This window comes from Mycolicibacterium austroafricanum, assembly GCF_902705885.1.
Lineage (GTDB): Bacteria > Actinomycetota > Actinomycetes > Mycobacteriales > Mycobacteriaceae > Mycobacterium > Mycobacterium vanbaalenii_A.
Genome location: NZ_CACSIP010000067.1, coordinates 112630 through 168602, shown reverse-complemented (window position 1 = coordinate 168602; position 55973 = coordinate 112630). Strand labels below are relative to the sequence as shown.

55 protein-coding genes and 1 pseudogene (2 of these 56 only partly in view) are annotated in these 55973 nt (G+C 65.1%); 28 read left to right on the top strand and 28 right to left on the bottom strand.

Annotation, left to right across the window (positions count from 1 at the left end; all coding sequences use genetic code 11):
* Window positions 1-2850 carry the 3' end of a Calx-beta domain-containing protein gene (locus tag BEMPMBAN_RS30660; protein ID WP_234897782.1) on the top strand. 4155 nt of this gene lie to the left of the window's left edge, so the window shows 2850 of its 7005 coding nt (coding positions 4156-7005); its start codon lies beyond the left edge, outside the window; it ends in the stop codon at window positions 2848-2850.
* A 21-nt stretch (window positions 2851-2871) separates the two neighbouring features.
* On the opposite strand, the gene BEMPMBAN_RS30655 is transcribed toward BEMPMBAN_RS30660, so the two are convergent.
* Window positions 2872-3531: a response regulator gene (locus tag BEMPMBAN_RS30655; protein WP_159235218.1), complete on the bottom strand. Its 660-nt coding sequence runs from the start codon at window positions 3529-3531 to the stop codon at window positions 2872-2874.
* The gene (locus BEMPMBAN_RS30650; protein WP_200846173.1) at window positions 3524-5158 is read right to left on the bottom strand and encodes a sensor histidine kinase; all 1635 of its coding nucleotides are present in this window, start codon (window positions 5156-5158) and stop codon (window positions 3524-3526) included. Before BEMPMBAN_RS30650 ends, BEMPMBAN_RS30655 begins: the two co-directional genes overlap by 8 nt.
* Before the next feature lie 86 nt (window positions 5159-5244).
* On the opposite strand from BEMPMBAN_RS30650, the gene BEMPMBAN_RS30645 reads away from it, so the two are divergent.
* Genes BEMPMBAN_RS30645 through BEMPMBAN_RS30630 form a run of 4 tightly spaced genes read left to right on the top strand, consistent with a single transcriptional unit; the run spans window position 5245 to window position 8701 of the window.
* Window positions 5245-6246, top strand: coding sequence for a Bug family tripartite tricarboxylate transporter substrate binding protein (locus BEMPMBAN_RS30645; protein ID WP_159235217.1), 1002 nt, complete (start codon window positions 5245-5247; stop codon window positions 6244-6246).
* Window positions 6243-6770, top strand: a complete 528-nt coding sequence (locus BEMPMBAN_RS30640; protein WP_200846172.1) for a tripartite tricarboxylate transporter TctB family protein — start codon at window positions 6243-6245, stop codon at window positions 6768-6770. The genes BEMPMBAN_RS30645 and BEMPMBAN_RS30640 overlap by 4 nt, the downstream gene beginning before the upstream one ends.
* Window positions 6771-8312, top strand: coding sequence for a tripartite tricarboxylate transporter permease (locus BEMPMBAN_RS30635; protein WP_159235216.1), 1542 nt, complete (start codon window positions 6771-6773; stop codon window positions 8310-8312).
* Complete coding sequence (locus BEMPMBAN_RS30630) at window positions 8309-8701, top strand: universal stress protein (protein ID WP_159235215.1); 393 nt, start codon at window positions 8309-8311, stop codon at window positions 8699-8701. The genes BEMPMBAN_RS30635 and BEMPMBAN_RS30630 overlap by 4 nt, the downstream gene beginning before the upstream one ends.
* Window positions 8702-8707: 6 nt before the next feature.
* On the opposite strand, the gene BEMPMBAN_RS30625 is transcribed toward BEMPMBAN_RS30630, so the two are convergent.
* Together BEMPMBAN_RS30625 and BEMPMBAN_RS30620 are read right to left on the bottom strand one after the other, a co-directional pair.
* Window positions 8708-9862 (bottom strand): hypothetical protein, encoded by a 1155-nt coding sequence (locus tag BEMPMBAN_RS30625; protein ID WP_159235214.1) that lies wholly within the window; start codon window positions 9860-9862, stop codon window positions 8708-8710.
* Window positions 9855-10799 (bottom strand): metal-dependent hydrolase, encoded by a 945-nt coding sequence (locus BEMPMBAN_RS30620; protein WP_159235213.1) that lies wholly within the window; start codon window positions 10797-10799, stop codon window positions 9855-9857. Before BEMPMBAN_RS30620 ends, BEMPMBAN_RS30625 begins: the two co-directional genes overlap by 8 nt.
* A 105-nt stretch (window positions 10800-10904) precedes the next feature.
* Between BEMPMBAN_RS30620 and BEMPMBAN_RS30615 the strand changes: the two genes are divergently transcribed.
* On the top strand, window positions 10905-11549 hold the full coding sequence (locus BEMPMBAN_RS30615; RefSeq protein WP_159235212.1) for a TetR/AcrR family transcriptional regulator: 645 nt from the start codon (window positions 10905-10907) through the stop codon (window positions 11547-11549).
* An 11-nt stretch (window positions 11550-11560) separates the two neighbouring features.
* On the opposite strand, the gene BEMPMBAN_RS30610 is transcribed toward BEMPMBAN_RS30615, so the two are convergent.
* The 4 genes from BEMPMBAN_RS30610 to BEMPMBAN_RS30595 form a co-directional block, all read right to left on the bottom strand.
* On the bottom strand, window positions 11561-12736 hold the full coding sequence (locus tag BEMPMBAN_RS30610) for an NDMA-dependent alcohol dehydrogenase (RefSeq protein WP_159235211.1): 1176 nt from the start codon (window positions 12734-12736) through the stop codon (window positions 11561-11563).
* A 27-nt stretch (window positions 12737-12763) separates the two neighbouring features.
* The gene (locus BEMPMBAN_RS30605) at window positions 12764-14215 is read right to left on the bottom strand and encodes an aldehyde dehydrogenase family protein (protein ID WP_159235273.1); all 1452 of its coding nucleotides are present in this window, start codon (window positions 14213-14215) and stop codon (window positions 12764-12766) included.
* A gap of 31 nt (window positions 14216-14246) precedes the next feature.
* Window positions 14247-15062: an SDR family oxidoreductase gene (locus BEMPMBAN_RS30600; protein WP_159235210.1), complete on the bottom strand. Its 816-nt coding sequence runs from the start codon at window positions 15060-15062 to the stop codon at window positions 14247-14249.
* A gap of 117 nt (window positions 15063-15179) precedes the next feature.
* A complete protein-coding gene (locus tag BEMPMBAN_RS30595) occupies window positions 15180-15812 on the bottom strand; it encodes a TetR/AcrR family transcriptional regulator (RefSeq protein WP_159235209.1) in 633 nt (210 codons plus the stop codon).
* Between the two features lie 39 nt (window positions 15813-15851).
* Between BEMPMBAN_RS30595 and BEMPMBAN_RS30590 the strand changes: the two genes are divergently transcribed.
* Entirely contained in the window at window positions 15852-16994 is a 1143-nt protein-coding gene (locus BEMPMBAN_RS30590; RefSeq protein WP_159235208.1) for an ABC transporter substrate-binding protein, read from the top strand.
* On the opposite strand, the gene BEMPMBAN_RS30585 is transcribed toward BEMPMBAN_RS30590, so the two are convergent.
* Entirely contained in the window at window positions 16968-18059 is a 1092-nt protein-coding gene (locus BEMPMBAN_RS30585; RefSeq protein ID WP_234897781.1) for a dihydrodipicolinate synthase, read from the bottom strand. The two genes, BEMPMBAN_RS30590 and BEMPMBAN_RS30585, sit on opposite strands and share 27 nt — an antisense overlap.
* Window positions 18060-18183: 124 nt before the next feature.
* Between BEMPMBAN_RS30585 and BEMPMBAN_RS30580 the strand changes: the two genes are divergently transcribed.
* The 5 genes from BEMPMBAN_RS30580 (at window position 18184) to BEMPMBAN_RS30560 (ending at window position 23754) form a co-directional block, all read left to right on the top strand.
* Window positions 18184-19422 (top strand): cytochrome P450, encoded by a 1239-nt coding sequence (locus BEMPMBAN_RS30580; RefSeq protein WP_159235207.1) that lies wholly within the window; start codon window positions 18184-18186, stop codon window positions 19420-19422.
* 8 nt (window positions 19423-19430) lie between these two features.
* Window positions 19431-20477, top strand: coding sequence for an NAD(P)H-dependent amine dehydrogenase family protein (locus BEMPMBAN_RS30575; RefSeq protein WP_159235206.1), 1047 nt, complete (start codon window positions 19431-19433; stop codon window positions 20475-20477).
* 61 nt (window positions 20478-20538) lie between these two features.
* Window positions 20539-21453, top strand: a complete 915-nt coding sequence (locus BEMPMBAN_RS30570) for an SDR family NAD(P)-dependent oxidoreductase (RefSeq protein WP_159235205.1) — start codon at window positions 20539-20541, stop codon at window positions 21451-21453.
* Between the two features lie 108 nt (window positions 21454-21561).
* The gene (locus BEMPMBAN_RS30565) at window positions 21562-22554 is read left to right on the top strand and encodes a hypothetical protein (protein ID WP_159235204.1); all 993 of its coding nucleotides are present in this window, start codon (window positions 21562-21564) and stop codon (window positions 22552-22554) included.
* A 36-nt stretch (window positions 22555-22590) separates the two neighbouring features.
* The gene (locus tag BEMPMBAN_RS30560; RefSeq protein WP_272952264.1) at window positions 22591-23754 is read left to right on the top strand and encodes an alpha/beta hydrolase; all 1164 of its coding nucleotides are present in this window, start codon (window positions 22591-22593) and stop codon (window positions 23752-23754) included.
* A 36-nt stretch (window positions 23755-23790) separates the two neighbouring features.
* Here BEMPMBAN_RS30560 and BEMPMBAN_RS30555 read toward each other — a convergent pair whose 3' ends face one another.
* Window positions 23791-24885, bottom strand: coding sequence for an NAD(P)H-dependent amine dehydrogenase family protein (locus BEMPMBAN_RS30555; protein ID WP_159235202.1), 1095 nt, complete (start codon window positions 24883-24885; stop codon window positions 23791-23793).
* A 119-nt stretch (window positions 24886-25004) separates the two neighbouring features.
* Between BEMPMBAN_RS30555 and BEMPMBAN_RS30550 the strand changes: the two genes are divergently transcribed.
* Window positions 25005-25847 (top strand): SDR family oxidoreductase, encoded by an 843-nt coding sequence (locus BEMPMBAN_RS30550; protein ID WP_159235201.1) that lies wholly within the window; start codon window positions 25005-25007, stop codon window positions 25845-25847.
* A gap of 19 nt (window positions 25848-25866) precedes the next feature.
* Here BEMPMBAN_RS30550 and BEMPMBAN_RS30545 read toward each other — a convergent pair whose 3' ends face one another.
* From BEMPMBAN_RS30545 to BEMPMBAN_RS30530, 4 genes are read right to left on the bottom strand one after another with little or no spacing between them, the layout of a single operon-like run.
* Complete coding sequence (locus BEMPMBAN_RS30545; protein ID WP_159235200.1) at window positions 25867-26670, bottom strand: SDR family NAD(P)-dependent oxidoreductase; 804 nt, start codon at window positions 26668-26670, stop codon at window positions 25867-25869.
* Between the two features lie 39 nt (window positions 26671-26709).
* Window positions 26710-27462 (bottom strand): SDR family oxidoreductase, encoded by a 753-nt coding sequence (locus BEMPMBAN_RS30540; protein WP_159235199.1) that lies wholly within the window; start codon window positions 27460-27462, stop codon window positions 26710-26712.
* The gene (locus BEMPMBAN_RS30535; protein ID WP_159235198.1) at window positions 27459-27662 is read right to left on the bottom strand and encodes a (2Fe-2S)-binding protein; all 204 of its coding nucleotides are present in this window, start codon (window positions 27660-27662) and stop codon (window positions 27459-27461) included. Before BEMPMBAN_RS30535 ends, BEMPMBAN_RS30540 begins: the two co-directional genes overlap by 4 nt.
* Entirely contained in the window at window positions 27662-28291 is a 630-nt protein-coding gene (locus BEMPMBAN_RS30530) for a fatty-acid--CoA ligase (RefSeq protein WP_159235197.1), read from the bottom strand. The genes BEMPMBAN_RS30535 and BEMPMBAN_RS30530 overlap by 1 nt, the downstream gene beginning before the upstream one ends.
* A 122-nt stretch (window positions 28292-28413) precedes the next feature.
* Between BEMPMBAN_RS30530 and BEMPMBAN_RS30525 the strand changes: the two genes are divergently transcribed.
* The 5 genes from BEMPMBAN_RS30525 to BEMPMBAN_RS30505 are packed head-to-tail and all read left to right on the top strand — an operon-like array spanning window position 28414 to window position 33145.
* Window positions 28414-29256 carry an SDR family NAD(P)-dependent oxidoreductase gene (locus BEMPMBAN_RS30525; protein WP_159235196.1) on the top strand — a complete coding sequence of 281 codons (843 nt, stop codon included), beginning with the start codon at window positions 28414-28416 and terminating at the stop codon, window positions 29254-29256.
* Window positions 29257-29293: 37 nt separating this feature from the next.
* The gene (locus BEMPMBAN_RS30520) at window positions 29294-30493 is read left to right on the top strand and encodes a cytochrome P450 (RefSeq protein ID WP_159235195.1); all 1200 of its coding nucleotides are present in this window, start codon (window positions 29294-29296) and stop codon (window positions 30491-30493) included.
* The gene (locus tag BEMPMBAN_RS30515) at window positions 30490-31545 is read left to right on the top strand and encodes a spirocyclase AveC family protein (RefSeq protein ID WP_159235194.1); all 1056 of its coding nucleotides are present in this window, start codon (window positions 30490-30492) and stop codon (window positions 31543-31545) included. The genes BEMPMBAN_RS30520 and BEMPMBAN_RS30515 overlap by 4 nt, the downstream gene beginning before the upstream one ends.
* Window positions 31542-32447: an SDR family NAD(P)-dependent oxidoreductase gene (locus tag BEMPMBAN_RS30510; RefSeq protein WP_159235193.1), complete on the top strand. Its 906-nt coding sequence runs from the start codon at window positions 31542-31544 to the stop codon at window positions 32445-32447. Before BEMPMBAN_RS30515 ends, BEMPMBAN_RS30510 begins: the two co-directional genes overlap by 4 nt.
* Window positions 32444-33145 (top strand): alpha/beta hydrolase, encoded by a 702-nt coding sequence (locus BEMPMBAN_RS30505; RefSeq protein WP_159235192.1) that lies wholly within the window; start codon window positions 32444-32446, stop codon window positions 33143-33145. The genes BEMPMBAN_RS30510 and BEMPMBAN_RS30505 overlap by 4 nt, the downstream gene beginning before the upstream one ends.
* On the opposite strand, the gene BEMPMBAN_RS30500 is transcribed toward BEMPMBAN_RS30505, so the two are convergent.
* Window positions 33142-33963, bottom strand: coding sequence for a mycofactocin-coupled SDR family oxidoreductase (locus BEMPMBAN_RS30500; RefSeq protein ID WP_159235191.1), 822 nt, complete (start codon window positions 33961-33963; stop codon window positions 33142-33144). The two genes, BEMPMBAN_RS30505 and BEMPMBAN_RS30500, sit on opposite strands and share 4 nt — an antisense overlap.
* 129 nt (window positions 33964-34092) lie before the next feature.
* Here BEMPMBAN_RS30500 and BEMPMBAN_RS30495 point away from each other — a divergent pair, with 129 nt between their 5' ends.
* Window positions 34093-34875 (top strand): SDR family NAD(P)-dependent oxidoreductase, encoded by a 783-nt coding sequence (locus BEMPMBAN_RS30495; protein WP_159235190.1) that lies wholly within the window; start codon window positions 34093-34095, stop codon window positions 34873-34875.
* On the opposite strand, the gene BEMPMBAN_RS30490 is transcribed toward BEMPMBAN_RS30495, so the two are convergent.
* From BEMPMBAN_RS30490 to BEMPMBAN_RS30480, 3 genes are all read right to left on the bottom strand, one after another.
* Window positions 34865-35950, bottom strand: a complete 1086-nt coding sequence (locus BEMPMBAN_RS30490) for an NAD(P)H-dependent amine dehydrogenase family protein (protein ID WP_425295023.1) — start codon at window positions 35948-35950, stop codon at window positions 34865-34867. The two genes, BEMPMBAN_RS30495 and BEMPMBAN_RS30490, sit on opposite strands and share 11 nt — an antisense overlap.
* A gap of 16 nt (window positions 35951-35966) precedes the next feature.
* Complete coding sequence (locus tag BEMPMBAN_RS30485) at window positions 35967-36755, bottom strand: SDR family NAD(P)-dependent oxidoreductase (protein WP_159235189.1); 789 nt, start codon at window positions 36753-36755, stop codon at window positions 35967-35969.
* An 87-nt stretch (window positions 36756-36842) separates the two neighbouring features.
* Window positions 36843-38450 carry a class I adenylate-forming enzyme family protein gene (locus BEMPMBAN_RS30480; RefSeq protein ID WP_159235188.1) on the bottom strand — a complete coding sequence of 536 codons (1608 nt, stop codon included), beginning with the start codon at window positions 38448-38450 and terminating at the stop codon, window positions 36843-36845.
* A 105-nt stretch (window positions 38451-38555) separates the two neighbouring features.
* Between BEMPMBAN_RS30480 and BEMPMBAN_RS30475 the strand changes: the two genes are divergently transcribed.
* The 3 genes from BEMPMBAN_RS30475 to BEMPMBAN_RS30465 are packed head-to-tail and all read left to right on the top strand — an operon-like array spanning window position 38556 to window position 41595.
* Window positions 38556-39086 carry a nuclear transport factor 2 family protein gene (locus BEMPMBAN_RS30475; RefSeq protein WP_159235269.1) on the top strand — a complete coding sequence of 177 codons (531 nt, stop codon included), beginning with the start codon at window positions 38556-38558 and terminating at the stop codon, window positions 39084-39086.
* A 50-nt stretch (window positions 39087-39136) separates the two neighbouring features.
* On the top strand, window positions 39137-40369 hold the full coding sequence (locus tag BEMPMBAN_RS30470; protein ID WP_159235268.1) for a CaiB/BaiF CoA transferase family protein: 1233 nt from the start codon (window positions 39137-39139) through the stop codon (window positions 40367-40369).
* Entirely contained in the window at window positions 40366-41595 is a 1230-nt protein-coding gene (locus BEMPMBAN_RS30465) for a cytochrome P450 (RefSeq protein WP_234897779.1), read from the top strand. The genes BEMPMBAN_RS30470 and BEMPMBAN_RS30465 overlap by 4 nt, the downstream gene beginning before the upstream one ends.
* On the opposite strand, the gene BEMPMBAN_RS30460 is transcribed toward BEMPMBAN_RS30465, so the two are convergent.
* A complete protein-coding gene (locus BEMPMBAN_RS30460) occupies window positions 41592-42158 on the bottom strand; it encodes a hypothetical protein (protein ID WP_159235187.1) in 567 nt (188 codons plus the stop codon). The two genes, BEMPMBAN_RS30465 and BEMPMBAN_RS30460, sit on opposite strands and share 4 nt — an antisense overlap.
* Before the next feature lie 158 nt (window positions 42159-42316).
* On the opposite strand from BEMPMBAN_RS30460, the gene BEMPMBAN_RS30455 reads away from it, so the two are divergent.
* Both BEMPMBAN_RS30455 and BEMPMBAN_RS30450 read left to right on the top strand, forming a co-directional pair.
* On the top strand, window positions 42317-43810 hold the full coding sequence (locus tag BEMPMBAN_RS30455; RefSeq protein WP_159235186.1) for a class I adenylate-forming enzyme family protein: 1494 nt from the start codon (window positions 42317-42319) through the stop codon (window positions 43808-43810).
* Between the two features lie 30 nt (window positions 43811-43840).
* Window positions 43841-44140, top strand: a complete 300-nt coding sequence (locus tag BEMPMBAN_RS30450; RefSeq protein ID WP_159235185.1) for a hypothetical protein — start codon at window positions 43841-43843, stop codon at window positions 44138-44140.
* 258 nt (window positions 44141-44398) lie between these two features.
* Here the strand turns inward: BEMPMBAN_RS30450 and BEMPMBAN_RS30445 are convergent, their stop codons facing one another.
* Window positions 44399-44749, bottom strand: coding sequence for a DUF4286 family protein (locus BEMPMBAN_RS30445; protein WP_159235184.1), 351 nt, complete (start codon window positions 44747-44749; stop codon window positions 44399-44401).
* A gap of 338 nt (window positions 44750-45087) precedes the next feature.
* On the opposite strand from BEMPMBAN_RS30445, the pseudogene BEMPMBAN_RS32850 reads away from it, so the two are divergent.
* Window positions 45088-45174, top strand: a pseudogene (locus BEMPMBAN_RS32850) (SDR family mycofactocin-dependent oxidoreductase); the annotation flags it as partial.
* A gap of 108 nt (window positions 45175-45282) precedes the next feature.
* Window positions 45283-45882, top strand: coding sequence for a TetR/AcrR family transcriptional regulator (locus BEMPMBAN_RS30440; RefSeq protein WP_159235183.1), 600 nt, complete (start codon window positions 45283-45285; stop codon window positions 45880-45882).
* Here BEMPMBAN_RS30440 and BEMPMBAN_RS30435 read toward each other — a convergent pair.
* Window positions 45866-48292, bottom strand: coding sequence for a CaiB/BaiF CoA-transferase family protein (locus tag BEMPMBAN_RS30435; RefSeq protein WP_159235182.1), 2427 nt, complete (start codon window positions 48290-48292; stop codon window positions 45866-45868). The genes BEMPMBAN_RS30440 and BEMPMBAN_RS30435 overlap by 17 nt on opposite strands.
* 109 nt (window positions 48293-48401) lie before the next feature.
* Between BEMPMBAN_RS30435 and BEMPMBAN_RS30430 the strand changes: the two genes are divergently transcribed.
* Entirely contained in the window at window positions 48402-49595 is a 1194-nt protein-coding gene (locus tag BEMPMBAN_RS30430) for an amidohydrolase family protein (RefSeq protein ID WP_159235181.1), read from the top strand.
* The gene (locus BEMPMBAN_RS30425; protein WP_159235180.1) at window positions 49592-50455 is read left to right on the top strand and encodes a mycofactocin-coupled SDR family oxidoreductase; all 864 of its coding nucleotides are present in this window, start codon (window positions 49592-49594) and stop codon (window positions 50453-50455) included. The genes BEMPMBAN_RS30430 and BEMPMBAN_RS30425 overlap by 4 nt, the downstream gene beginning before the upstream one ends.
* Window positions 50456-50555: 100 nt before the next feature.
* Here the strand turns inward: BEMPMBAN_RS30425 and BEMPMBAN_RS30420 are convergent, their stop codons facing one another.
* The 7 genes in view from BEMPMBAN_RS30420 to BEMPMBAN_RS30390 are tightly spaced (at most 33 nt apart) and all read right to left on the bottom strand, a layout consistent with a single transcriptional unit that may run on beyond the window.
* Window positions 50556-51158 (bottom strand): TetR/AcrR family transcriptional regulator, encoded by a 603-nt coding sequence (locus tag BEMPMBAN_RS30420; RefSeq protein WP_159235179.1) that lies wholly within the window; start codon window positions 51156-51158, stop codon window positions 50556-50558.
* A gap of 10 nt (window positions 51159-51168) precedes the next feature.
* Window positions 51169-52338: a lipid-transfer protein gene (locus BEMPMBAN_RS30415; protein WP_159235178.1), complete on the bottom strand. Its 1170-nt coding sequence runs from the start codon at window positions 52336-52338 to the stop codon at window positions 51169-51171.
* Window positions 52335-52787 (bottom strand): MaoC family dehydratase, encoded by a 453-nt coding sequence (locus BEMPMBAN_RS30410; protein ID WP_159235177.1) that lies wholly within the window; start codon window positions 52785-52787, stop codon window positions 52335-52337. The genes BEMPMBAN_RS30415 and BEMPMBAN_RS30410 overlap by 4 nt, the downstream gene beginning before the upstream one ends.
* On the bottom strand, window positions 52784-53890 hold the full coding sequence (locus tag BEMPMBAN_RS30405) for an acyl-CoA dehydrogenase family protein (protein WP_159235176.1): 1107 nt from the start codon (window positions 53888-53890) through the stop codon (window positions 52784-52786). Before BEMPMBAN_RS30405 ends, BEMPMBAN_RS30410 begins: the two co-directional genes overlap by 4 nt.
* A gap of 19 nt (window positions 53891-53909) precedes the next feature.
* Window positions 53910-54323: a Zn-ribbon domain-containing OB-fold protein gene (locus tag BEMPMBAN_RS30400; protein WP_159235175.1), complete on the bottom strand. Its 414-nt coding sequence runs from the start codon at window positions 54321-54323 to the stop codon at window positions 53910-53912.
* A 1-nt stretch (window position 54324) separates the two neighbouring features.
* Window positions 54325-54873 carry a MaoC family dehydratase gene (locus tag BEMPMBAN_RS30395; protein WP_159235174.1) on the bottom strand — a complete coding sequence of 183 codons (549 nt, stop codon included), beginning with the start codon at window positions 54871-54873 and terminating at the stop codon, window positions 54325-54327.
* A gap of 33 nt (window positions 54874-54906) precedes the next feature.
* Window positions 54907-55973, bottom strand: the 3' portion of a protein-coding gene (locus BEMPMBAN_RS30390; RefSeq protein WP_159235173.1) for an acyl-CoA dehydrogenase family protein. The gene runs 115 nt beyond the window's last position; only the last 1067 of its 1182 coding nucleotides appear in the window; its start codon lies beyond the right edge, outside the window; its stop codon occupies window positions 54907-54909.

Genomic DNA, 55973 nt, shown 5'->3' with positions numbered 1-55973 from the left:
ATCGCCGACGGCACGGCCGTCGGCACCATCACCGACGACGATGCTGCCACGCCCACACCCGGTGCGGGGTCTGTCACCTTTGTCGTGCGGGACGACTGGGGCTCGGGGTTCGTCGCCGATGTGGCCGTGACCGCAGGTTCCGCCGGGATCGACGGCTGGACAGTGGAATTCGACTCCCCGGCGCAGATCAGCAACATCTGGAACGCCGAGATCGTCAGCCACGTCGGCACCCGCTACGTGGTACGCAACGCCTCCTGGAACGCCAAGGTCGGCGCTGGTCAAACCGTGCAGTTCGGCTTCCAGGCAAGCCCGGGAGGTGCTACGGCGACGGCCACCGACTTCGTCATCAACGGTGCGCCCACCGGCGGTCAAGACCCCGCTCCGGTGCTGCCGAAGGTGTCGGTCGCCGATGCGGCCGTGGTCGAGTCCGACAGCGGCACCAAGAACCTGACATTTGTGGTGACGTTGGACAAGGCGGCGACGGCGCCGGTGAGCATCGCGTACGCGACCGCGAACGGCACCGCTTCAGCCGGCAGCGATTTCACTGCTGCCTCCGGGGTGCTGACGTTCGCCGCCGGAGTGGTGTCCCAGCAGGTCGACGTGGTCATCGCGGGGGATACCGCGGTGGAGACGGACGAGACCTTCACCCTGACGCTGTCGAACCCCAACGGGGTGACGATCGCCGACGGATCCGCCGTCGGCACCATCACCAACGACGACGTGGCCACCCCGACTCCCGGGAACTCATCGGCTACCTTTGTGGTGAACGACAACTGGGGATCCGGATTCACCGGGGCGGTCACCGTCACCGCGGGCCCCTCGGGGCTGGACGGCTGGACGGTGGAGTTCGACTCCCCGGCGCAGATCAGCAACATCTGGAACGCCCAGATCGTCAGCCGGGTCGGAGACCACTACGTCATCCGCAATGAGTCCTACAACGCCGAGGTGGCCGCCGGCCAGACGGTCAGCTTCGGCTTCCAGGCATCCCCGGGTGGCGGTTCGGCCACGGCGACCAACTTCGTGGTCAACGGCCAACCTGCCGGCGGCACGCAGCCGCCGACTGTGTCGGTCGCCGATGCGGCCGCTGTCGAATCCGACAGTGGCACAAGTGATATGACGTTCGTTGTGACGCTGTCGCAGGCAGCGACCAGCCCAGTCACGGTCGCCTACACCACCACCAACGGCACCGCGACTGCCGGCGTGGACTACACCGCGACCACCGGGGTGCTCACCTTCGCTCCGGGGGTGCTGGCCCAGCAGGTCCGGATCGCGATCGCCGGTGACACCACCGTCGAAGGCGACGAGACCTTCACGTTGACGCTGTCGAATCCCAGCGGCGCCACCGTCGCCGACGGCACCGCCGTCGGCACCATCACCAACGACGACGTGGCCGATCCCGCGAACCTGACGCTGAGCATCTCCGATGCCTCCGTGGTCGAAGGCGAGCCCGGCACCGGGGTCGCCCCCGGTTGGTTCAGCACCTCGGGTAACCAGATCGTCGACTCCGCGGGCAACCCGGTGCAGATCGCCGGCATCAACTGGTTCGGGCTCGAAAGCGACATCTTCACCCCGCACGGACTTTGGACCCGCAACTACCAGGAGATGATGGACCAGATGGTGGCGCTGGACTTCAACACCATCCGGCTTCCGTACTCCAGCGAGATGCTGCACACCACCAAGGCGCCCAGCGGCATCGACTTCCACAAGAACCCCGACCTGGCAGGCCTTTCAGCGCTGCAGATCATGGACAAGATCGTCGACTACGCCGGTGAGATCGGGATGCGCGTCATCCTCGACCACCACCGCAGCAACGCCGGCGCCGGTGCCAGCGAGAACGGCCTCTGGTACAACGCTCAATACACCGACGCGCAGTGGGTCGCCGACTGGCAGTTCCTGGCGCAGCGTTACGGAGACGATCCCACCGTGATCGGTGCCGACCTGCACAACGAGCCGCACAACGGCACCTGGGGAGGCGGGGGAGTCAACGACTGGGCGGCTGCTGCCGAGCGGGCCGGAAACGCCATCCTCGACGTGAACCCCAACTGGCTGATGTTCGTCGAGGGCGTCGCGGTCTACGAGGGCCAGTCGTATTGGTGGGGCGGCAATCTCATGGGTGTCAAGGACCGGCCGATCGTGCTCGACGTGCCCGACCGGGTCGTCTACTCGCCGCACGACTACCCGAACTCGGTCTACAACCAGCCGTGGTTCCAGAGTGCGGACTTCGGCGAGGCCCTGCCCGACAAGTTCGAGCAGATGTGGGGCTACATCTACGAGCAGAACATCGCTCCGATCTACCTCGGGGAGTTCGGCACCAGGCTCACCGACCCCAAGGACGTCATCTGGTACGAGGCGATCACCTCCTACCTCTCCGGAGATTTCGACAACGACGGAACCATCGACATCGCCGAAGGCACCGAGGACCTGTCCTGGACGTTCTGGTCGTGGAACCCCAACTCCACCGATACCGGCGGCATTCTGGCCGACGACTGGAACACCGTCAACGAGAACAAGATGGCCTACCTGGAGTCCATCCAGTTCGACTTCGACGAGGCGGCCGCAGGTGTGTTGGTGAACTTCGTGGTGACGTTGGCCGAACCCTCGGCCGAATCCGTGACGGTGCAGTACGCAACGTCGGACGGCACGGCGACGGCCGGTGGCGACTACGGCGGGGCCGCCGGCGCCCTGACGTTCGCGCCGGGCGAGACCAGCAAGACCATCAGCGTGGTGGTGTTCGGTGACACGGTGCTCGAAGGCGACGAGAGCTTCCTGGTCACGCTGTCCAACCCGTCGGGAGCGGCCATCGCCGACGCCACCGGCACCGGCACGATCATCGACCGCACCGAGGTGTGACTGCGCCGGCCGTCGTTCGGTTCAGCGGCCGGGGCGGTAGCGACGCTCCGGCCGGCCGACACCGTACTGCAGACGGAGTTCCACCGCGCCGGTGCTGAGGAAGTGTTCGAGATAGCGTCTCGCGCTCACCCGCGAGATGCCCACCAGCTCAGCACATTCCGCGGCCGATACCTCACCGGCGTTGCGGACGGCGGAGATCACCAGCTCACCGGTCTCCGCACCGAGTCCCTTGGGAAGGGTCTTGGTCACCGACGGGCCGCCAAAAAGTGAGTCGATCAACGACTGGTCGGCGCCGCCCGCGGTCTCCAGGGCATCCGCGCGGGTGGCGAAAGCCGCCAGCTTGGCCTGCAACTGGGTGAACTCGAACGGTTTGATCAGATAGTCGGCCGCGCCGCCGTCCAGTGCCCCGCTGACGGTGTCGAGTTCGCGGGCTGCGGTGATCATGATGACGCCCACGCGGTCGCCGGTGGAACGTAACCGCTGCAACACGTCCAGGCCGGTCATGTCCGGCAGATAGACATCGAGCAGGATCAGTGCAGGCCGTAGTTCCCGCGCCGCAGTGAGGGCCTCCGCGCCGGTACGGGCCACTCCGACGGCGCGGAATCCGTCGACCTGATCGACGAAGCGGCGGTGGATCTCCGCGACCATGAAGTCGTCGTCCACGACCAGCACGTCACGCATGGCTGTCCACCGACGGGGTCAGCCGCACCAGGAACTGTGCACCGCCGTCGGGCGCATCCTGGACCTCGACACTGCCGCCGTGCTGCGCGGTGACCAGGCGCACCAGCGCCAGGCCGATGCCCCGGCCGCCGGGCACCTCCGGCTTCGAGGTGACGCCACGGGCGAAGATGGCCTCCCGCAACTCTTCGGGGACGCCGGGTCCCGAATCGCGCACCGAGATCGCCAGCCCGTCCCGATCCTCGATCGTCACGGTGACGTTGGCGTCCACGGATCCGACCGAGACCTCCACCGCGTTGTCGATGAGGTTGCCCAGCAGGGTGATCACGTCCGTGGCCAGGGCCGGGTCCAGGGGCGCCAGGTGAGATTCGTGATCCAACTCCAGTGTCACCCCGCTCTCGGCCGCGAGCGAGGTCTTGGCGATCAGCAGGGCCGCCACCGCAGGATCGGAGATCCGGCGGGTGACCGCATCACTGATCTCTGCGCGCCGGCGTGTCAAGGTGCCCACCAGATCACGGACAGAATCGTACTCACCGAGCTGCACCAACCCCGAAATCGTGTGCAGTTGGTTGGCGAACTCATGGGTCTGCGCGCGCAACGTGTCGGTCACGCTCTTGTGCGAGGACAGCTGTCCCTGTAGAGCTGCGAGCTCGGTGCTGTCACGCATCGTGGTCACCGTGCCGATCCGCTGCCCCTGGCTGGTGGCGGCCCGGCGGCTCAACGCCAACAGCTTTGTCCGGGTGGCGATCACGACGTCACGGCCCTCCTCGTCGGACAGCAGGAACGACACCACTGCGGGGTCGAGGCCGACGCTGTCCACCCGGCGCCCCACCGCCGCGTCGGTGACGGCGAGCAGCTCCTGGGCGCTGTCGTTGAGGACTGTGATCTCACCGTCGTTGTTCACTGCGATCACACCTTCACGAATGCTGTGCAGCAAGGCCTCCCGGTGGTCGGCCAGGTTCGCGATCTCGGCGACCTCCAAACCGCGGGTGTGTTTCTTGATCCGCCGGGACAGCAGCCACGATGCGATCATGCCGAGGGCCGCGCCCAATCCCAGGTAGATCAGCAGGCGTTCGCCGGCGCCGCTGAGCAGGTCCCATACCGAGGGGTAGGCCTCACTGACCGAGGCCACGGCCAGGACGTCGCCGTCACCGGACAGGATCGGCACCTGACCGACGAGGCTGTGGGTGCCGTCGATATCGGCGTCGCCGAACCAGGCTCTGCCCTCGTCGGCGCGGCTCGGTCCCAGATCCATCCGCGCGCCGACGCGTGCCGGTTCCGAGGACGCGCGCACCGTTCCGTCGGGTCCGAGGATCTCGGCGAGCGTGGCCCCCGACAGTGCCACCGCCCGGTCTACCTCCGGAGCCAGGGTCCGCGCCGCGAACGGATCGGCCGGAGCCTGCTCACTGCGATCCCGCACGATCGGCGTCGACGCCATGTTCTCCGCGACGGCGATCATCCGCTGCCCTCTGACCTCGCGGAACTCCCGGGTGGACTGAGCCACAGAGACGGCAGCCACCGCGACCAGAACCACCGCCACCACCACCAGCTGAAACCCCAGGAACTGCCCGGCCAGGCTGCGTCCCCGCAGCAGACCGGCCGCCGCCGACGAGATGTTCTTAATGTTCAATACTTCCTTTGCGTCCACATCAGTGACCTGAGTCACGGTCGGGGTTCAGTATTGCTGAGCATCACATCCAAGTGATTGGGGACGACATGTTCAGATCGAGCGGCGGCGGGCGGGTGTCCGGCGTGACCGTCGGCGCGATCATCGCCGTGATCGCTTCGCTGCTGCTCTCGGCCTGCGGGGTGACCCGCGGCGACGAGACCGGCTTGCACAGGTTGCGCATGATGGTGCCCAACAGTCCGGGCGGCGGCTACGACCTCACCGCGCGAACCGCGGTCAAGATCATGGAAGACGAAGAGATCACCGGGCGAGTCGAGGTGTTCAACGTCATCGGGGCCGGCGGCACGGTCGCCATGGCCCGATTGATGAACGAGCGCGGCAACGGCAACTTGATGATGATGATGGGCCTCGGCGTCGTCGGTGCCACCTACACCAACGGATCGAAAGCTCGCGCCTCGGATGCCACCGCGCTGGCGAAGATCGTCGAGGAGCAGGAGGGGATCCTGGTCCCGGCCGATTCGCCGTTCCAGACCGTGGACGACTTCGTCACGGCGTGGAAAGCCGACCCGGCCAATGTCACGATCGGCGGAGGGTCGAGTCCCGGTGGCCCCGATCATCTGTTCCCGATGGAGACGGCCAGGGCCGTCGGCGTCGACCCCACCAAGGTCAACTTCGTCTCCTACGACGGCGGCGGTGACCTGCTGACCGCACTGCTCGGCAACAAGATCGCCGCGGGCACCTCGGGCCTGGGTGAATACGTCGACCAGATCGAGTCGGGACAGGTGCGGGTCCTCGCCGTGTCCGGCGAGGAGCGGGTGGAGGGCGTCGACGCACCGACCCTGACCGAGGCCGGCATCGATCTCACCTTCACCAACTGGCGGGGAATCCTTGCGCCGCCAGGCATCTCGGACGAAGACCGCCGGGCGATGGTCGACATTCTCGAAGAATTGCACGCCACAGAGGCCTGGAAAGAGGCGTTGGTGAAGAACGGATGGAGTGATGCCTTCATGACCGGACAGGCGTTCGAGGACTTCCTCACCGAGCAGGACGAACGTGTCGAGACGACCCTGACGGATCTGGGGCTGGTATGAGCACCGACATGGACGACGCGGCCACGGTCGCCACCCGCGAGCGGCCCGATTATGCGCAGTACATCGTGTGCGCGGTGATGGTCGCCGCGGGCGTGTTCCTCGTCTACGACGCCATGTCGATGCCCGGCGGCTACGCCGAGGTGGATCCCGTTGGGCCACGGTTTTTTCCGATCACCATCGGGGTGGGATTGTTGGTGATGGCCGTCGTGCTGGCGGTCGCGATACCGCGGGGCTACAAGGGCGAGGCCGACGCGGGCGAGGACATCGATCCGGACATGCCGAGCGACTGGCGCACGGTCGGACTGCTGGTCGGTCTGTTCGTCGGCCTCATCGTCCTGGTCGTCCCGTTGGGCTGGGCGATCACCAGCGCACTGTTCTTCGCCGGATGCGCGACGGTGTTGGGCAGCAAGCATTACCTGCGCAACATCGCGATCGGTGCGGTGCTGGCCCTCGCGAGCTTCTACGCGTTCTACTCCGGGCTCGGAATCCCGCTGCCCGCAGGCATCTTGGATGGGATTCTGTAGATGGAGAATTTCGACTGGCTCCTGCAGGGGTTCGCCGAGGCCGCCACCCCGACGAACCTGATGTACGCCGTGATCGGCGTGCTGCTCGGCACCGCGGTCGGTGTGCTGCCCGGCATCGGCCCGGCCATGACGGTGGCGCTGCTGCTGCCGATCACCTACAACGTCAGCCCGAGCGCGGCTTTCATCATGTTCGCGGGCATCTTCTACGGCGGCATGTACGGCGGGTCGACGACGTCGATTCTGCTCAACACACCGGGGGAGTCATCGTCGGTGATCACCGCCCTCGAGGGCAACAAGATGGCAAAGGCCGGTCGAGCGGCCCAGGCGTTGGCCACCGCCGCCATCGGGTCGTTCGTCGCCGGCGCCATCGGCACCACGATGCTCGCAGCGTTCGCACCCGCGATCTCCCGATTCGCCGTCACCCTCGGCGCGCCGTCCTACCTGGCGATCATGCTCTTTGCGCTGGTCGCCGTCACGGCGGTTCTGGGGTCGTCGAAGATGCGCGGGGTGATCTCGCTGCTCCTCGGCCTGGCGATCGGTGTCGTCGGCATCGACTCGCTGACCGGGCAGCCGCGCGCCACCTTCGGTGTCCCGCTGCTCAGTGACGGCATCGACATCGTGGTGATCGCGGTGGCCGTCTTCGCGCTCGGCGAGGCGCTGTGGGTGGCCGCGCATCTGCGGCGGCGCCCGGCACAGGTCATCCCGGTCGGCCGGCCCTGGATGGGCAAGGAGGACTGGAAGCGCTCCTGGAAGCCTTGGCTGCGCGGCACCGCCTACGGGTTCCCGTTCGGCGCGCTGCCCGCCGGTGGTGCGGAGTTGCCGACGTTCCTGAGCTACATCACGGAGAAGAAGCTCACCAAGCACCCCGAGGAGTTCGGCCACGGAGCCATCGAGGGCGTCGCAGGCCCCGAAGCCGCTAACAATGCTTCTGCCGCAGGAACTCTGGTGCCGATGCTGTCACTGGGATTGCCGACCAACGCGACCGCGGCGGTGATCCTGACAGCGTTCGTGTCCTACGGGATCCAGCCCGGCCCGACGCTGTTCGACAGCGAACCGCTGCTGATCTGGACATTGATCGCGAGCCTGTTCATCGGCAACTTCCTGCTGCTGGTGCTGAACCTGCCGCTGGCGCCGGTGTGGGCCAAGCTGCTGCGCACACCGCGACCGTACCTGTACGCGGGCATCCTGTTCTTCGCCGCTCTCGGCGCGTTCGCGGTGAACCTGCAACCACTGGATCTGGTCCTGCTGCTGGTGTTCGGGCTGATGGGCCTGATGATGCGTCGCTTCGGACTTCCGGTGTTGCCGTTGATCATCGGCGTCATCCTGGGGCCGCGCATCGAACGGCAGCTACGGCAGAGCCTGCAGCTCGGCGGCGGCGACTGGGTGTCGCTGTTCAAGGAGCCGGTCGCGATCGGCACCTACTTGATCATGGCGCTGCTGCTGTTGGCGCCGTTGATTCTGAAGCTGATGAACCGCAGTGAGGAAAGCCTGTTGATCGTCGAGGACGACAGAGACCAGAAGCAGAAGGCAGGCCGGCTGTGATAGTCATCGGGTACACGGCGGACAGCTTCGGCCATGCCGCGCTGGAGTACGGCATCGCCGAGGCGAAGTTGCGCGACACCAGCGTGTTGGTCATCAACGCGACCTCCGGGGAGTCCTATGTCGACTCCCGGTTCGCCGGGGCGCCCGAAGTGCACGACGTCGAGGCACGGCTGGCGCAGTGCGGCGTGGAGTTCGAACTCGTCCAGCCAGTCGGCGTCGACGCCGCCGACGAGTTGCTCGCCGCCATGGGTCGTGAGGAGGCGCAACTTCTGGTCGTCGGCATCCGGCACCGCAGCCCCGTCGGCAAGCTGTTGCTCGGCAGCGTCGCGCAGAAGCTGATCCTGGAGTGCCCGAAGCCTGTTCTGGCGGTCAAGCCACCGGAGGCGTGAGCGGGCTCAGCTACTGACCGGGTCCGGTGCCTGCTCGGGTATCGACTCGGAGTTCTTCGGCGACGTGGTGAGAACCGCAGCGATGCACAATCCGGCGATGACAAAACACGCCACCGCGTACCAGAGGCTGCCGATCGGGTCACCGGCCGCCGTGACGCCGGCCATGGCGGCGAAGTATGCGGGCAGCCCGGTGGCCCACAGGACCGCCATGACGACCAGGTAGACAACGGCGTAGCCGAACATCAGCGGATTGGAATGTGCTGGTGTGGTGGGCTTTCCGCTGCGCTGGCGGCGCCACTGGTTCCACAGCACCGGAACCGCGACGACGACGATGGCAACCAGTTCTGCTGCGTAGACGAACCCGGCGACCGTGGTGCTGCCCGACAGTCCGCCGGCGAGCGTGGCGGGCAGCGGAAGCACGGCGGTGCCGATGGACGCGAGCACACCGACGGCGATGGTGCGTCCGAGGATCTGGCCGCCGGAGAAGGTCCGGCCCGCGTCCACGTGTCGGCCTATGAAGAACTGCACACACAACGCCAGCGACATCGGCCACAGGGCGGCGAACACCACGACGCTGGGCAACGGCACCGAATCGAAGAACGGCTGGTTCATCGGATGGTCCAGTGTCCATTCCCACCAGCGCAACTGCGGGCCCAAATGGTCGAAGATCTCGTAGAACGCATGGTGCACGAAGCCGACACAGACCGCGCCGATGACGGTTCCGTAGCGGCGGAACACCCCGAGGCTGCGCACTATCTCGAAGGCCACCGTCGCCATCATCGGATAAATCGCCACGATGTAGAGCGGCAACCGTCCCCAGAGGAACTCGACCGTGAACACGTTGTGGGCGAACATCGTGTCGACGTGCTCGGCGATCCCGAATGCCGTCGGAAAGTACAGGGGCGGCTCGATGATGAGCAGATAGGCGATGGCGCCGAACCACACCACGATGTTGGTCGGGTCGTTGTGGCGCCGCAGCCGAACGACTGCGTACCCCAGGGCCATGAGGGCACCGACGATCACGGTGAGTTCGAGAACCGGCAGCGTCCAGTTCTCCAGTGCGAACGGATTGCGGAACTCGACGAGTCCGCCGGTGGACTCACACGAGAATCCCAACCGCGCGGCGAGATCGGCGAAGGTCGGAGTGCACAGATCAGACACGGGCGGCGCTTCTTTCGTCGTCTCGGTCGGCCGTGTACCACTGGGTCACGTCATAGCCGGAGTCGTAGCGATCGAACCATTCCTGCGCCAGTGCGGGGAGCTGTTCATTCCCGGGATCGTGCCCGGGGATCTGGCTGCGCACGATTCCTGACAGCGCGACGAGTTGCTCCCTGCGGGGGAGGTGGCTGAACGCATCGGCGAACGGGCCTTCGTCACGCACCTGGGTGAACGGAAGTCGCTGCAGCAGGGCTTTCGTGCGCCGGCGGATCCGGAACGTCGACATCGCATCGACCTTGCGGTCCGACAGCGGCACATGCCTGTTGAAGTCCTCGGAGGCCAGCCGGATGATCCCCATGACGTGCTTGAAGATCGACGGTGCCACCCGCATCCGGTACCACGGGTCGTCGACGATCGCGTCATAGATGGTCAGCGCCGAACTGCGGTGCTCGACCTCTTCGACGAAGTGCCACAGGAACAGTGATGCGACCCGGTCGTCCCCCGGGGCGAACAGTGTGTCGTCGTGGTCGAGCATCAGCTTGAACACCGGGGTGAAGGTGGCCTCGAGATCGGCCGTATACGCCAGGCGGTACTTCAGGGGCGTGTTGGCGGTCATGTCGTCGAACGCGGCGACGACGTGGTCGAGAGTCTCCTTCAGCGCCGGATATGCCTTGATCAACCCCTTGGCGTGCTGACGGTGCGCCATCGCGTGCTGCCCCTCTTGGCGGACGAACGCGTCGGCCTCCTCGGCGACGGCCGGATCTCCGATGTACGGCATCGCCTCGGGGATCATGCTGCCGATCATCTTCTCGAACCCGATCGCCAGGAACGACACCGCGTTCGCCATCGACGAGAACGCGGGATTGGCCTCGTTCCACACGAAGGGGACGGGGTGACTCGCGAAGGCGAATCGCAGTTTGCGGACTATCAGGTCGGTCACGGTCGAACCTCGGCCATCCTCAATAATCATACGCTGTAGCGGTTAGATGTATGATTACTGTATTTCGGCTCCGACGTCAACGCCTGTGCTAGCGTCGGGGCCACGATGGCACGCAAACGCCGTGGTTGGGGCGGTGATCCGCCCGCCACCGATGCCGAAGCCGCACAGCGCATCGTGGCCGCTGCCGTCGATCTGATCGCTCGGACCGGGTCCGCCATCACGATCGCCGATGTCGCCCAGGCGCTCGGGGTCATCAGGCAGACGGTGTACCGCTACTTCTCCACCGCCGACGAGTTGATGCGCGCCGCCGCGATCGCGTCGGTTGACGGATTCCTCGATCAACTCGCCGCACATGTGCACGGAATCAACGACCCCGCAGACGCCATGACCGAAGGGGTGATGTTCACCCTCGACGCCGTCGTCACGATCCCGCACCTGGCGATCCTGCTGTCCGCGCCGAGTCCGGCTGCCCGCCCAAGTGAAGTCACCTCGAAACTGGCGCAGGACTTCGGCATGCGGATGATCACCCTGTTCGACGTGGACTGGGCACACTACGGCTACGACGACGCGGCGCTGCGTGATCTGGTCGAATTCACGCTGCGGACCATGCTGTCGTTCTTCGTCGCTCCCAACGACCCGAGCCGCTCGCCTGCCGAATTACGGCAGTTCCTGAAGCGATGGCTCGGCAGCGCGATCATCGCGCAGGCCCGCGTGAGCGGGATCGATCCGCAGACGGCATCGACGAAATAGCTGCATGGTGGCTATTCGAACGCGATGACACCACGAATGTTGTTGCCGGCGCGCAGATCCCGCATCGCTTCGTTGATGTCGTCGAGCTTGTACTTCTGCGTGACGAGCTCGTCGAGCTTGATGGTGCCGGCCTCGTACATCGACAGCAGCTTGGGCATAGCATCGCGGGGGTTCATCCCGCCGTAGAGCACTCCCTTGAGAGTCTTGCAGGAGCTGACCATGTCGGGCAGGCTCATCGGCACCATCATGTCGCTCACCTTGGTCATTCCGGTGAGCACGCAGGTGCCGCCCTTGCGCAGCAACATCATTGCGACCATCACCATGTCGGTCGGCACGACACCGGGCGTCAACACCACGCGGTCGGCCATCACCCCCCAGGTCAGTTCCTTCACCAGTTCGAGGGCAGCGCCGGCGTCGGTCGCCGTGTGCGTGGCACCGAAGGCCGGGGCGATCGAGCGTTTGAATTCGTTCGGATCCACGGCCACGATGTGCTTGGCGCCGGCCACCTTTGCGCCCTGCACGGCGTTCATGCCGATCCCGCCGACTCCCACGACGACCACGGTGTCGCCCGGTTCGGTCCCCGCGGCGACAGAGCCGGACCCGAAACCCGTTGTGACGCCACACGACACCAGCGATGCAGCCTCCAGCGGGATCCAGTCGTGAATCTTGACCAACGAGCGTTCGGAGGCCACGACGTACTCCGAGAAGGTGCCGACCTGCATCATCGCCATCAGGTCCTCAACGCCGTCCGGGCCCGACACGTGGCGGCGGCGGGTGTGGTCGGTCGTCATGTCCTTGCTGTAGATGTCCGCACCGACGTCGCACAGGTAGGTGTGTCCGGTGGCGCACCACCGGCAGTTGCCGCAGGCCGGGAAGAACGACACCGCGACGTGATCACCGGGTTCGAGAGTATGGACTTCGGGACCTACTCGCTCGACGATGCCGGAACCTTCGTGCCCGCCGAGCATCGGAAACCATTCGGGAACCGGTACGCCGGCCGCCCGCATCATCTCCTCCATGTCCGCGCTCGGCACGCTGTCTCCGGTGTAGAAGTGCTCGTCGGAGTGACAGACCCCCGCATAGGCCATCCGTACGAGCACCTCGCCCGCCCGCGGGTCGTCGAGCTCGATGTCGGTGACCTCCCAGTCCATGCCGACGCCGCGGAGCACTGCTGCCCTGGATTTCATGTATGTCTCCTCGATTGGGCTACGGGGTCAGGAGGCCGGCCAGCCGACGGTCTTGGTCTCGGTGAAGATCTCCAAGCCCTCGATTCCGCACTGCCGTCCGATGCCAGATTGTTTGTAGCCGCCGAACGGCGCGTCGGCGCCGTACCAGAGGCCGCCGTTGATGCCGAGCGTGCCGGTACGAATGCGGCCGGCGACGGCCTTCGCCCGATCCAGGTCGCTGGCGAACAGGACACCGGAGAGTCCGTAGATCGAGTCGTTGGCAATCCGGACGGCGTCGTCGTCGTCGTCGAAACCGATCACCGACAGCACCGGGCCGAAGATCTCCTCCTGGGCGATGGTCATCCGATTGTCGACGTCGGCGAACACCGTGGGTTCGACGTAGTAACCCTTGGGCAGGTGCTTGGGAACGCTGCCGCCGGTAACCAGGCGAGCACCCTCTTGCTTGCCCTTCTCGATGTAACCCAGTACCCGTTCCTGCTGCCTCTTGGACACCTGGGGGCCCTGCAGCACGGACGGATCGGTCGGGTCGCCGTACTTGTTGCGCTCCATCGCGACCTTCACGATCTCGACGGCTTCTTCGTAGCGCGAGTTCGGCACCAGCAGGCGGGTGGGCATGGCGCAGCCCTGACCGGCATGCATCGAGATGAACGCACTCCCGGCGATCGAGGCCTTGAGATCACCGTCGTCTTCGAGCACCAGATACACGGATTTGCCGCCGAGTTCCAGGAACGTCGGTTTGATCGTCTGTGCGGCCGCCTGCATCACCCGGCGACCGGTGGCCGTCGAGCCGGTGAAGGCAACCATGTCAACCAGCGGTGAGGTCGACAGCACCTCGCCGGCCAGGTGGTCCGAGGAGGTGACGATGTTGATCACCCCCGGCGGAATGTCGGTGTTCTCGGCGATGATCCTGCCGATCCGGGTGGCGTTCCACGGCGTATCCGGAGCCGGCTTGAGCACGCACGTGTTGCCCATCGCCAGTATCGGGCCGATCTTGTTCAGGATGATCTCGAACGGGAAATTCCAGGGTGCGATGACACCGACGACCCCGATCGGTTCCTTCCAGACCTCGCGCGCGGCGGGCGTTCCCATGCCGAATGCGTCCTTGTCGGGCAGCGACCGCTTCCAAGGGAACTGGCTGATCATGTCGGCCGGCCAGGTCAACGCTTCGTTGAGGGGGACGTCGAGCTGGGGCCCGTAGGTGCTCAGTACGGGACAGCCCACCTCCGCGACGAGCTCACTACGCAGTTCTTCGCGCTCGGCCTCCAGTGCAGCCTGCAACTGCCGGAGCCCGGCAGCTCTGGCCTCACCGTCGCGTGACCAGTCCGTGTGATCGAAGGCGTGCCGTGCCGCCGCAACGGCTCGCTCCATGTCGGCCCGAGTACCGTCTGCCGCACCGCCCATCACTTCCTCGGTGGCAGGGTTGACGTTGTCGAACTGCCGTCCTGATTCCGACTCGACGAGCTTGCCGTCGATGAGCATTCGAGATTCGTGTGTCACGGGTTGACGTCCTTCACCACTGTCGAAGTTCCTTCACCGCATCCGCCGGTCGCGGAGCCAAGGTCAAGTAGGGGATGAAACTGCTGTTGCCGCAACGGAGCACGGAATGGACCACCTCGGCGAGGTGGTCGGCATCAACGAGTCCGCCCTGCATGTAGCCGTGCTCCATCCAGAATCGGATGGCGGTGTCCAGCGCGGCGGGATCCCAAGTCTTGTTGAACTCTGTCTGTGAGTCGCCGCTGCCGCCGAAGCTGTCGCCGACCGCCAGCCGCGTGAAGCCGATATTGGGGTGCTCGATTCGCCACGCCTCGACGAGTTTGTCCAGCGCAGCCTTGCTGACCGCGTAGGCACCCAGCAGCGGCCATGGTGTGGAGTACGACGCGCTCAGCGAGGACAGATACACGGCCGTCCCGGCGTTCGCCGCCAGGTGCGGTGCAGCGGCAGCGGTCACCAGCGAAGCGCCGGTGACATTGGTGGCGAACAGTTGCGCCCACTGCTCGGCGGTCACGTCGGCCAGTGGCGCCAAGACGCCCATCCCGGTCGTGTACACGAGTGCGTCCAAACCGCCGAACGTGTCGGCCACCTCTGCGAAGGCACGTTGACAACTGCTCTCGTCGGTGACGTCGCACGCGACCGCGGCCGCGTTGTTTCCCGCTTCCTTGGCCGCATTCTCGAGCCGGTCCTTCCGACGGGCCATGAAGGCGACTCGCGCGCCCTTCGCGGCCAGACCGATGCCGATGCACCGGCCGAGGCCGGCCGATGCGCCGACGACGGCGACCCGGATCGAGGGATCGTCTGATATTCGGGATCGCTCGTCAGAGGGGGGCATGAGGCTCCTTGCGCCGGGTAGAGGCAAAGCTATCAAGACTATAGAGGCACAGTATGCAAAAACTGAAAATACTGATTTCCGAGAGGGCGATGACGATCTCGCGGCGGCGGATAGACATCAGCGGCGCAGCGCTTTTCGCGTTGCCGGTGCAAAGCTCAGCAGTAGGCGGTCGAGGATTCCAGCGGCACGTTGGCGCGCCCCGACGGGGTCCGGTGCGTGGGCCACCAGCAGCGCCGCCTCCTCCACTGCGGCCACGAGGATGTGCGTCAGTTCGCTGACAGGTTGATCCTCGATGATTCCCTGGGAGATCGCCTCGCCGACCTTCTCCTGGATCAGCGCGATACTGTTGCGCTCCTGAATTGCGCGCACCGCCTGCCATCCGAGTATTACCGGTCCGTCGAGCAGCATGATTCGCTGAACCTCGGGTTCCAGAGCTGCTTCCAGGAAGCTGTGCAGGCCACGGCTGAGCCGCTCCCAGGGATCGGCGCCCGGTGGCGGCGAGGCCAGCGCCCTCAGGGTGAGGTCGCTTTCCACTTCCTCGAAAACCGCCCGGAAAAGCTCCGCTTTGTCTTTGAAGTGGTGATAGAAGGCCCCGCGGGTGCCCACCCCGGATCTGGTGACCAGATCCCCGATGCTGGTGTGGAAGTACCCGTGGGCAACGAACAACGCACGACCAGCGTCGATGAGGTCGCGGCGGGTCTGGTCGCCGCGTTCGCGTCGCTCGTGGTCGGTGCCGCCCCGCTTGGCCATCGCCACATCGTAGCAACCTTCATCATGTATGTTGCGAACATGGCTGACAACGAGGTTCGCGCATACGGTTCGGTCGCCCCCCTGAAAGTCGGTTTGCTCAACGACTATCCGACGATGGGCAACGCCGACAACGACACCATCGATGCGATCCGGCTCGTCATCGACGAAGCGCTCGCGGCCGGAAGAATCGATCGACCGGTGGAACTGGTCCAGCGCAACGTGATAGGCCTGCCCAACGGGACTTACGACGCCGTGGAACGGGCGTTCGACGAACTTGTGGGGGAGGGGTGCCTGGCCATCTTCGGCCCATGGATCTCCGACAGCGTGGTGCCGTTGCGTCCTCATGTCGACGCAACGGCGCGGACGCCGATCATCACCCTTTCCGGCTCGGAGGGCGCACTGGGGGAATGGTGTTTCGCATTGAACAACGGTTCGATGGCCGAGGAACCGGTGATGCTGGCGGCCGTCATGCTGGGCGACGGCAGGTCGCGCATCGCCATCGCGTACGAGGCGTCTCTGATCGGCAAGGAATACCTGTCGTTTGCCGAGAAGGCCTACGCGGCGGCGGGTTTGACTGTCGTGGCGACGGAGATGATTCCGCAGGTGGAGGCGGACAAGGTCGACGTCGTCAACCGGCTGCGAGCGGCAGAACCGGATGCACTGGTCCACGTCGGATTCGGCCACGGGCTCTGGGGATTCACCGATGCGTTGCTCGCCGCCGGCTGGGATCCGCCGCGCTACACCACGACCGCCTTCGAAATGGCGCACATCAATGCGGAGTGGATGCGCCAGCTCGCAGGCTGGATCGGCCTCGACAGCTACGACGAGCGCAACCCGGTGGGGCAAGCCTTTCTCGATCGGTTCGAGGCGCGATACGGCCGACGGCCGGGTCACTCGATGCCGGGGCTCGCCCACGATGCGGCTACGGTGATCGTCCGGGGTCTGGCCGGGGCGCGGCCGTTGACCGGCGGAGGCGTCAAACAGGGGATCGAGCAGGTCAAGCTGATTCCGGCGGCCAGCGGCGCACCCGGGACATTCTTGCGGTTCGGCCGCTTCATCCGCCAGGGGTGGCTGGGCAGTGACTATCTGGTCGCGAGACGGGTGCTCCCGGATGGCTCCGGACATGTTTTCCACGCAGTGCCCAGCGACAACATCTCACGTGCGGTCGGCGTCAGCGGTTAGCTGAATCGCGCCGAACACCGGGGCGGAGACGATCCCCGCGCTCTGCTCGCGGACGTAGGGAATCGCGCGCACGGCGCTCATCGCGATCATCAGGTGCCCCGGCATGGCATGCTGACCGGTCGGTGGTTCGTCGTCCCAGCCGACGTCCAACTGAAGTTCGAAACTGGGCACACCTTTGATCACCGCCCGGATCAACGGGGCTCTCTCCCCGGGGGCGAGTGGCTTGAGTCCCCACTGGGGCAGATCGCGGGTGAGCACCCATTCCTCGTGGATAGCCAGCAGCGGACGACCCGACCAGTGCCCGGTCCATGAGAACCGCTGACCTACAACGGTTCCCGGGTCGATCACGCCGGCCTTGACCTCGATGGGGTAGGGCAGCGTGGTGCACTCCACCGCGACGTCGATGTGTGTCAACTCGATGCCGAGCACGTCGGCGGTGGCGTTGAGCGCCTGCCGGTACGCCATGTCCAATTTCTTGATGATCGGCGAGTCGACGTTGACGTCCGCCGGGGGACGGCCCATGCCCATCAGGTCGACCAACATCGGCCGACTGTCGACGGCCGAGACATCGGTGGCCTCATAGAGGTCGATGCGGTCGATGGTCTTGCTCAACCCGGTGACGGTGGCGACCAAGCGCTCGAACATGAAGCCCGGATTCTCGCCGGCGGCGTGGAAACGGGAGTTCCCGGTCCGGCATGCGTCGACGAAGGCTGCGGCGGTGGCTGTGCCGTAGGTGGGCAGGTGGTTGTACGACGTCGTGCTGATCACGTCGATCCCGGCCGCGAGCATCCGGCAGATGTCCTCGGCGTTCGTTTCGACTGCGTGCGCTTTGCTCGCCGCGTGGACGACGACCTGGGCGCCCGAGGTCAGGATCACGTCCTTGTCGGTGGTGGCCCGGACACCCGTCGTCGGCGGAAGTCCGCAGAGTGCACCGGCATCGAGACCGTCTTTCTCAGGGTCGTAGACCAGCACTCCGACCAACTGGAAACCTGGATTCTCGATCAGCTCCCGCAGCGCTGCACGTCCGACTGCGCCCGTCGCCCACTGTGCCACTCGAATCGTCAATCGAACACTCCTGGTTGTGCTTTCGAGGGCCTTCAACATGCCCAATGTGCCAACCTACATGATGTATGTTTGCAACCACCAGGGTGTATGTTGATCGTGTTGTGAAGTAGTGAGGGGTCGTCGCATGGTGGAATCGCCAACCGTGGAGGAGCTCGAGCAGAGCATCCGGGATGCGCAGGACAAGTTCAATGCGGGAATGGGAGCAGACGGCGACGCCTCCCCGTATCCGCTGCTGAAGGAACTGCGCGCGCAGTCGCCGGTGCACCCGGGCTGGCCGGAGATGGGTCTGGTCGGCAACCCGGACGTGGGGCCGCAGACGTTCACGGCGTACTCGTTCGACGCGGTCAAGGCGGTATTCACCGACAACATCACGTTCAGCACGCGGTGCTACGAGGACATCGTGCGTCCACTGCAGGGACCGACGATTCTCGAGATGCAAGAGCCCGAGCACGCCGTGTACCGAAAGTTGCACGAGTTCGCCTTCGCCCGCTCATCGATGAAGAGATGGGATGGTGAACTTGTCGGTCCTCTGGTGGATCAGACCATCGCGAAGTTCAAGGCTGACAAGCGCGCAGATCTGGTCGACGCGGTATTCATGCCGATCCCGGTGCGGGTGATCGCTGCGCTGTTGGGACTACCGGAGGCCGACGTTCTGTGGTTCCATCGTCTGGCAATCGACATGCTGGGGTTTCGTGCCGACATGGAGGCCGCGATGACGGCCTCGGCGCAGATGAAGGACTACTTCGTCGACATCCTGGCCGAAAAGCGGAGGTCGCCGCAGGACGACATGGTCTCGATTCTGGCTGCGGCTGAGGTCGACGGTATGAAGATGTCCGACGAGCAGATCTACGGCTTCATGAGAAACCTGTTGCCTGCCGGGGCGGAGACCACCTCGCGTTCCACGGCAAGCCTGGCATTCGCGTTGCTGACGCACCCGGATCAGCTCGAGGCGGTGCGAACTGACCGAAGTCTGTTGCCGCAGGCCATTGAGGAGGGTATTCGCTGGGAGACCCCGCTGTTGAACTTCATGCGGGAGGTCACCTGCGATACCGAGCTTTGCGGAGTGCACATTCCCGCGGGGGCGACCATGATGCTCAGCCTGGGTAGCGCCAACCACGACGAAAGCCGTTGGCGCGACGCAGAGCAGTTCGACATCTTTCGGGAGCGCAAGCCACACATCGGTTTCGCGCACGGTGCGCATGTGTGCTTGGGAATGCACCTGGCTCGATTGGAGAGCATGAAGATCTTCAATGCCCTGCTCGACGAGTTGCCAGGCCTTCGACTGGACCCCGATGCTCCAGCGCCCTTCATCACCGGCACCATGTTTCGCTCGCCATCGAGACTTGACGTGGTCTGGGATTGAGGACGCCGATGACACGAGTAATTCAGTGGGCCACCGGCGTGACCGGAATGATGTCGCTCCGCCACGTCATCGGCCGAGATGATCTGGATCTGGTGGGCGTACGGGTGTACGACCCCGCCAAGTCAGGCGTGGATGCGGGATCTCTCTGTGGAATGGGAGAAACCGGCGTGGCGGCGACCGATGACCGCGACGCGCTGTTGGCCACTGATGCCGATGTGGTGCTCTACATGGGCAAGGTCGAAACCGACACTCCTGGGTGTTTCGCCGACGTCTGCGATCTTCTGGCGTCCGGAAAAAACGTGATCACCACCGGGAGTCGGTTCATTCACCCTCGTTCACTGGACGGATCTCTAGCTGACGGTATCGAGACAGCCTGCGGAATAGGCAATTCGACGTTTCTGGGCCTGGGTCTCTACCCGGGATTCGTCGGCGAGTCACTCGCGCCGATCCTGTCCCGGATCACTCAGCGCGCCGCCCGCATCGATGTTCGCGAAGTGCTGAACTACTCCACCTACGCGAGTCACGACCTGATCTTCAACGCGATGGGGTTCGGTTTCCCGCCGGAGGACACCACTCCGTTGCTGACCAACACCGAGTACGCGGCCGGCGCCTGGGTCGGAAGCGCCACCGTGCTCGCGCAGGCGCTGGGTCTCGAGATTCGCGGTGTCGAGGGGTACCGCGAGGTTGCCACCACGCCGAGGACATTGACCGTGGCTGCCGGCGAGATTCCTGCGGGAACGGTGGGAGCGATGCGCTTCGGAGTGGTGGCCGACTGCGGCGACGTGACATTGTCCGTTGAACACCTCACCCGCATGGCCGATGACTTGGCGCCGGAATGGCCCGCCGAGATCGGCTACGAAGTGAGCTTCTCAGGCGAGCCGAATCTGCAATTCCATCTCGTGATCGGGTCCCACGACGAAGACCACGCGCAGCAGGGATGTCTTGCCACGGCCATGCACGCGATCAACGCCATCCCTGCTGTGCTGGCCGCTGCCCCGGGGCTCTACGACCTGTCGACGATCACGCCGTTCGTCGCCCACTGGGCAGGACGCTGATGTCCCTGCGCATCGTAGTGATCGGTACCGGTGGTGTTGGAAAGGGATTGTTCCGACTCTCATGAATCGAGTTGCGTTTGCGGACCGCGTCGTCCTCGTCACCGGTGGCGGTCGCGGGTTGGGCGCGGCCTACTGCCGTGAACTGGCGAGTCGTGGCGCGGCGGTCGTGGTGCACGACAACGGGTCAGACACCGAGGGCCGGGGTCACGATCCTGCTCCCGCGCGGAATGTGGCGGCGGCCATCGTCGACGGCGGCGGACGCGCCGTAGCGTGCGTCGCCGACGCCAGCACCGAGAGCGGTGGCCGCGAGGCAGTCGATCTGGCTCTGAGTGAATACGGCCGTCTCGACGCCGTCATTGCGAACGCGGGGATCATCCACGACGACAGCTTCGAGGAATGGCCGACAGACCGGTTCGAGGCCCTGCTGCGTCACCATCTCCTGGCGGCGTTTCACGTGGTTCGTCCCGCGTTTGCGGTGATGAAGGACGCGGGCTATGGGCGAGTGGTGTTCGTATCGTCGGCAGCCGGGGTCTTTGGGCAGCCGCGTCTTGCCGGATACGCCGCCGCCAAGACGGGGATGCTCGGGCTGATGAACGCGGTAGCTCTGGAGGGCGCGGAATTCGGAATCACCGCGAACGCGATCCTGCCGATGGCTGCAACGCGAATGGCGTTGGCGTTGATGGCTGACGCCGCCGACACCGCCGACGGACGGGAATTCCTCGACACTCTGCGCGTCGACCAGGTAGCTCCCGTTGTCGCGTACCTGGCCAGCGAATCCTGTGATCGAACACAGTTGGTCCTCAGCGCGTTTCGTGGGCGCGTCGCTGCTCTGCAGATCGGCGTGACACGCGGCTGGATCAGCGAGAACGGCATGGTGAGCGCCGAGGACGTGGCGACCCACCTGGACGAGATCACCGACACTGACGACCTGATGGTGCCCAGCTCGATCTTCGATGAAATGGCTTACCTCGCGTGAGGTTGGACACCGCAGTCGCCCGTGTCCGACCGGCCGGCCGCGACGGTTTCCCGCGGTCGAAGTCCCAGCGGCCATGTGATGACACGCTCGAGAGGAAGAGATCCCGTCATGTACGAGAACGTTGAGTTCAACATCACCAGCCAGAAACCGACGTTGGACCACTACCGGCGTGACTGGCGGCCGGATTCGGCCCCTGGATTATGCGGTATCTGGCTGGGCGGGATCGTCGGCGACTCAGCGGACAACAACTACTGGGGAGTGCGCGGATGTGACGACTTCATCGCAGGGATGACTCATGTGGTGAGTCCGATCTGTGGCTTCCGTTCGCTGCAGAAGGGAATGGAGGTCGATGCCCCGCACCTGTTTCCGGAGTACTCGACGCTCGACTGGTTCGAACCCATGCAATTGGTAGAGACTGAGGCAAGTGTGCAACTCAGCTATCCAAGCGGCCGAATCGTGCGGGATGCCGACGGATTTCACTGGTACGACGCCAGCGGGCGCTGGGAGCTCCACGGTCACACGGTGAGCGACATCGTCTTGACCCACGTGCCGCCACAGCGGGGTATCGACGCCGACGTCTATTACCGACACGAACTGATGTATGCCACCGGCCAGGTCGACGGTGTCGAAGTTTCGGGGTATGCCCACCAGGACTTCGCCTACGGGCCGGCGGGAACGATTTACACCGAGTTGCCGATAGTCCGGCACCTTCAAGGCATGTGGGTGTCGTGGTTGCACGAGTTCGCTGACGGTGAGCTGGGCGGCGGCAGCTTCTGGCAGGGCCGAGACGGCGTGTCCTTCGGGCCGGGTTATCAGTTCAAGAATGGGGTCACCACGGTGCACAAGGACGTCGTGGCCAGGCCGACCTTCAACGACGGGGGAAAACTCATCGCTCTTGATACGTCTATTGGATCCGACACCTACACAATGTCGTTCGATTCGAGTGGCAGCTTGCTCCACACCTTCGGTCCACTGACCGGAACCTCGTCGGGAAAGGACATTGCGCGAAGCTGGTGTTGGTCTGAATACGGAGGCAGCCTCATCACCCCTGAACTCCTCGACTTGACGACGGCAGCCTATGCGCTCGCCAGACGCCGCTGACGGGCCGGCACTGTGTTCAGGCGCCGCGGTTGCTGGGTGACCCGAGCCAAACCCGGGGACTATCTGATCGCGTTGAGCACCGCTACTGCCTCGATACCCATTGTCGGCAGGCACCTCGAGTTGTTGGGCGGATTTGTCGCACTCGGAGTGGGAGGACGCGACTATCTGCCCGATATCCTGCTTGCGGTCTCGAAACCGCGACGGGACGCGGGCGCAGCGCAACGGCAGCGCGCACAGCGGGCACTGACACCGAACGTGTTGCTGGAGGCGTTGACAGACGTCGTCACTGCCGAGCGGCTCGCCCAGCCCTGGCCCTCGCATCCGAACCTCGTGCCGGTCTGGAAGGCGACCCGGCAACGGCGCTACGTGCACAGCTCCTCAGTCCGCTACGGGGACCATCCACGTCAGCTCCTGGACGTCTGGCGCGTCGCCGAGCCCCCGACACGCCACGCACCGGTTATGGTCTTCATCCCCGGCGGCGCATGGATTTTCGGGCGAAGGGAACTACAGGGCCACGAGTTGATGGCTCACATGGCGCGACGCGGATGGATCTGCCTGTCGGTCCAATACCGCACCAGCCCGCACCACCGCTGGCCGCGCCAGATGATCGACGTGAAGACGGCGATCGCGTGGGCGCGTGACCACATCGAGGAGTTCGGCGGCGATCCTGATTTCATCGCGGTAGCGGGGTGTTCGGCGGGTGGTCACCTGGCGAGTCTGGCGGGTCTGAGCGCCAACGACCCCGAGTGGAGTACCGACGGCGTGGCAGGCGCCGACGCGTCAGTCGACGCAGTGGTCAGCGTTTACGGTCTGTACGACTGGCAGGACAGATCGACGCGTCAACGCGACCGCTTCGTGCAGTTCCTCGAACGTATCGTGGTCAAGCGCTCGCAGGCACGCCATCCCGAGGTCTTCGCGGCGGCGTCCCCGATCGCGCGGGTGCACGATTCCGCACCACCCTTCCTGGTCGTCCATGGAAGCGACGACGTCATCATCCCCGCAAGCGAAGCACGCTCATTCGTCGACCGGTTGCGATCGGTGGCCAGGGCCAAGGTCGCCTACATCGAGTTGCCCGGTCTCGGGCACGGCTTCGACCTCGTGGACCCCCGACACACCGCGCCGGTCGTTGCGGCGATCGGCCGCTTCCTGAGCCAGGTGCACGACGACCACGTTCGCGCACGGAAGACACCCGCGGTCTGAGCAGTCTGAAGTCCCCTCCCGAGAATCGCGGTCGGCTCATGAACTCGCCAGGTCATCGCCGAACCCGGTGTAGCTGCGGATCAACGGTAGGTCGGCCATGGTCGCGAAACCAGGTGGCGCGGAGCAGATCGCGGGTATGGCGTTGACGACCTGCATCGCCACAGCGATCAGTCCGGCGCGCACGTGTTCCTCGACGGAAGCTGCGCGGCTGTAGCTGGCCAGGCAGAGGAAATGCGTGCGCATCGAGGGGTCGCCCTCGATGGTGAGGGTCCAGCCGTCCTCGGGTGCCGGCCAGTGAGAAGGGTATTCGCCGCCGACGGTCCACAGCGTTTCGAATTCGATCAGCGGCGCGCCTCGGCGTGAGCCGACGAAATTCCATCGCTGTCCGGCGGTGGTTCCCGCCTTCAGTTCGTGGCCGAGTATCTGCAGGTCCTTGGTCGCCGGAACCGCCTCGAGGGTGACCGAGACGTCGTCGATCGCGGCGTTCAAGGTGTCTGCGATGAACCAGGTCTGCTCGGTGAACAACCGGGTGTTGAACGAGAGGAAGTCGTTCGCCGTCGGGGTCACGTCCTCGACGGGTCGCCCGAACCACATGCCGTCGAAGGTGATGTCGGTGCTTTCCCACAGTGACCAGTCGGCGCGCTCTTGCAAAGTGAGTTTGTCGATCGTGCGGCTCATCCCGGACAGGGCCAGGGGCAGCACCCCGGACAGATTGCCGGGGTTCAAGCCGCTGGCGTGAATTGTGCTGTTGCCCTGTTGGCAGGCCGCCGCGAGACGTCGGCGGTCAGCTTCGGGGATGCGCCGGGGGTGGAACAGAAATGACACCGTGGCCACGTTCTTGCCACTCTCCAACAACGCGCAGACGTCATCGAGGTCGGTGAACGACGGTGCGTAGAGCACAAGATCGGCGTCAGTGTTCAGTATCCGCTCCGCGTCGGTGGTGGCGGGAACACCGATGGGCGCCCGACCTACGAGTGTGCCGAGGTCGACGCCGTCCTTGGCCTGCGAATACACCCGTGCCCCGACCAATTGAATGTCGGGCCGGTGGTCGAGGATGGTGGTCACCATCTCGGTGCCGACCGCGCCGGTGGCCCATTGGATGACCCGAAGCGGGCGGTCACTGACAGTCATGGCGCCTCCTGAGGATCGCTGACCCGGCCAGTGTAGAGCGAGTGATAACGTTTGCTCTCAAAATGAGTCAGTTCAAGTTCTCATTCGGTTCGGGGCTGACGTGTCGAAGGGAAGCGGTCATGGAAGACGTGCTGGGTTATCAGGGCAGGTCCGTTGTCGTCACGGGTGCGGCGTCTGGCATGGGGCAGGCGGCGGCCCAGATCCTCGTCGACCTCGGTGCGCAGGTCACCGCGCTGGACATCAAGCCGACCACGGTTCCGGTAGCCCGTGCGTTGCAGATCGACCTGCGAGACCGCGCGAGCATCGAAGAAGTGGTGGACGCGATCGATGGCCCTGTCGACGGGTTGTTCAGCTGCGCAGGACTGCCGGGTCCGCCGTTCAGCGAATGGGACACCATATTGGTGAACTTCGTGGGCGCCCGCCATCTCGCCGAGCTTCTGGTTCCCAAGATGAGCGCGGGCTCGGCCATCAGCGTGATTTCGTCGTCGGCGGCGATCGGCTGGCAGGATCACATCAAGGTCATCACCACGCTGCTCGAGACCGACGGCTTCGACGCCGCCGTCGAATGGCTCGAGGCCAATGAGAAGAAGTGGTCGTGGAGTGGCTACGCCTATTCGAAGTACATCATCGATGCGTGGGTGGGCTGGTGGTACCCGGAGCTCGGCCGCAAAGGTATTCGCATCAATTGCATCAATCCTGGGCCGACCGAAACGGCGATGATGCCGGCGTTCCAGGATCTGATGGGCAAGGAGACGGTGGACGATGCCATCGGACCGGTCGGGCGGTACTCGAGGGCCGAGGAACAGGCCTGGCCGCTGGTGTGTCTGGGCAGCCCGAGGCTGAGCTACGTCGGGGGCACGGTGCTGTGGACCGACGGGGGTTGGCACGGTGCGATGACGATGGGCCGGCACAATGCGCAATGGGCCGACACCGCGGCCGACCAGATGGCGAAAAAGGGCTGAGCCCGGCTCAGATGAAGGCTTAGATGAAATCGCTGCCGCCGTCGACGTTCACCGTCGCACCGGTGACGTAGCCGTTTCGTCTGGACGCCAGATATACCGTGGCCGAGGCGATCTCTTCGGGCAGGCCCGCGCGACCGATGTCGCAGGGATGGCCATAGGTGCGTTCCACCCACGCCATCACGTCGTGCGGGTCCGCTGAATCGAAGCCGTCCGCCGCCAGCACCTCCTTGAGGATCTCGGTGAAGCTCGCCGTCACGATGGTTCCCGGGCACACGCAGTTGACCAGGATGCCCTCCGGGCCGAGGCTCTTCGACAGGTTCTTGGTGAAACTCGACAACGCCGCCTTCGACGCGGTGTACGCGACCAGGCGCGGGCTCTGCCGCTGGATGGAGTGAGCCGACAGGGTCACGATGCGTCCCCAGTCTGCGGCTCGCAGCATCGGTAGCGCCGCACGCACAGAGCGCACCGCCGACATGGTGCCAAGGTCGAAGGCGGCATGCCAGTCGGCGTCGTCGAGTTCTTCGAACGGGCCTGCACCAGGTCCCACGGTGTGGATCAGGACGTTCAGGCTTCCCCACGCCTCACCCACGGCGGCGTATCCCGCGGCGATCGAATCCGCGCTCGCCATGTCGACGCTGAGCGCAAGCACCTCGGGCGCTCCAGCCGCTCGGATACGGTGTGCGGCCGATTCGAGCGCCTCGACACCGCGGGCCATGACGGCGACGCGGGCGCCTTCGGCTCCGAGGGTTTCGGCGATGGCCAGTCCCATGCCCTTGCTGCCCCCGGTGACGACGGCTCTGGCGCCGCCCAGCCCGAGATCCATCTCAGTGGCCTACTCTCGCAGCCGCTCGGCCGGGAGCGATCATCGCGACGCCCTGGGCGCCAGATGGACGATGTCGGTGACGACCGACGGGTTGGCCCGGGCGACCGCAACCAAGGACAGCATCGCGTTGGCCACATCGTCCACCGCTGACATCTTCGCCGGGATCTGGCCTTGATGTGCCCACGCGCGGTACAGGTCGGCCAACAGGTCACGGTCGGCCCCGCGCAGGATCTCGGTGCCCTCGGTGGGGCCTACGCTGACTCTGATCACCGCGAGTTCGGGATGCTCGGCGCGCCATGACCGCAGGATCTCGTCCAACGCAGCCTTGCTTGCGTGGTAGGCGGCCACCCCGACGCGGGGGTGGCCTACGTCGTGGCTGGAGGCGATGACCGCCACCGAGTTTTCCGTCAGATAGGGGAGCGCTGTCCGCAACACATGCGATGCCCCGACGGCGTTCACACTGTATGCGTGCAACCAGGTCGTGTAGTCCGTGTCCTCGATCAGAGCAAAAGGCACTGCTGCGCTGGTGAACACGATCGCGTCGAGTTGTCCGAACGCGGCACCCACCTGGTGCACGACGTCCTCGATGGCGTGGGGATCAGATACGTCGAGTTCGTGGGCGGAGCCGTCGAGTTCGGCGGCGAGCTGGCCCAGGCGGTCGATCCGCCGCGCGGCCAAGGCGACTCTGGCACCTCTGGAATGGGCGGCCAGCGCCAGAGCATGTCCGATGCCTGAGGACGCCCCGACGATCAGGATGCGGGTTCCGGCGATGTTGGCGTGGCGATCGCTCATGCTCTGCTCTCTCTGCGTGGTCGTGCGGTCCTGGGGGTGTGGTGCATTGCGTCGATGATGGAGCGAACAGTCCGGCGGCAGCGCCCGCACTCCGAGCCTGCCCCGCAGGCTTGCGCGACGTGGCGTGTGGTCCGGGCGCCTGCCGCCACAGCCTCGGCGACGGCTTCGTTGGTCACCCCGAGACAGAGGCATACATACATCAGCAACGACCCCGCTTGCTCGGCTCGGCAAAGCGCATCGCGGTCACCAGCCGGCCGATGAAAACCGGAGGGTAGGCGCCGATTCCCGCAGACTCCAGCCATGTCGACGCGGCGTCGGACTGCTCTGCCCACAGCAGCGCCGACTCCTTGTCCTCGAGCTGCTGGAGGAACATCACTTCACGCGGATTGTCGAACGCACGGTAGACCAGCGTGCGGCGGATACCGGCCCGACCGAAGTCGTCGAGCGACTTGCGTACCCAAGTCATGAACTCCTCGACGTTCTCGACCGGTGTCACGGCGGCGACGACGAGATCGCTGCCGGGACGCGGCGGATCGCCGAGGTCGAAGCGCTCGACCTTCTCACCCGCAAAAACCGCGGGCAGTTCGTTGACGCCGACGGCGTCGAACCATTCGAAGAAGTACGGCGAGCGCAGCAGATTCAGTAGTGGCTGTTCTGTCCGTATACCGATGACGACCAGGACCTTGCCCGGCTCCGGAATGGAGTCGTAAACGAACGCATAGCGCGCACCCAGGTCGATGAGGCTTTCCTGATGGAGTTCCAGGACCGGTCCTACGCGGTCGGACTCCGGGACCTGGAACTCGACGGCAAAGACATAGGTGCGAGACATGACGGCGCTGATCAGTCAGCCTCCTGGTCTGTTTTCGTCCGGGGATTATCTAGTCGGGCTATGATACAGCCATTCTCGCATGAGAGAATCAATGTTCTCACACCAGCGGAAAGTGGCGGTGCGTGATCGACTTCAGTGGCAAGACCGTACTGGTGACCGGGGGCGGGGCCGGAATAGGGTTGTCGACGGTGCGTCGTTTCGCCGAACTCGGAGCCGCGCCGGCCGTACTCGAGGTCGACGCCGACCTGGCGTCGGCTCTGCGCGATGAACTCGGACCGGACTCGCTGGTCGTGCAGGGTGATGCGACGGATCCCGCCGATGTGGCCGCGCTGGCCGCAGCCGTCGGTCACCGGTTCGGCAAGCTGGACATCCTGGTCAACAACGTCGGCCACTTCGTGACACGCCCCACCAGGTTCGAAAAGCTCAGCGACGAGCAGATCGACGATGTGTACCGGGTGAATCTCAAGCATGTCTTCCTCGTCACCCGCGCGATGCTGCCGCTGCTGCGGGAGGGCGGTCAGGGGGCCAGCATCACCACCGTGTCGTCGATCGAAGGGTTCCGGGGCATTCCGGGTTTCGCCGTGTACGGCGCGTTCAAGGCGGCGGTCACCGGGTTCACGATGAGCCTGGCGTTGGAACTGGGCCCGGACGGAATCCGGGTCAACGCGGTCGCACCCGAAACCACTGACACCGCGCAGGTTCCGCTCGATCAGATGATCCACCCGACGCAGCGCCACAACATCCCGAGATGGATTCCGTTGGGCCGCTTCGGCGCGCCCGACGATATCGCGGGCTGCGTCCTGTTCTTGGCGAGCCCGCTCGCATCATGGGTGTCCGGAACGGTGGTACACGCCGACGGTGGCGCCCTCGCCGCGGCCGGTTGGTATCGGGACGACCGTGGTCGGTGGACGAACATGCCTGTGATCAGAGGTAGCAGCGCTGCAGCGGCGGACGCGGGCACGTGACAAGCGTGGACCTCGGTTGAGAAAGGGGACACCACAGGTGGCCGGAACAGTGCACGCGCAGCCGTACTACGATCCGTTCGACTTCGGCATCGACGATGATCCTTATCCGGTGTGGAAGCAGTTGCGCGATTCCGCCCCGCTTTATCACAATGACCGATACGGCTTCTACGCGCTCAGCCGGTACGCCGACGTGTCCCGCGAGCTGGTCAATTGGCGGGATTTCCGTTCGGGGCGGGGCACGGTCATCGAGGTACTGCTCAACGGCATCGAGGTCCCGCCGGGCGTGATCCTCTTCGAGGACCCGCCGATCCACGATCTGCACCGCCGCCTGATGTCCGGGGTCTTCACCCCGCGCCGGATGGCGGCCATCGAGCCGATGGCCCGCGAGTTCTGCCGACGTGCTCTGGAGCCTCTGGCCGAGGCGGATTCGTTCGATTTCATCGCAGATCTGGGTGCTTGGATGCCGATGCGAACCATCGGCTATCTGCTCGGCATACCGGAGGACCGCCAGGTTGCGATACGCCAGAACACCGACGACCTGCTCAACCTCGACCGTGGCGCACCGGGGGACGTCGCAGCCGACATGCTCTCGCGCAGCGGATCGATGCTCGAGGAGTTCATCGACTGGCGCTACGAACACCCGTCTGATGACCTGATGACGGATCTGGTCAACGCTGAAATCGAAGGGGTCGACGGTCAGCGAAGGCGACTCACCCGCGCCGAGGTGCTGACCTACGCGGGCACCGTCGTCGGAGCGGGAAACGAGACGACCACCCGGCTACTGGGCTTCGCCGGCCAACTGCTTTCGGACCATCCCGACCAGCGACGGGCGCTGGCGGCCGACTTCAGTCTCATTCCGAATGCTGTCGAAGAAGTGCTGCGCTACGAGGCGCCCTCTCCCGTACAGGCCCGGTATGTCGCGCGTGACGTCGAGCTCTACGGACAGACGGTGCCCGAAGGGTCGGTGATGTTGCTGATCAATGGATCTGCCAATCGTGATGAACGGCAGTACCCCGACGCGGACCGATTCGACATCCGCCGCAAGGCTTCCCACCTCAGTTTCGGCCACGGAATCCATTTCTGCCTGGGCGCGGCGCTGGCCCGGGTGCAGGCCCGCGTCGCCCTGGAGGAGGTGTTGACCCGATGGCCCGACTGGGAAGTCGACTATCAGAACGCACGCCACGCGCACACCACCAGCGTCCGGGGTTGGGCGACCCTACCGGTACGGGTCAGATGACCGGCACCGTTGACGTGCCCTCGGAGTCGTCGACCGGGTCGCCGCAGAGGTCACCGTGGCCGGCGCGGGTGGGCTGGTCACTTTTCGCGGCGGCCTATCTCGCATTCGCGGTGGTGACGATCGCGACAGTCCAGACCGGCCTGCACGGCGATCCGATCAGATCGAACCCGGACCCGGGCCCCAAGCCCTATCCGCCCTTTCTGGGTTTCGACAACTGGCCACTCGCGGTCGGCCTCAGTTCGATCCCGTTGGCGATCGGGCTGATCGCCACCCTCGGCTGGTTGTCGTGGCGCCAGGGCAAGGTGCATTGGGCGGTGATCATCGCTTTCGCCGGCTTGATCACCGGAGCGCTGGACCCGCTCGCCAACTGGGCCACCTTCGCGATCTTCGACCCCCGCATGCTGCACTTCCCCTTCTCCTGGCCCTACGTCAACATTTCACCCAATCTCGAGCCCGCGCTTTCATTCCTCGGCGGATACGCCGCCTACTATCTGCTGAACGGGCTCGGCTTCCTGAAACTGCACGACCGGTTCCTCGATCCGGTCATGCGACGCGTCGACTGGTTGGCCCGCCGCCGTCTGGTCTCGGTGTTCATCGGGGCCTTCCTCATCGCACTTCCGATCAACTTCCTCATTCAGACCACCTGGATGCGAGCCGGGATCTTCTTCTACACCGAGGCCGTGGGGCCGGTTGTGCAGCTGGGCCACATCCATTTCCCGTTGATCATGGCGGTCTACGACTCCTTCATCTTCGCGATGGTCGCGGTCATGTGCGTCCGTGACGACGACGACGAACTCGTCCTCATCAACCGCATCGTGCGGCGGCTACCCACGCGGCAGAACAATTCACCGGTGACGTTGACGCGTCAGCTGCTCGTATCGATGACGGTGGGGCTCGTCTCGTTCGCCGTCCCGCTCGCGGTGCTGGCGGGGTTGCGCGAAGCCGGCCTGTCTCGGCCCATCTACGACCAGAACCCTTATCCGACAGTCAAGGTATACGACCCGTACGGCCATGTGGAGGAGGCGGGAAAGCCCGGGCCGTTCTTCAGATGACGTCGCGGATCCGGCACTCGCAGAGGCAGGGAGACGATCGCACGGCGGTCATCACCGGCGCCTCCCGGGGCCTGGGATTCGCCTCGGCGGTCGAGCTCTATCGGCGGGGATGGCGGGTCCTGGCCGCGATGCGCTCCGCGGCCGCCGGGCTTGAATTGCTGCGCGAAGCCACGGGTGCGAAGAAGGGTGATCCGCGTCTGCAAGGAATCGCTCTGGATCTCCTCGACCCCGATGCGGTGCAAAGCGCCGCGGACGCGATCCTGGACGCCGGCGGTGCACCGGATGCGCTGGTGCACAACGCCGGTGTAGCAGTGGCTGGCTTCGCCGAGGAAACACCCGCCGAGGAATGGACTCGGGTGTTCACCACAAACCTGTTCGCCCCCGCCGCGCTCACCAACGCACTGTTGCCGTCGATGCGTGCCGCCGGGCACGGGCGCATCGTCATCGTGTCCAGCACCGGGGCGGTTCGGGGGATGCCACTGGCATCCGTGTACTCGGCGAGTAAGGCGGCCGCAGAACGCTGGGCAGAAGCGCTGGCTGGGGAGGTGGCGCCGTACGGGCTCGGCGTGACGATTCTGCTGGCCGGAACTTACCGAACCGATATCACCGCCGACGGTGCCGTTGTGCACCGCAACCCGATCGGCTCTTACGCAATGCAGCATCCGAAGATCGAGCGGCGCGGTCGACTCGCTGTCGGTTTCGCCAGTCCGCCGGAACAATTCGCACGTGCACTGGGCAGGGCACTCGAGCGTGATCACCGCCCGATCGTTCACCGGGGGGCGGGTTGGGACGCCAAGATGTTCCGAATCGTCGGGCGCGTGACGCCATCGATCGCGATGCACCACATGATCCGGATCGCGTTGGGCCAGCCGCGTTTCGGTGCGTTGCGGTCAGAGCGGTGACGGTATTCGCGTTGCTGCACGGTGGGATGCACAGAGCGTCGTGCTGGTCAGCTGTCGAGGACGAGTTACGGCGGCACGGCCATCTCACGGTGGCAGCGGACCTTCCGGTGGACGACGACTCGGCGGGCGCTCTGCAATGGGCTCGAGTGGCGGGCGCCGCGATCGGCGATGTGGCCGGCGATTCAGCCGACGACGTGGTGGTGGTCGGCCACTCGATAGCGGGTCTGTGCGTTCCGGTGCTGGCCGCCCTGCGACCGGTGAGCCGGATGGTCTTCGTCGGCGGGTTGCTTCCGGTACCTGGCCGATCGTTCGCAGAACACCTGGCGGCCAACCCCGACGCGATCACGTTCCCCGAACCGCAAACCGACGGCACCGGGCCCTTCGGATTGACGTGGGAGTCCGTTCGCGCCGGCTTCTACCATGACTGCCCTGAAGACGTTGCGCGCCGAGCGTTTCAGGAGATGCGCCACCAGTCCTTCACGGTGTTCGTCGAGACCTGCCCGATCGCTGACTGGCCGTCGACGCCGTCGACTTACATCCTGCTGCGCGGCGACCGAGCAGTCGGTGCGGAGTGGGCGCGCCGCAATGCTGTCGAACGCATAGGCGCCGATCTCGTCGAGATGGACGGCGGGCATTCGCCGTTCTTCTCCCGGCCCATCGAGCTGGCAGAAGCGCTCGCCCGAATCGGCGCCGGTTAGCCCTGTGTCGCTCCCACATCGACCGACATGGCCGTCGCGGTCACGTACCGCGATTCGTCGGAGGCCAGCCACGCGACCGCGCTGGCAACGTCCTCAGGCATCGTCACAGCGTCTGGCAGAAGCTGCTTGCCGAACCCGTTGCGCAGCGAAGGATTGGAGGCCGCGGCCTGCGCCATGGCGTCGAGCATGCGGCCGGTTCCCATCGGTGTCGCCACCGAGCCCGGGTGGAGGCTGTTCACCCGGATGCGGTGCTTTCCGAGTTCCGCGGCGAAAGCACGTGCCAGGCCGACGACGGCGTGCTTGCTCGCTGTGTAGGCGATCATGAACGGTTCCATGGTGATGCCGGCGGCGGAGCCGATCAGGATGATCGACCCGCCTCGGCCACCCGCGACAATGTGCTTGGCCCCCGACATCACCGTGTTCCAGGTGCCGACCAGATTGATGTCGACGACGTCCTGGAAGTCACGTGGGGCGACTTGATCCCACGGCGCGGGTACGCAGATTCCGGCATTCGCGACGATCACGTCCAGCCGCCCGAGCTGGGTCACGGCGTCGTCCACCGCAGCGCACATGCCCTGGTGGTCGCGGGTGTCGACGACAGCCGCGACGGCTCGCCGGCCATTCGCCCGCACGAGTTCGGTGGTCTCCTCCAAGTCGTCGGGCGTGGCGGAATCGTACGGCACACAATCCGGCAGAGGCCCCGCGACATCGATGAGAATGACATCGGCGCCGTCAGCGCTCAGCCGTTGGGCGTGAGCACGGCCTTGGCCGCGCGCGGCCCCGGTGATGAGCGCGACCCGCCCGGTCAAGTCAGTCACACCGGCACGCTACAGCAGCGCCGGTCGTCCGAGAACAGGTATTGCAGGAAACAAGAACGATAGTTATCGGACGCTGGTAGCGTCGCTGCGCGTAGGCGCAACGGCCTTACTCGGAAGGCGGGGCAACGTATGACGATTCTGGACGGCCAGACTGCTTTCATCCTCGGGGCCTCAGCGGGGATCGCCCAAGCCAGCGCCCGGCTGCTCGCGGCCGACGGTGCCACGTTGTTTCTGCTCGGCCGCTCGTCGAAGCGGCTGGATGCGACGCGGGACCGCATCCTGGAACACGTGCCGGCTGCCGAGATCCATCTGCACAAAGGGGACCCGGAAGACGAGGACACGGTGAAGAACGCGGCCCAGGCCGCGTTCGACGTCGCAGGCCGGCTAGACATCATCGTGGGCACGGTGGCCACCGGCGGCACTGGGCCGCTGGTCCAGCAGGATCTCGCGACCTTCACCGACCATGTGATGGGCAACCTGCGGTCGAACTTTCTGGCCTTGCGTTACGGGGCGCCGCTGATGGCGAACGGCGGGTCCATCGTGTTCGTATCGTCGACATCGGCGAAGATCCCGATGGAGGGACTCGGCCACTATTCGGCCGGCAAGGCTGCCCTCGAGATGCTGATCAAGGTCGCGGCGTCGGAACTCGGCCCGAAGGGCATCCGCGTCAACGCCGTGCGCCCGGGACTGACCGAGGCGGCGACGACGCAGGGTTACATCCACCTCGAGGAACTGACGAGCAGCTTCCTCGAGCGCGTGCCCCTCGGGCGGTTGGGCGTGTCGGACGACATCGCGCCGGCCATCCGCTACCTGGCAGGTCCCGAATCGAGCTGGATGACGGGGCAGAGCTTCGCTGTCGACGGGGGAAACGAGGTCCGCGGTGCTCCGCGCGGACCGATGTTCACCGTGTAAGCGAATCAAGGGCCCCTCGGGGTGCGGTGATGGGTAGGTCCAGCGAGGTCGCGATCCCCGGTGCGGCGTCGACCACGTACGGGATGGCGTTGACGACGCGCATGGCGGTGGCCTCCATCGCGTTGTCATTGGCGGACTCTGCCGTGTCCTCGGTGCCCAGACGGAGATCGCACTGCATGTGAGGTTGGCCCTCGATGATGAGTCGATACGTTCCATTGGGTGCGGTGGCCCACTCGGGTGCCAGATCGGGCGCCATTCGATTGATGTGCTCGATGGTGATGAACGGTTGCCCGTCGACGACCCCGGTGGTCTCCGCGCGTACCGCGCCGACCGTGCCTGCCGGAATGAGGCCGCACGCCACGTGGAGGTCGCGGGGGGTGAGGACACGCTCGTACTTCTCACTGACGCCGTCGAGTTCGACACCCAGGGCTTTGGCGACCAGCCCGATGGGTGGACCCCAGGCGAACTGTTGTGCTCCCTCGAGTTCGAGTAGCGGAGTGAAGTCGAGCGGTTTGCCGAACCCCATGGCGGTCACCATCAGATCGCGGTTCGGGTACGCGGAGTAGTCGAAGATCTCCTGCGCACGGATGGCCCGGATGGTGTTCGACAGTGTCGTCAGCAATACCGCGAACTGGTCTCCGGCGAAACCGGGTTCGATGCCCGAGGTGTAGATGGTGACTCCGCCGGCCTCGGCGGCGGCACGCACCTGGTCGGCGAGGTCGGGTATCCACCTGTCGGGGAACATCATTCCGGGCGTGTTCGTCGTCACGACGTTGAGGCCGCCATTGAGTAGTCGCACGTAGTCGCGCACCGCCGCCGCGTCCATCTCCGCGCTGGCGGCTCCGTAGAGGACACAATCCGGCTTCAACGCGATGATGTCGTCGAGGTCACCGGTCGTCAGCACGCCGATCGGACCCAGCCCGACGATCTCACCCGCGTCCCTGCCGACCTTGTCGGGGCTGTGCACCCACACACCGACCAGTTCCAGATGCGGTCGGCGCACGATCGCGCGGATCGAAACACTGCTGATCCACCCGGTGCTGATAACGGCCACTCGTAGCGGTTTGACGCTCATGGGTTCGCTCCTGCTGTCACAGATCGGGAATCGGGAGTTCGGAGTTGGGGCCTTGCAGCCCCCCGTCGACGACGAAAATCGAACTGGTTGCGTAACAATCGCGTGTCGACAGATAGAGGGCGAGGCGACCGAGGTCAGCGACATCGCCGATACGGTGCAGCGGCGTGCGCGCCTTCAACTGTTCCTCGGACCCAGGCATGAGGTCGAAGCTGGACTGCAGCCCGGTGGTTCTGAACGCACCGAGTGCGATGGCGTTGACCCGAATCTTGGGTGCGAGTTCCTGGGCCAATGCCCGGGTCAGTGCTTCGAGTCCGCCTTTGGCCACAGAGTAGGGCAGCAGACCGCGGATGCCGAACCGGCCGGCGCCAGAGGAGATGTTGACGATCGAGCCTCGGCCCACCTTCAACATCTGCGGAACGGCGAGCTGGCTCATGATGAACGCCGAGGTGACACAGTAGTCGAACGTGTTTCGCAGGTTGTCGTCGGTCAGGTCCAGAAAGGGTCCGTAGGTGGCAAACCCGACGTTGTTGATGAGGATGTCGATGCGGCCGAACTCGTCGACCGCGGTGCGGACCACCCGCTCGCTGTCCTCTCGGACGAGCGCGTCGGCGGTGATCGCCAGGCCCTTGCCTCCCGCTCCCTCGATGTCCTTGATCGTCTGATCCACTTCGGACGACGTTCGGGCGGTACCCACGACCGTCGCGCCGGCCTCGGCGAGCACCTTGGCGATGCCCTCACCCACGCCGCGGCCCGCACCCGTCACGATCGCGACCTGATCGTCGAGCCGAAACTGCTCCAACGCCACGGAAAGCCCCTCTGGCGGTATGCCTGCGATTTGCTTCGCCAATCTAACTCATCGAGAACACCGATATGCGGTAATCAAGAATTAGGATTAGCGGCGCACGAGCAGCCTGCTGAGCTGGTCGGCGAGATCGGATTTCTTGACTTTGCCCGACGCGGTGAACGGCAGATCCTGCTTGGCCGTGATCCAGATGAATTTGGGCACCTTGTACGCAGACAGCCGTCCTCGGACCTGCTTGCGCAGTTCGTCGCCGTCGAGTGCAGCCTCGCCGCGAGGGACCACCGCGGCGCCGACCACGGTGCCGTTGTCGCCGTCCTCGACACCGACCACGTAGGCCTCGAGAACACCGTCGCAATTGCTCAGTGCGAGTTCGACTTCGGACGGAGTGACGTTGGTGCCTCCGCCGGTCTTGATCAGGTCTCCGAGCCGGCCGGTGAACCTGATCCATCCGTCGTCGTACTGCACACCGCAGTCGCCGGTGCGGTAATAGCCGTCGGGGGTGAAGACGTCCTCACGCTCGCGCTTGTACAGCCGCTGCATCAAGGAGTAACCGCGCACCCAGATCTCGCCCTCGGTGCCCACGGGCACCGGCTGCCCGGTGTCGGGATCGACAATGACGTGCTCGAGACCCTCGATCGAGTAGCCACCGGTCTCTGAGCGTTCGGCAGGCTGTGCGATGTACGGATCGACCCCGATGTGGTTACCGCACAGCTCGGTCATGCCCAGGGCGTTGGGGCCCTTGGGTCGTCGATCTGCAGGAACCATCGCAGGCATACTGGTTCGTTGAACCGAGGTCAGATCCCGGCTGCCGAACTCGGGATGCTCGGCCAGCGTCTTGCCCTGCTGGGGCCAACCGAGAGTGATCGTGGCGCGATACTTCTCGATCAACTTGAGTGCTTCGGCAGGATCGAACGACGGCTGCGTGACCAAAGTGGCCCCGTGATGGATCACCGCGTGTAATCCGGTGATGAGCCCACCCACCCAGAAGAACGGCATGGCCGTGAACATCACGGTGTCCTCTGTGACGCCGTATTGCGCAGTGAGGTTGTAGGTGTGGCGGACCAGCGCACCCTGGCTGTGTACCGGGGCCTTCGGGTTGCCGGTGCTGCCCGAGGTGTAGATGATGACCGCGTCGTCGGCCGGTGTCACGCACGATTCGACGGCGACGAGGAACTCCGCGTCGATAGGCGATGGTTCATCGACGACCGCGGTGCGCCACGGGCGGTCGCATTCGCCCCACACCGCGACGGTCCGTAGGTAGGGCGCCGACCTGACGGTGAGTCGTCCCGGATCGCGCTGCTCGGCCAGGCCGGGCAGGGCCTCCTCGAGCAGTCCGACGAAGTCTTGATTCCGGAACTCCGACCACGCGAGAATGACCCGGAGGTCGGCATGGCGGGTCGTCCACGCGAGCTCCGATGCCTTGTAGAAGGTGTTCAGCGGAACCGCGACAGCACCGATACGGGTAGCGGCGAACCAGGCCACCGCCCAGTCGATGCTGTTCGGCATCAGGATCCCGACGTGGTCGCCCTTGCCCACACCCATCGACAGCAGAGCGGTCGCCAGCTGAGTCGAGCGCTGGTCGAGGTCGGCATAGCTGAGTTCGTCGCCCGCAGCGATCAGGAACGTCTTGTCGCCGAAGCGCGCTGCGCTCGACCGCAACAGGGCGGGAACGGTCGGTGTGATGGACGGGAACGGCATGAGCACTCACTGTACCGAATACGAGAACTGCTGTTCTCGTTAGGTGCGAACGACCTTTACACTGTTCGCGTGGACTCTGCGGCGAGTGCGGCTCTGACGCGGCGGCTGGAGCGCATCGAATCTCAGCTGGAGCTGAGCCAACTGCCGAGTCGGTACGCGATGGCGCTGGATGCTCGCGATCTCGATGCGTTGGTCGGGCTGTTCGTCGAGGATGTCGAGGCGGGGTCGGAGGGTCGGGGCAGGAACGCGTTGAAGCAGTGGTACGACGGAGTGCTCCGGCGCTTCTACCGCAGCATTCACCTGGTCTGCGGGCATCAGTTCGAGTTGGTCGATGCCGACCACGCCACCGGGTCCGTCTACTGCCGGGCAGAGCACGAGGACGGTACGGGTTGGTATGTCATCGCGATGCGTTACGAGGACGTCTACCAGCGTCGCGACGGCAGGTGGTATTTCGTGCGGCGCCGCGAACACCCGTGGTATTCGGTTGATGTGACCGAACGGCCAGGCCCTGATTTCATCCGCTGGCCCACCGATGTCGATCTTCGCGCGGCGATGCCGCAGCGGATGGAGTCGTGGCGGCGCTTCTGGGAGGAAGGGGATCCAGCATTGCCCGGGCGGCTATCCGCGCGACCGTGACCGGTGCCGATCAGAACACCGCGGCGCAAGTCGTGATGACCATCGATCTATTGGAGGACATCATTTCCACAGACAAGGTACTCAACGGAGTACGAGTGCTCGAAGTTGCCGCCTGGACGTTCGTGCCGTCGGCAGGGGCCGTGCTCGCCGAGTGGGGGGCCGAGGTCATCAAGGTCGAACCGCGCGACGGCGGAGATCCGCAGCGCGGCCTGGTCACGATGGGCATCGTGGACCAGGGCGGCGATGCGGTCAACTACATGATCGAAATCCCGAATCGGGGCAAGAAATCGATCGGCGTCGACCTCAGTACCCCGGGCGGGCAGGAGGTCGTCCGCGAGCTCGCGAAGAGCTGCGACGTGTTCTTGACCAGTTATCTACCCCACCGACGCAAGAAGATGGGCATCGATGTCGATGACATCCGCGCGGTGAACCCGAGCGTCGTTTATGTCCGCGGGTCGGGCCACGGACCGAAAGGCCCCGACGCCGACAAGGCGGGCTACGACGGCGTGTCCTACTGGGCGCGGGGTGGGATCGCCTCAGTGCTCACCGAGGAACGGGACGAGCTGGTGCGCTCCAGGCCGGCCTTCGGTGATCTTCTCGGCGGGATGACGATCGCAGGGGGCATTGCCGCAGCCCTCTACAAGAAGGCCACGACAGGGGAGGGTTCAGTGGTCGACGTATCGCTGCTGGGCCTGGCGGCCTGGAATCTGAGCCCGGACGTCGCGGTCAGCCAGATCCACGGCGGCGGCGCGATTCCCAAGTACGGGCACGCTGACGCGCCCAATCCGTTGGTCGGGACGTATCGCACAAAAGACGGCCGCTACGTGCAGTTGATGATGTTGCAGTTGGACAAGTTCTACCCGGAAGCGATGCGCACGCTCGGTCTCGCCGAGCTCATCGACGATCCGCGGTTCGCCGAGCCTGCAGCGCGGTACCAGAACCGAGTCGAGCTGATCGCGATCCTCGACGACGTGTTCGCCCAGCGAACGGTAGCCGAATGGCGCGACGCCTTGGCGGGGTTGTCGGGTGCCTGGTCGATCGTCCAGACGCCGGGCGAACTCTGCGACGACGCCGCCGTCACTGCCAACGGCTACATCGCCCACACCACCACGACGAACGGCGCCCCGTATGCCCTGCCGACGAACCCGGTTCAATTCGACGAGCAGCCAGTTGTCCCGCCGGGAGCGCCCGAACACGGACAACACACCGAGGAGGTGCTGATGGACGCCGGCATCAGCTGGGACGCGATTGAGCAGTACAAGGAATCGGGAGCTATCTTGTGAGCGTCGACCAGCCCGTGATCACGGGATCGCCGCTCGAGTTCGACCCGTTTTCGGAGGAGTTCTTCGCCGGCGCGTACGCGACCTTTCGACGGTTGCGCGATGAGCAACCGGTCTACTACAACGCGAAGTGGGACTTCTGGGCACTGTCTCGCTACGAAGACGTCGCTCCCGCCACCAAGGATCACGAGACGTACTCCTCGGCCAACGGTGCCACCCTCGACATCGTCAAGGCCCACGACGACGCCATCCCGCCACCAAAGGTGATCATCTCGATGGACCCACCTGAGCATCAGCAGATGCGCAAGTTGGTCAGCAGCGTCTTCACCCCGCGGGCGATCGCGTCCCTCGAGGACATGGTGCGCGAGAAGGTCTACGAGCGCATCGAGGCGCTCGATCCGACCTCATTCGACGTGGTCGCCGATTTCTCGGCGCTCTTTCCGAATGAGGTGATCACCACGATGCTGGGTGTGCCGAAGGAGGACCGCCACCAGATCCGCCTCTGGCTGGATCTGTTGCTCGAACGCCGTCCTGGTGAAATCGCGGTTCCACGTGAAGGTTTCGAGGCCTCGATGAACACCGGCGTCTACTACTACAAGCTGATCCAGCAACGTCGCGAAAAGCCGGAGGACGACATGATCAGCCGGCTCATCGAGACGGAGATCGAACGTGACGGCCAGGTCGAAAAGCTGACCGACGTCGACATCGCCGGCTTTGCGACGCTTCTCGGTGGAGCGGGTGCCGAAACGGTGACGAAGTTGATCGGCAATGCGATTGTGGCATTCGCCGATTTCCCGGATCAGTGGCAGAGCCTGCGGCAGGATCGCAGCAGGATCCCGGCTGCCATCGAGGAACTGCTGCGCTACGAGGCGCCCTCCCAATACCAAGTCCGCACCACAACACGCGACGTCACGCTACACGGCACCACGATCCCCGCAGGAAGCGTTGTGCTGCTGCTGACCGCGTCCGCGACCCGCGACGAGCGGATGTTTCCCGATCCGGATCGGCTGGACATCGACCGAGAGCGCAAGATGGGCTTCAATCTGGCGTTCGGGTACGGCGTGCACAGTTGTCTCGGCGCCGCGCTGGCGCGGATGGAGAGCCGCATCGCCTTGAATGCCCTGTTGGACATTCTGCCCGAGTACGAGGTCGACCGAAGTGGCCTGAAGCGGGTGGCGATGTCGAACGTGGCAGGCTGGTCGAACGTGCCGGTCCGCAGGGTGGGCTAGTCGGCCGCGTTCACCGCTGCCGCGATGCCTAAGCGGCCCCGGCCGCTTCGAAATTGCTCTGTGACGCCGACGTGGGACGGCAGGCCTGCGGCGACCATCGCATGAGACTTGAACGCGATTGCGGCACAGCTGAGACGATGCTCGACGCACACGTCGCCTCGCTCTGTGTCACGTGGCCACGCCCCGCCCCACATGGCGACTTCGGTATCGGGGCGCCCGGCGGCCTCGGAGAAGAGCTTGCGCACCGCCGTATCGCGGGCGTGAAGTTCTCCCGATACGACGAGGGTGTCGGGCCACTGCTCGGGCGCCTGCAGTGGTTCGGCGAGGGCGCCGACGGGAACGCCGAGGATTCGGAAGGGAGTTTCACCGGCGCGCAACGCTGTTCGAACGTCGATCACCCACCCTATGTTCGCCCGGTCGAACAACAGCCCGCCCGCCGCCCCGACAGCATCGGCTTCGTCAACGGCGAGCACCAACATGGTGTAGCGGGTCGCTCGCGTTCTGGGCGCAGGGATGGCGGGAAATGCCTGCAACTCTCCTGCAGGTGTAGTCGCCGGACTCACGGCGCGAAAGTGGTGGCCCGTGCCGGGCATCCCTGGACCAGGGGTTTCGATGGACGCGTGCGATATGAGAACATAGTGTCAATGATCGCTTTCTTTTCTGAGAATGTCCATAATCGCCGGCTGTTGGCAGTTGCGGCACAGTGCGAAGCGGGTCTGCGATGAGCATAGCTCTACTGCTGGAAATGGCCGCGTCAGCCGAGCCGGACCGTCCGGCCGTGGTGTCCGACGAAGTGCGGTTCACCGCGGGAGAACTGAGTGTGCTCGCCGACGGTGGGGCAGGCGTGGTGTCGGCAGCGGGTGCGCAGACCGTCGTCTATGTGGGCACCGGTGGCGCAATGCTGCCGTTGCTGCTGTTCAGCGCCGCTCGCGCGGCGCTGCCGTTCTGTCCGTTGAACTACCGTTTGAGCAGAAGTGGTCTGCACGAGTTGATCGATCGGCTACCGCAACCGGTCATCGTCGCCGACGCGGAGTACGCCGACGTCGTAGCAGGCTCCGGCTGGCGGGTCGTCGAGTCCACCGAGTTCCTCGCAGCCGCAGGTGCTTCGGCTCCTTTCAACGAGTTCGCTGACCCCGACGGGGTTGGGGTCGTGCTCTTCACCTCCGGGACCAGCGCGCAGCCGAAAGCTGTGGAACTCACGCACAACAACTTGACCAGCTATGTGATGGGCACCGTGGATTTCGGAGCGGCCGCACCGGACGATGCCGCTTTGGTATGCGTGCCGCCGTATCACATCGCGGGTGTGGGAGCGGCGCTGTCGAACCTCTACGCGGGTCGCAAGACGGTGTATCTGCGGCATTTCGACGCTCGCGAATGGATCCGGCTGGTGGCCGAGGAGGGCATCACCACCGCAACCGTGGTTCCGACGATGCTCGATCGCATCGTCTCCGAGCTGGAACGCGAACCGATTGCGCTGCCCACGCTGAAGAACCTCGCCTACGGCGGATCCAAAGTTCCGTTGCCACTGGTTCGGAAGTCTATGGACATGTTGCCGGGCGTCGGATTCGTCAACGCCTACGGGCTGACCGAGACGAGCTCGACGATCTCGGTGCTGACGCCGGAGGACCACGTGGCGGCCTTCGAGGCCTCGGACCCGGACATCGCCCGCCGGCTGGGCTCCGTCGGCCGGCCCGTGCCCGGCGTCGAGATAGAGATCCGCGGCGATGACGGCAAGGTGCTCGGGCCCGACGAGGTTGGTGAGCTGTTCGTTCGGGGAGAACAGGTTTCGGGCCGGTACACCGGCATCGGCTCGGTACTCGACGCCGACGGCTGGTTCGCCACCCGCGACACCGCCAGCGTGGACGCGGACGGGTATCTGTACATCGGCGGCCGGAGTGACGACACCATCATCCGCGGAGGCGAGAACATCGCCCCTGCCGAGATCGAGGACGTGCTCGTGGAGCACGACGCAGTACACGAGGTCGCTGTGGTTGGCCTCGAGGACGCTGAATGGGGTCAACTCATCGTCGCCGTGGTGGTCCCCGAGGGAGGCGCCTCGCCTGACGGTGAGGAACTCCGGCAGTATGTCAGGGCACGACTGCGTGGTTCACGGACTCCCGACCGGGTGGTGTTCGTCGGCAATTTACCCACGACGCCTACCGGAAAGATCCTGCGGCGGGTGATCGTCGATCAGCTGCGACTGGCACGCGCCTAGTAGTCACCGAACGGGAAAGGACGGATCTTCATGAAATCAGGTTCACGTCTCCAGAGTCAGGTATGCGACACCCAGGTGATTGTCGTGAAGGCCGCTGACAGCCTGGCGGATCTGCGATGCGGTGGTGCCGCCATGGTAGCGCTGGACGCAGACACCGACCCCGCGCTGGCCCTGGATCCGGCGCTGAGTGGCGGGGTAGTGATGGGCAAGAGGTACGTCGACGATGCGGGCTCTGAAGTCCTGGTCACCAAGGCCGGGGCGGGCACACTGTCCGTCGGCGCCACGCCATTGACCCTCAAAGAAGCCAAGCCGTTGCCCGCAAGCGACTAGCGAACGGCGCCCGGGCGGCGGTCGCTCCGGCGTGATCGTCTGGGACCGCGTCGCCGGGGTTGTTGTCGCCTCGTTCGCGCACAAACATCGGGGAAACGGGATGCGGCGGCCAGGCCTTGGCGCCTCTGTGGCTGGTCGTCGAGCGCTGAAATCCTTGTCGATTACGAGTCGGCGCCGATTCGTGGGTAGTTGGCGACGTAGCCGTGACATGCCAAGCGTGTTCACCGGGGATAGGTTGCACCGCTGAGGGATTGGCGCTCAGGTTCGCCGGTGCTCGCTGCCGATCGGCTGCCAGGAATCCATCGACGCCGTCGTGAGGTCGAATGATTCGGACAGGTCCATCGCTCCCGACAGCGATTGGGCGATGAGGTCCGCGCACACCAGGTTGCCGTCGCGATCGACCTCGTAGATGGTCAGGTACCGGTGCGAACCTGGATTGGGCGCCAGCTCGGGGCGTCCCAACTTCCGCAGTGAATACCGTTGTGCGGAAAGAACTCCGGCAATATTCAACACGGCGGGGACGTGCACCTCGTCGTACCACCGGTTGAACTCGACTTCGCGTCCGTCGATCGCATTGGTCAGCACTACGAACAGCTCTCGCTCCTGCATGCCCTCTCCACCCTCGCGATACTTAACACAATTGAATAAAGTGTAAGGTTCATGACCTGATTCGTCAAGCGTCCGGGCTCCGGAGACTGGATGCTTGACGATCGCACCGTCATCGGTGAGGTTGCGGGTTCATCTGCGCTGTCACCCAATTCGCCGAGCGCCTCGTAGCTGCACTCCCTCCATCACGTGTGGGGCACCCGCGATGCGGGCAAGTGCCATGGAGAAGTCGATGAGCACTCCGAGTTGCTCCTGTGCTCTCGAGGTCCGTCGGCGTTCCGGGATCGGCTGCCGCGGGTCGAACAGGACGCCAACGGGCTGAGGTAGGCGGGGGCGCCGCGGTGAGCGGTCGGGTAGCAGGCAAGGTCGCGTTCATCACCGCGGCTGGGCGCGGGCAGGGCCGTGCGCACGCCGTGCGACTGCCCGAGCACTGAGGGGCGCGCGCCGCCGGGCTCCGGATTTCATGCGCCGACAGAACCTCGCGGAATCTGCCACGGAAGGTTGACGCAATCTCTCCGGTGTTCCAATGTGATTCGGTGCCTGATGATGACCGACCCACACAGCTGACCGCCGCCCGTATTGCCACCCGCGAGTCGATCCTCGACGCCTGCTGGCAGTGCCTGGTGGTCACAGGGCCGACGAGCCTCAAGATCGCTGACGTATGTCGCGACGCGGAGGTGTCGCGGGTGACGTTCTACCAGTACTTCCGTGACCGAGACGACGTGATCCGCGCCACGGCGGAGCACGTATCGGCGCGCTTCTACGCCGAGCTCGGTTCGTATATGGACGACGCCGAAACCTTCGCCGAACAGTGTTTCCGTGCGACCGACTATGTTTGCAGCGAAAGGGAGTTCGAGAACATCGGGTACGCCGTCGAAATCGAACACACCGTGCTCCTGATGACAGTCCACTCGCGGGCCCTGCTCATCGGTTGTATCGATATGCTGTCGCCCCGGATCGAAGAGGCCAAGGCGTCGGGAGAGCTGCGCGCAGACGTACCGACTCCCGTCGTTGCCGAAATGTTCGCACGCTTCCTCTTCTCGCTGGTGACGACACCGGCGGCGAATCTCGACACCAGCGATCCCGCGGTCGTCCGAGAGCTCATCGCTGAGAACCTGTTCAAGGGGTGGACATGACCACCTGCGCCGCTTCCAGATCGGCTATCTCAGCCTCGCCCAACCCGAGCTCGGAGAGCACTGTGCGAGTGCCGTCGCCGACCACGAGCGGTGCGCCGGCGATGCGCGCCGGTGTTGCCGAGAAGTCGAATAGCACCCCGAGTTGTTCCAGATGACCAACCACGGGCTGCGGATAACCCGTGACGAACCGGCTAGCGCGCAAGTCCGGATCGTCGAACAGTTCAAGCGCGAATCGATCCGAACACACCTCATTAGGCACCCCGGCGGCATCGAGCCGGACCGACCACGACGCCGCCGTTTCGGTGCGAAGCACCGCCGCCATCGTGGCGGCGAGGTCGGTGGAGTTCGCCAAGTGCGCGCCGCCCAACTCGACGAGGCAGCGTCGCTGCGCGCCCTCGTCGGACGCCGCGATGCACAACCAGCCTTCGGCGGTGTCGTACAGCCTGCGGAAGGGGCCGGTGCCGTACTGCATGGCATCCAGATGTGAACGAGGAGCCGCAGTGCCATCATCAGCCAACCATGCGTACGAGGCGTTCAACAACTGGGCATCCAGGATCGAGGTCTCCACCAACTGGCCGACGCCGGTGCGTTCGCGGTCGAACAACGCCTGGACAACGCCGATCGCCGACAGGAACCCGTTGCCCACGTCCCCGAGAGAGGTCAGATTCCAGATCGGTCTTCCACCGCTTGCGCATCCGCCATCTTCGTAAGCGACCCCGGCAAGGGCCGCACCGGTCTGGTCGTTGCCGGGTAGGTGCGCGCGGCTGGGGTCGAAGCCCGTTGTCTGGCAATAGATCAAGCGGGAGTTGCGCGCCTTCAGCGAGTCATAGTCAACTCCGAGTCGACGAACGGCATCAGGCCTCATGTTGTGGTGTACGACGTCGGCGGAGTCCACCAGGCGATGCAAGAGTTCTAATCCCCTGGGATGCTTGAGGTCGACGGCGAGGCTACGTTTTCCACGGTTGCAGGCCATCGCCATGTGCGTTCCGTGCCAGAACTGGTCGTACAGGCGGTTCACTTTGATGACATCCGCACCCAGGTCCGACAGCAGCTGTGCGCCCCACGGCCCTGCCACCGCCAACCCCAGGTCGAGTACCCGGATGCCGTCGAGCGGTGGTCGCGGAATCGGCTGGTCGACTGGCGGTGTGGCCGCCGGCGGACGAATGCACGCTGCCGCGGCGCGCACGGCATCGCCGTCGCGATTCAGCGCAGGCGGCGAAGCGGGAGGCCGCGGTGGGCACCGGCTCAACCGGTAGGCGGTGCCAACTTGGACTGTCGTACCGATCCCGTCGACGTGCACCTTCTGCACCGAACCGCAGTCGAGCAGCGCGGGATCGGCCAGCGCCTCCTCCGGACTACGGACCGGCTGAAGTGCGACCCCGACTTCGCCGGCGATACGCACCCAGTCCCGCGCAGGGAAGCGACGGAACGCTGCGGCCATTTCCGGGAAGTAGTGGTGCAGCACGACGAGCTCATCGGGGTCGGGCAGGATTCGCGACGGGTCGTCACCAACGGGTCGCGTTTCATCGCTGATCGCGAGTTCATCGCGCGCCGACGCACCGAGCACAAATGCCGGCGCCGGGACCCAATAGCAGACCCAACGTCCGTCCGCGCACTCGAACATTCCCCGCATCCCGCGAGAGTCGAAGATCCAGGAGTCGTACCCAGCCGCATCGGGATGGCGGGCGCGTTGCCAAGCGCCCCAGGTCGCCGCCAGCACCCCCTGCAGCTGCGAGGTGTGCACCTGTTGCCCGAAACCCGTCACGGCGCGACTGAACAATGCCGCAGAGATCGCCGTGGTGGCCAGATAAGCCGCGGCCAGAGCCGGGATCGGCGTGTACGGGAACAACGGCCCCGCACGTTCGGCTCCATCAATGCAACCCTCGGGCGCCACGAGGTCCGGGTTCACTGGCGATGAGCCACTCATCCTGGCGATCGCGCCGCCCAGCCAGCCCCGCGCCTCCCACATCAAGCCTGTGCGGGCCGCCACCAGGGCGGGATCGTCATACCGGTCGCAGTGCCTGTTCCCGCTGCCGTAGGCCGTGATCGCACAGTAGACGAGGGCGGGGTTGTCGGCGCACAGAGTCGCGCCGTCGAGTTCGAGCCGCTCAGCCTCGCCCGGTGCGAAGCTGGCGACGACCACATCGGCTTCGGCGGCGAGTGCACGTACCGCTGCGGCATCCTCGGGCATCCCCAGATCAAAAACTGCGCTGCGCTTCGATCGCGCCCACACCACGCCGCCGGACATCGACCGGATGGAGTTGCCGGCCGGAGGTTCGATGACGGTTACCTCCGCACCCTGGTCTACCAGGAGCATTGTGGTGACCGCGCCCGCGATGCCGTCGGACAGGTCGAGAACCGTGATCCCGTCGAGCGCCCCGCCGCCACGGCGATCGGCTAGTGCAGCCAAAACAGATCCTTTCAATTCCGAGAACTAAGGTTTACAGTATCGCATGGAGTGTTAACAAGACTTCAGAATGCTCTGACCGAGAACATCTTTAGTAGATCAAAGGCGGATCATGGCTGTGCCAAGCATCTTCGACGACGTGTACGTGATCGACGCTGATACTCATCTGACCGAGCCGCACGACCTGTGGAGTTCGCGTGCACCGGCCGAATTCCGCGAACGCCTGCCCCGCGTCCTGCCAGACTCGAACGGCACGCCGACGTGGGTCGTCGACGGTGTGGAATTGAGCAAAGCCGGTGGTGCGGCGGTGATCAAAGCTGACGGCTCTAAGGTCTTCGGGACGCAGTTCTTCGGTCTCGGCATCGAGGACGTGCATGCGGGCGCATACTCGATCGCCGACCGCATCAGCACGATGGACGAATTGGGCGTTTGGGCGCAGATCATCTACCCCAACACCTTCGGACTCGGCGGCCAGACGTTTGCGAAGCTCGCCGATCCGGAGCTTCGGCTGCTGACTGTGAAGATCTTCAACGATGCGATGGCCGAGATGCAGGATCAGTCCGCTGACCGACTGGTGCCGATGGCCGCGTTGCCGTGGTGGGACGTTGACGTGGCGGTCGCTGAAGTCGAAAGAGCGCACGGCCTGGGTCTGCGCGGGATCAACACCACTACCGCCCCGCACCAGCACGGCCTACCCGATCTTGGTGAACCGTACTGGAATCCATTGTGGGCGGCCTGCAGCAGCCTGGGCCTCCCGATCAATTTCCATATCGGGGCCGCCGAATCGGACATCGACTGGTTCGGCACGGTGGGCTGGCCGTCGTTGGGGCTGGATCAGAAACTCGCCGTCGGTTCGGGCATGTTGTACCTCAACAACGCCTCGTGCCTGGCGAACATGGTCTTCTCTGGCGTCCTCGAAAGATTCCCGACATTGCAGATCGTCTCCGTCGAGAGCGGGGTCGGCTGGATTCCTTTCTTCATGCAGGCGCTGGACCACCAGGCTGGTGAGCTCCCGCCGGGAACGCTCGACTACCTGAGCATGCCGCCCTCGGAGTACTTCAGAAGGCAGATCCACGCCTGCTTCTGGTTCGAGCGCACCGGGTTGGCCGCTGCCATCGATGCGCTCGGTTCCGAGCACATCATGTTCGAGACCGACTATCCGCACCCCACGTGCACGTACCCCAACGGCCTCGACCTCGCCGCAGAGGCGCTGTCCGGCCTCGAACCGCGCGTGCGCCGAAATCTCATGGGCGACAATGCAGCGCGGCTGTACCACATCCCCACCCCCGAACGGAGCGGATCATGACGGGACGAGTGGAAGGCAAGGTCGCACTCATCACCGGTGCGGCCCGGGGACAGGGTCGCGCGCACGCGGTCCGGCTCGCCGATGAGGGCGCTGACGTCATCCTGCTGGATCTGTGCCGCGATCTGAGCACCGTCGCATACCAGCTATCGCGACCCGAGGACCTGGAGGAGACCGCACGGCTGGTCGAGAAGGCCGGTCGCACCGCGTTCGCCAGGCAGGCCGACGTCCGGGACGCCGCCGAGGTCCGCGCCGCCATCGAGGACGGCATCGCGGTACTGGGCCGGCTGGACGTGGTGGTCGCCCAAGCCGGGGTGATGGGGGCAGAGGGCAAACCCGAACTGCAGGCCTGGTCGGATGTGATCAACACCAATCTCGTCGGATCCATCAACGCCCTTCAAGAGGCGCTTCCCCACGTGGGCGAAGGCGCCTCCCTCATCGCGGTCGGATCCACCTCCGCCATGATGGATTTCGCGAAGAAGGACAATCCCGGCACTGACCCCGGTGGTACCGCGTACGTTCACTCGAAGCGCGCTTTGTCCGCCTACGTCCACGACTTGGCGACTGAGCTGGCGCCCCGCGGCATCCGCGCCAACATCGTTCACCCCACCAATGTGAACACCGCTATGCTGCACAGCGACCCGATGTACCGGGTGTTCCGGCCCGATCTCGAGCACCCCGGCCGGGACGACGCCGAGCCGGTATTCGCCGTGCAGCAGGCGATGAAAATCCCCTACATCGAACCCGAAGATGTCAGCAATGCGGTTCTGTGGCTCGCTTCGGACGAATCCAGATATGTTACCGGAGTTCAGCTCCGAGTGGACGCCGGCGGATACCTCAAGTGGTATGACTACCACGTCTGATTGAGCCCGCGGACTGCGACGGTGACCAGCCTGGTCGGCAACGGCGAACAAGGTAGCAGTCCGCGCCCGACAAGGAGGCCAAGCCGCTGCCGGCGAGCGACTAACGACGCCCAGGACGGCGGTCGCCGAAGCCGGCGACGACATAGCGCCGCACGAACTCAGCGACCGCGTCGTCGTCGTGCGAGTCGAAGTAGGGCGACGGGGTGGTGAACAGTGAGAACAACATTCGGGAGAACCACTCCGTTGCGGTGGGTATGTCCAGGTCGCCGCGTACCTCGCCGGTGACTCGCGCGGCCGCCACGTAGGGCGCAAGAAACTCGGCGCACTCCCGCAGCAGCGCTGCTGCGTTCTTGGTGAGCATGAGGTTCACTTCTTCTGGATCGAAGTACACCTCCGGCTCCACCACCCGGCGTGCCTGCGCGACGAACACCGCGGCCCGCACCAGCCGGCCTTCGAGCGTGCCACCGCCATACCGATCGATGGCGGTCGCCATGTTGCGGTAGAACCGCTGAGACGCAGCCTCGGCACACGCCTCGACGATCGTCTCCTTGTCGTTGAAGTACTCGTAGAACGTGCTCCGGGAGACGTCAGCTTTCCGGGCGATGTCGACGATGGTGGTCTTTGCGAGGCCGCGTGTTCGAAAGCAAGCAAATGCCGCCGAGATGATCATCTCCCGGGTGTCGGCGGCGGTGGCTTGCGTCATGCGGGAGAGGCTAGCGGACGGGTGCCAGGATCAGACCACTGGTGGGTACGCCGGTACCTGACGTGACCAGCACGTGTTCGACGTTGTCCACCTGGTTGTGGGAGGTGCCCCGTATCTGCCGGACACCCTCGGTGATGCCGTTCATACCGTGGATGTACGCCTCACCGAGCAACCCACCGTTTGTATTGATCGGCATCCGCCCGCCGATCGACAATTCGTCGACGTCGACATAGTCCTTCGCCTCGCCACGTCCACAGAAGCCGAGTTCTTCGAGCTGGGTGAACACGAACGGGGTGAAGTGGTCGTAGAGAAACGCCGTGGAGATGTCTTCTGGCTTGAGTCCGGAGTCGCGCCACAGCTTGTTGCCGACGACACCCATCTCGGGCAGTCCCGTGATGTCGTCACGGTAGTAACTTGTCATCACCTCGCCGTCGAAGGCCGCACCTTGTGCCGCCGCGGTGATGACCGCGGGCGGGTTGGGCAGGTCGCGCGCCCGCTCGAGGCTGGTGACCACCATCGCGACGCCGCCGTCACTCTCCTGGCAGCAGTCCAACAGGCGGACAACGGGTTCGACGATCCAGCGGGACTGCTGGTGGTCCTCGATCGTGATCGGCTTGCCATAGAACCAAGCATCGGGATTCTTCGCGGCGTGTTTGCGGTCGATGACCGAGATCTTGCCGAAGTCCGCGTTGGTGACGCCGTAGGTCGACATGTAACGCTGGGCGTGCAGTGAGACCCACGCCGCCGGGGTCATGAACCCGAACGGGGCGTACGGCGCCATCCACAGAGGCGTGACACCAGGCTGCCGCCCGGCACCACCGAATCGGAACCCAGACCGCTCGTTGAAGGCCCGGTAACAGACCACGGCTTCGGCGGCGCCGGTGGCGACAGCCATTGCCGCCTGCATGACAGTCCCCGCGGCGGCGCCGCCGCCATGTGGAACCCGGGTGAAAAACGACAGGTTGCCGATGCCGACGTTGCGAGCGACCTCGATCTCTTCGTTCTCGTCGACGGAGAAGGTCACCATGCCGTCGATGTCGCTCGGGCGGAGGCCCGCGTCGTCGATGGCAGCCTTCACTGCTTCACAGGCCAGCTGCATCTCGGTCCGGCCCGATTCTTTGGAGAACTCGGTCTGGCCGATGCCGACCAGCGCGGCCCGCCCGCCGATGCCGTCGCTCACGCTTCGACCCCGTTCAGCAGGCTGAGGATCGCAGTGCCGGTGACGTGGTCACCAAGTTTGTTGCTTCCCTTCAGCGTCACCTCGACCAGGCCCTCGTTGCCCGATATCGACTTACCGCTCACGCTGCCGGTGAAATGCAGCGGGTCGTTGGGGAACGCGGGTACGCCGAGGCGAATCGACAGCTTCTTCACCACGGCCTCGGGACCGGCCCAGTCGTGCAGGAACTTCACGCACAGTCCGTTTGTGGTGAGGATGTTGAGAAAGATGTCCGGCGAACCCTGGCCGGTCGCGAAGTCGCGATCATGGTGCACCGGCATGTAGTCCCTCGATGCGATCGCCCCGGCGACGATCAACGTGGTGGTGACGGGGACCTCCATCGGCGTGATCTCGTCACCCACATTGATGGCGTTGTACGCCAGGGTTGTCGTGCGCGTTGCGGTGGAGGTCATTTGCGTCCTTCCGGGTATGCGGTGCCGAGCCGGGCGAGCTGCTGGGAGGCGGATCCGAGGGCGAGCTCGATGTCCTTGGCCCACAGGTAGTACCGGGACACGGGATAGGTGACGTCGATACCCATGCCGCCGTGCACCTGCTGCGCGGTGGCAACCACGCGCGCGCCGGCCTCCGCGGCCCAGAACTTGGCGATGGCCGCCTCCCGCTCTGCAGGCCTCCCTTCGGCGATCAGCCACGCGGCGTGCCAGGTCGTCCATCTGATCGCCTCCGTGTCGATGAAGGCGTCGGCCATGCGCTGCTGCACGGCCTGAAAGGATCCGATCGGTCGGCCGAACTGCTCGCGTTCGGCCGTGTAGGACGCGGCGATGCGCAACGCCCGCTCGGTGACGCCGACCTGGATGGCGCACAGTCCCACCAGCGCCCGGGTGTACAGAGACCCGACGAGGTCGCCGTCGCCGTTCAGCCGCCGAGCGGGTGCACCTGTCAAGGTCACTTGTGCGTAGGGCTCGCTGTCGGTGGTCGGCACCGGCGTGACTACGACCTCAGCTGCATCTGTGTCGACGACGAACAGCCCGGGCCCGTCGTCGGCGACGGCGGACACGACGATCGCGTGGGCGAGCTGTGCTGCGGGAACCATTTCCTTGACGCCCTCGACAAGCCAGGTATCGCCGTGCCGGCGCGCGGTCGTGCTTCGAGGTGCTGCCGGGTTGGAGTTACCCGCCTCGGCGAGTGCGGCCGTCAGAATGACGCTGCCGTCCACGACACCGGGCAGATAGCGCTGCTGCACATCCGAATCGCCATGTCGCGCAATGGTGTCAGCGCCGAGCGTCAACGTGGCATAGACGGGGACCGGGGCGACGCTCCAACCGACCTCTGAGAGCAGCATGCCCAGTTCGAGGAATCCACCACCACTGCCGCCGACGGATTCGGGGAGCGCGATGCCCAGCAGGTCTGATGATGCGAGCTCAGTCCACAGCGCCGCGTCGTAGCGCACGTCGCCGGACTCGAGCTCGGTGAGGCGCTCGGGAGTGGCGCGGGCCTCGAAAAGCTGCCGGGCCACCTTGCCGACCGTTTCTTGTTCTTCGGTGAAGGAGAAGTCCATATTTGTGTTCCGCCTCGGTTCAGCTCGCGGGCCGGAACTGGTGCAGTACCAGTTCGTCGCCGCTGGGGAGTGCTTCGAACGTGTCGTAGAAGACTTCAACGGGCATCCCGGTTTTGATGTCGCCGGGTTCGATTTCACACAGATTCGAGACGATGCGGACACCTTCGTCGAGCTCGATCAGGGCGACCACGTAGGGATATTGCAGGAAGGGCAACGGGGGGTATTGCGGCATTACGAAGCTGTACACCGTCCCGCGTCCTGTCGATACCAGGTAATCCCAGTCGAGTGACTGGCAATTGCCGCACATCGGCCGCGGCGGTACGCGCAGCGTCTGGCAGTTCGTGCATCGCTGGATACGCAATTCGCCCTCTTTGAGTCCGGACCAGAAGAACTCCGTGTCCGGACTGATCGACGGCGCGAGTCGCTGTGCCATGTCAGTCGGCCTTCTTGAATCGCAGGGTGCGGAACCGCTGCCGGCCGATGACCTCGCCGTCCTGGTTGCGGTATGTCGTCATCCAGGTGACGAAGAAGCCGGTACCCATGGCGGTCTTCTTCTCGTCGGAGATGGTCTCGAAAACTGTTTCTGCCGTGAGGTCGTCACCCACGCGCGGGTAGCGCTCGATCTCGAACTCGGAGTTGGTGGCGACGATGCCCGTGTAACCGGCGTCGGCGAGGAACTGCAGCGGATTCTCGCCCAGCTCCACGGGAACGCCGCCGCGCTCGTGGATGCCCTCGAGCTTGGGCGGGGCCATCGTCCAAGACTGCAGCATCACCGGTGGCGATACGAGGCCTCCGTAACGCGAGTTCTTCGCGAAGTCCTCGTCGAGGTATGCAGGATTGAAGTCACTGAGTGCGTATGCCCAGTGCCGGATCATGGGCGCATTCACCGGATCTGGCGACTTCACCGGTTGTCCCGAGCTGATCGGCTGGCCGATGAGTGCGTCGAGTCGCCGGCGGAGTTCGTCCTTGTCGACCTCAGTCACGTGTCCGTCCCTTTCATAGGTGGAGGTTTCAATTCAGGACGCCCGCATGTCCCGAGGTGCCCGAGGCATCCCGAGACCGGCCATCGCGATGATGTCGCGTTGGAGCTCATTGGCCCCTCCTCCGAACGTGTTGATGACCGCCAGGCGGTAGGCGCTCTCGAGTTCACCCTTCAAGGGGGCGGCTTCGTCTTTGCGCACAGCGGCGTGACCGACCACGTCGAGCAGCTCGCGCGCCACCTGCTGGGTGAGTTCGGTACCGAAAACCTTTGCGGCAGAAGCCGTGGCCATACCGAGCGCACTCGATCCCATGTTGGCGTTCACGCGCAGGTTGAGCAGCCGGTAGGCGGAGACCTGGGCTTCGACCCGAGCCAGCGCCTGCTGCACCCAGGGCTGGTCGATCACCACACCGTCGTCCAGCGGGGTTTCGCTCGCCCACTTCAACGTCGCCTCGAACAGCGGTTCCAGTGCTCCCAGGTTACCGAGGGCTGCCCGTTCGAGATTGAGCTGATTGGTGACCAGCTTCCAGCCCTCGTTCTCGCCCAGCACGATCGCGCTGGCTGGAACGCGCACGTCATCGTAGAAGGTGTAGTACGTCGACACCCCCGGCATGGTGTGCAGCGGCTTCCAGGAGAAGCCCGGGGCGCTGGTCGGAACGATGAAGAGCGTGATGCCCTTGTGTTTCTTTGCGTTCGGATCGGTGCGGGCAGCCAGCCAGATGTAGTCAGCGAACTCCGCTCCGCTGGTGAACATCTTGGAGCCGTTGATCACGAACTCATCGCCGTCCCGGACCGCGGTGGTGCGCAACGATGCGAGATCGCTGCCGGCCCCGGGTTCGGAGTACCCGATGGCGAAGTCGAGTTCACCCCTGAGGATGGCGGGCAGGAAGGTCTTCTTCTGCTCGTCGGTGCCGAACTGAATCAGTGTGGGCCCCACGGTGTTCAGCGTGATCATCGGTAGCGGCGCGTTCACCCGCCGGGCTTCCTCCCCGAAGATGTACTGCTCCATCGCGCCCAAGCCGTGGCCACCGTACTCGGTCGGCCAGGCAACCCCGAGCAGGCCGGCCGCACCCAGAGCGCGGCGCACTTCGGTGATGGCGGCGC

Excerpts from the sequence above, each read along its gene's own strand:
- BEMPMBAN_RS30600 (WP_159235210.1), bottom strand. The coding sequence starts at position 15,062 with ATGCCCCCCTCTGACGAGCGATCCCGAATATCAGACGATCCCTCGATC.
- BEMPMBAN_RS30590 (WP_159235208.1), top strand. The coding sequence starts at position 15,852 with ATGGCTGACAACGAGGTTCGCGCATACGGTTCGGTCGCCCCCCTGAAA.
- BEMPMBAN_RS30595 (WP_159235209.1), bottom strand. The coding sequence starts at position 15,812 with ATGGCCAAGCGGGGCGGCACCGACCACGAGCGACGCGAACGCGGCGAC.
- BEMPMBAN_RS30510 (WP_159235193.1), top strand. The coding sequence starts at position 31,542 with ATGACGTCGCGGATCCGGCACTCGCAGAGGCAGGGAGACGATCGCACG.
- BEMPMBAN_RS30490 (WP_425295023.1), bottom strand. The coding sequence starts at position 35,950 with ATGAGCGTCAAACCGCTACGAGTGGCCGTTATCAGCACCGGGTGGATC.
- BEMPMBAN_RS30425 (WP_159235180.1), top strand. The coding sequence starts at position 49,592 with ATGACGGGACGAGTGGAAGGCAAGGTCGCACTCATCACCGGTGCGGCC.
- BEMPMBAN_RS30580 (WP_159235207.1), top strand. The coding sequence starts at position 18,184 with ATGGTGGAATCGCCAACCGTGGAGGAGCTCGAGCAGAGCATCCGGGAT.
- BEMPMBAN_RS30455 (WP_159235186.1), top strand. The coding sequence starts at position 42,317 with ATGAGCATAGCTCTACTGCTGGAAATGGCCGCGTCAGCCGAGCCGGAC.
- BEMPMBAN_RS30480 (WP_159235188.1), bottom strand. The coding sequence starts at position 38,450 with ATGCCGTTCCCGTCCATCACACCGACCGTTCCCGCCCTGTTGCGGTCG.
- BEMPMBAN_RS30605 (WP_159235273.1), bottom strand. The coding sequence starts at position 14,215 with ATGCTCATCGACGGCAAGCTCGTCGAGTCGGAATCAGGACGGCAGTTC.
- BEMPMBAN_RS30640 (WP_200846172.1), top strand. The coding sequence starts at position 6,243 with ATGAGCACCGACATGGACGACGCGGCCACGGTCGCCACCCGCGAGCGG.
- BEMPMBAN_RS30635 (WP_159235216.1), top strand. The coding sequence starts at position 6,771 with ATGGAGAATTTCGACTGGCTCCTGCAGGGGTTCGCCGAGGCCGCCACC.
- BEMPMBAN_RS30445 (WP_159235184.1), bottom strand. The coding sequence starts at position 44,749 with ATGCAGGAGCGAGAGCTGTTCGTAGTGCTGACCAATGCGATCGACGGA.
- BEMPMBAN_RS30545 (WP_159235200.1), bottom strand. The coding sequence starts at position 26,670 with ATGGATCTCGGGCTGGGCGGCGCCAGAGCCGTCGTCACCGGGGGCAGC.
- BEMPMBAN_RS30610 (WP_159235211.1), bottom strand. The coding sequence starts at position 12,736 with ATGAAATCCAGGGCAGCAGTGCTCCGCGGCGTCGGCATGGACTGGGAG.
- BEMPMBAN_RS30645 (WP_159235217.1), top strand. The coding sequence starts at position 5,245 with ATGTTCAGATCGAGCGGCGGCGGGCGGGTGTCCGGCGTGACCGTCGGC.
- BEMPMBAN_RS30565 (WP_159235204.1), top strand. The coding sequence starts at position 21,562 with ATGTACGAGAACGTTGAGTTCAACATCACCAGCCAGAAACCGACGTTG.
- BEMPMBAN_RS30450 (WP_159235185.1), top strand. The coding sequence starts at position 43,841 with ATGAAATCAGGTTCACGTCTCCAGAGTCAGGTATGCGACACCCAGGTG.
- BEMPMBAN_RS30540 (WP_159235199.1), bottom strand. The coding sequence starts at position 27,462 with ATGAGCGATCGCCACGCCAACATCGCCGGAACCCGCATCCTGATCGTC.
- BEMPMBAN_RS30535 (WP_159235198.1), bottom strand. The coding sequence starts at position 27,662 with ATGTATGTATGCCTCTGTCTCGGGGTGACCAACGAAGCCGTCGCCGAG.
- BEMPMBAN_RS30615 (WP_159235212.1), top strand. The coding sequence starts at position 10,905 with ATGGCACGCAAACGCCGTGGTTGGGGCGGTGATCCGCCCGCCACCGAT.
- BEMPMBAN_RS30550 (WP_159235201.1), top strand. The coding sequence starts at position 25,005 with ATGGAAGACGTGCTGGGTTATCAGGGCAGGTCCGTTGTCGTCACGGGT.
- BEMPMBAN_RS30400 (WP_159235175.1), bottom strand. The coding sequence starts at position 54,323 with ATGGCACAGCGACTCGCGCCGTCGATCAGTCCGGACACGGAGTTCTTC.
- BEMPMBAN_RS30530 (WP_159235197.1), bottom strand. The coding sequence starts at position 28,291 with ATGTCTCGCACCTATGTCTTTGCCGTCGAGTTCCAGGTCCCGGAGTCC.
- BEMPMBAN_RS30515 (WP_159235194.1), top strand. The coding sequence starts at position 30,490 with ATGACCGGCACCGTTGACGTGCCCTCGGAGTCGTCGACCGGGTCGCCG.
- BEMPMBAN_RS30430 (WP_159235181.1), top strand. The coding sequence starts at position 48,402 with ATGGCTGTGCCAAGCATCTTCGACGACGTGTACGTGATCGACGCTGAT.
- BEMPMBAN_RS30420 (WP_159235179.1), bottom strand. The coding sequence starts at position 51,158 with ATGACGCAAGCCACCGCCGCCGACACCCGGGAGATGATCATCTCGGCG.
- BEMPMBAN_RS30570 (WP_159235205.1), top strand. The coding sequence starts at position 20,539 with ATGAATCGAGTTGCGTTTGCGGACCGCGTCGTCCTCGTCACCGGTGGC.
- BEMPMBAN_RS30410 (WP_159235177.1), bottom strand. The coding sequence starts at position 52,787 with ATGACCTCCACCGCAACGCGCACGACAACCCTGGCGTACAACGCCATC.
- BEMPMBAN_RS30555 (WP_159235202.1), bottom strand. The coding sequence starts at position 24,885 with ATGACTGTCAGTGACCGCCCGCTTCGGGTCATCCAATGGGCCACCGGC.
- BEMPMBAN_RS30495 (WP_159235190.1), top strand. The coding sequence starts at position 34,093 with ATGACGATTCTGGACGGCCAGACTGCTTTCATCCTCGGGGCCTCAGCG.
- BEMPMBAN_RS30575 (WP_159235206.1), top strand. The coding sequence starts at position 19,431 with ATGACACGAGTAATTCAGTGGGCCACCGGCGTGACCGGAATGATGTCG.
- BEMPMBAN_RS30405 (WP_159235176.1), bottom strand. The coding sequence starts at position 53,890 with ATGGACTTCTCCTTCACCGAAGAACAAGAAACGGTCGGCAAGGTGGCC.
- BEMPMBAN_RS30655 (WP_159235218.1), bottom strand. The coding sequence starts at position 3,531 with ATGCGTGACGTGCTGGTCGTGGACGACGACTTCATGGTCGCGGAGATC.